The organism is Marinobacter sediminicola (assembly GCF_031157525.1).
GTDB lineage: Bacteria > Pseudomonadota > Gammaproteobacteria > Pseudomonadales > Oleiphilaceae > Marinobacter > Marinobacter sediminicola.
The window spans coordinates 345,523-403,193 of sequence record NZ_JAVIXR010000001.1 but is presented as its reverse complement, the minus strand read 5'-3'; the positions used below and the strand labels follow the sequence as shown (position 1 = coordinate 403,193).

General features: G+C 53.2%; 55 protein-coding genes, 3 tRNA genes and 1 pseudogene (2 of these 59 only partly in view). 15 read left to right on the top strand and 44 right to left on the bottom strand.

Going from position 1 to position 57,671, the window contains the following annotated elements; all coding sequences use genetic code 11:
• The 4 genes from mdoH to RG807_RS01815 form a co-directional block, all read right to left on the bottom strand.
• Positions 1-304 carry the 5' end (the start) of a glucans biosynthesis glucosyltransferase MdoH gene (gene mdoH / locus RG807_RS01830; RefSeq protein ID WP_309043320.1) on the bottom strand. It extends 1,802 nt beyond the left edge of the window, so only the first 304 of its 2,106 coding nucleotides appear in the window; the start codon lies at positions 302-304; its stop codon lies beyond the left edge, outside the window.
• Complete coding sequence (locus RG807_RS01825; RefSeq protein WP_309043319.1) at positions 297-611, bottom strand: hypothetical protein; 315 nt, start codon at positions 609-611, stop codon at positions 297-299. Before RG807_RS01825 ends, mdoH begins: the two co-directional genes overlap by 8 nt.
• 48 nt (positions 612-659) lie before the next feature.
• Entirely contained in the window at positions 660-2,213 is a 1,554-nt protein-coding gene (locus RG807_RS01820; protein ID WP_309043318.1) for a glucan biosynthesis protein G, read from the bottom strand.
• A gap of 81 nt (positions 2,214-2,294) precedes the next feature.
• Positions 2,295-3,449 (bottom strand): ShlB/FhaC/HecB family hemolysin secretion/activation protein, encoded by a 1,155-nt coding sequence (locus tag RG807_RS01815; protein WP_309043317.1) that lies wholly within the window; start codon positions 3,447-3,449, stop codon positions 2,295-2,297.
• 317 nt (positions 3,450-3,766) lie between these two features.
• Here RG807_RS01815 and galU point away from each other — a divergent pair, with 317 nt between their 5' ends.
• Positions 3,767-4,603 carry a UTP--glucose-1-phosphate uridylyltransferase GalU gene (galU, locus tag RG807_RS01810; RefSeq protein WP_309043316.1) on the top strand — a complete coding sequence of 279 codons (837 nt, stop codon included), beginning with the start codon at positions 3,767-3,769 and terminating at the stop codon, positions 4,601-4,603.
• A 34-nt stretch (positions 4,604-4,637) separates the two neighbouring features.
• Here galU and RG807_RS01805 read toward each other — a convergent pair whose 3' ends face one another.
• Positions 4,638-5,054, bottom strand: coding sequence for a helix-turn-helix transcriptional regulator (locus RG807_RS01805; RefSeq protein WP_309043315.1), 417 nt, complete (start codon positions 5,052-5,054; stop codon positions 4,638-4,640).
• A gap of 207 nt (positions 5,055-5,261) precedes the next feature.
• On the opposite strand from RG807_RS01805, the gene RG807_RS01800 reads away from it, so the two are divergent.
• The 5 genes from RG807_RS01800 (at position 5,262) to RG807_RS01780 (ending at position 9,863) form a co-directional block, all read left to right on the top strand.
• The gene (locus RG807_RS01800) at positions 5,262-6,353 is read left to right on the top strand and encodes a hypothetical protein (RefSeq protein WP_309043314.1); all 1,092 of its coding nucleotides are present in this window, start codon (positions 5,262-5,264) and stop codon (positions 6,351-6,353) included.
• Between the two features lie 35 nt (positions 6,354-6,388).
• On the top strand, positions 6,389-7,477 hold the full coding sequence (locus RG807_RS01795; RefSeq protein ID WP_309043313.1) for a hypothetical protein: 1,089 nt from the start codon (positions 6,389-6,391) through the stop codon (positions 7,475-7,477).
• Between the two features lie 118 nt (positions 7,478-7,595).
• Positions 7,596-8,546: a DMT family transporter gene (locus tag RG807_RS01790; protein ID WP_309043312.1), complete on the top strand. Its 951-nt coding sequence runs from the start codon at positions 7,596-7,598 to the stop codon at positions 8,544-8,546.
• Between the two features lie 239 nt (positions 8,547-8,785).
• Positions 8,786-9,619: a vWA domain-containing protein gene (locus tag RG807_RS01785; protein WP_309043311.1), complete on the top strand. Its 834-nt coding sequence runs from the start codon at positions 8,786-8,788 to the stop codon at positions 9,617-9,619.
• 167 nt (positions 9,620-9,786) lie between these two features.
• Positions 9,787-9,863: transfer RNA gene (locus RG807_RS01780), tRNA-Val, on the top strand.
• Between the two features lie 72 nt (positions 9,864-9,935).
• Here RG807_RS01780 and RG807_RS01775 read toward each other — a convergent pair.
• Positions 9,936-13,106 carry an Ig-like domain-containing domain gene (locus RG807_RS01775; RefSeq protein WP_309043310.1) on the bottom strand — a complete coding sequence of 1,057 codons (3,171 nt, stop codon included), beginning with the start codon at positions 13,104-13,106 and terminating at the stop codon, positions 9,936-9,938.
• Between the two features lie 13 nt (positions 13,107-13,119).
• Positions 13,120-14,439: an OmpP1/FadL family transporter gene (locus RG807_RS01770; protein WP_309043309.1), complete on the bottom strand. Its 1,320-nt coding sequence runs from the start codon at positions 14,437-14,439 to the stop codon at positions 13,120-13,122.
• A 309-nt stretch (positions 14,440-14,748) separates the two neighbouring features.
• On the opposite strand from RG807_RS01770, the gene RG807_RS01765 reads away from it, so the two are divergent.
• Positions 14,749-15,216, top strand: coding sequence for a c-type cytochrome (locus RG807_RS01765; RefSeq protein ID WP_309043308.1), 468 nt, complete (start codon positions 14,749-14,751; stop codon positions 15,214-15,216).
• A gap of 31 nt (positions 15,217-15,247) precedes the next feature.
• On the opposite strand, the gene RG807_RS01760 is transcribed toward RG807_RS01765, so the two are convergent.
• Positions 15,248-15,931: a cytochrome b/b6 domain-containing protein gene (locus RG807_RS01760; protein WP_309043307.1), complete on the bottom strand. Its 684-nt coding sequence runs from the start codon at positions 15,929-15,931 to the stop codon at positions 15,248-15,250.
• A gap of 108 nt (positions 15,932-16,039) precedes the next feature.
• Here RG807_RS01760 and RG807_RS01755 point away from each other — a divergent pair, with 108 nt between their 5' ends.
• The gene (locus tag RG807_RS01755) at positions 16,040-16,435 is read left to right on the top strand and encodes a glutaredoxin family protein (protein WP_309043306.1); all 396 of its coding nucleotides are present in this window, start codon (positions 16,040-16,042) and stop codon (positions 16,433-16,435) included.
• Between the two features lies 1 nt (position 16,436).
• Here RG807_RS01755 and RG807_RS01750 read toward each other — a convergent pair whose 3' ends face one another.
• The 7 genes from RG807_RS01750 to RG807_RS01720 all read right to left on the bottom strand — a co-directional run bounded on the left by RG807_RS01750 (position 16,437) and on the right by RG807_RS01720 (position 22,453).
• Positions 16,437-17,444 carry an NAD-dependent epimerase gene (locus tag RG807_RS01750; protein ID WP_309043305.1) on the bottom strand — a complete coding sequence of 336 codons (1,008 nt, stop codon included), beginning with the start codon at positions 17,442-17,444 and terminating at the stop codon, positions 16,437-16,439.
• Positions 17,445-17,470: 26 nt separating this feature from the next.
• A complete protein-coding gene (locus RG807_RS01745) occupies positions 17,471-18,196 on the bottom strand; it encodes a TIGR04219 family outer membrane beta-barrel protein (protein ID WP_309043304.1) in 726 nt (241 codons plus the stop codon).
• 46 nt (positions 18,197-18,242) lie between these two features.
• On the bottom strand, positions 18,243-18,956 hold the full coding sequence (purC, locus tag RG807_RS01740; RefSeq protein ID WP_309043303.1) for a phosphoribosylaminoimidazolesuccinocarboxamide synthase: 714 nt from the start codon (positions 18,954-18,956) through the stop codon (positions 18,243-18,245).
• A gap of 51 nt (positions 18,957-19,007) precedes the next feature.
• Positions 19,008-20,135, bottom strand: a complete 1,128-nt coding sequence (gene bamC / locus RG807_RS01735) for an NlpB/DapX family lipoprotein (RefSeq protein ID WP_309043302.1) — start codon at positions 20,133-20,135, stop codon at positions 19,008-19,010.
• A 50-nt stretch (positions 20,136-20,185) separates the two neighbouring features.
• Complete coding sequence (dapA, locus tag RG807_RS01730) at positions 20,186-21,064, bottom strand: 4-hydroxy-tetrahydrodipicolinate synthase (RefSeq protein WP_298447532.1); 879 nt, start codon at positions 21,062-21,064, stop codon at positions 20,186-20,188.
• Between the two features lie 65 nt (positions 21,065-21,129).
• Positions 21,130-22,209, bottom strand: a complete 1,080-nt coding sequence (locus RG807_RS01725; RefSeq protein ID WP_309043301.1) for an AI-2E family transporter — start codon at positions 22,207-22,209, stop codon at positions 21,130-21,132.
• A 16-nt stretch (positions 22,210-22,225) separates the two neighbouring features.
• Positions 22,226-22,453, bottom strand: coding sequence for a sulfurtransferase TusA family protein (locus tag RG807_RS01720; RefSeq protein WP_309043300.1), 228 nt, complete (start codon positions 22,451-22,453; stop codon positions 22,226-22,228).
• Positions 22,454-22,612: 159 nt separating this feature from the next.
• Between RG807_RS01720 and RG807_RS01715 the strand changes: the two genes are divergently transcribed.
• On the top strand, positions 22,613-24,088 hold the full coding sequence (locus tag RG807_RS01715; RefSeq protein WP_309043299.1) for a M48 family metalloprotease: 1,476 nt from the start codon (positions 22,613-22,615) through the stop codon (positions 24,086-24,088).
• A gap of 2 nt (positions 24,089-24,090) precedes the next feature.
• On the opposite strand, the gene nadA is transcribed toward RG807_RS01715, so the two are convergent.
• The 14 genes from nadA to aspS form a co-directional block, all read right to left on the bottom strand.
• Positions 24,091-25,152: a quinolinate synthase NadA gene (nadA, locus tag RG807_RS01710; RefSeq protein ID WP_309043298.1), complete on the bottom strand. Its 1,062-nt coding sequence runs from the start codon at positions 25,150-25,152 to the stop codon at positions 24,091-24,093.
• Between the two features lie 286 nt (positions 25,153-25,438).
• Positions 25,439-25,514: transfer RNA gene (locus tag RG807_RS01705), tRNA-Lys, on the bottom strand.
• A 72-nt stretch (positions 25,515-25,586) separates the two neighbouring features.
• Positions 25,587-25,662: transfer RNA gene (locus tag RG807_RS01700), tRNA-Lys, on the bottom strand.
• 86 nt (positions 25,663-25,748) lie between these two features.
• Complete coding sequence (ybgF, locus tag RG807_RS01695) at positions 25,749-26,510, bottom strand: tol-pal system protein YbgF (RefSeq protein ID WP_309043297.1); 762 nt, start codon at positions 26,508-26,510, stop codon at positions 25,749-25,751.
• Between the two features lie 27 nt (positions 26,511-26,537).
• A complete protein-coding gene (gene pal, locus RG807_RS01690; RefSeq protein ID WP_309043296.1) occupies positions 26,538-27,107 on the bottom strand; it encodes a peptidoglycan-associated lipoprotein Pal in 570 nt (189 codons plus the stop codon).
• Between the two features lie 67 nt (positions 27,108-27,174).
• The gene (gene tolB, locus RG807_RS01685) at positions 27,175-28,431 is read right to left on the bottom strand and encodes a Tol-Pal system beta propeller repeat protein TolB (protein ID WP_309043484.1); all 1,257 of its coding nucleotides are present in this window, start codon (positions 28,429-28,431) and stop codon (positions 27,175-27,177) included.
• A 73-nt stretch (positions 28,432-28,504) separates the two neighbouring features.
• Positions 28,505-29,542 (bottom strand): cell envelope integrity protein TolA, encoded by a 1,038-nt coding sequence (tolA, locus tag RG807_RS01680; protein WP_309043295.1) that lies wholly within the window; start codon positions 29,540-29,542, stop codon positions 28,505-28,507.
• Positions 29,543-29,564: 22 nt separating this feature from the next.
• Positions 29,565-30,011, bottom strand: a complete 447-nt coding sequence (gene tolR, locus RG807_RS01675; RefSeq protein ID WP_200200898.1) for a protein TolR — start codon at positions 30,009-30,011, stop codon at positions 29,565-29,567.
• Positions 30,012-30,045: 34 nt separating this feature from the next.
• Positions 30,046-30,735 (bottom strand): protein TolQ, encoded by a 690-nt coding sequence (gene tolQ, locus RG807_RS01670; RefSeq protein WP_200360961.1) that lies wholly within the window; start codon positions 30,733-30,735, stop codon positions 30,046-30,048.
• A gap of 37 nt (positions 30,736-30,772) precedes the next feature.
• Entirely contained in the window at positions 30,773-31,207 is a 435-nt protein-coding gene (gene ybgC / locus RG807_RS01665) for a tol-pal system-associated acyl-CoA thioesterase (RefSeq protein WP_309043294.1), read from the bottom strand.
• Entirely contained in the window at positions 31,204-32,241 is a 1,038-nt protein-coding gene (ruvB, locus tag RG807_RS01660) for a Holliday junction branch migration DNA helicase RuvB (RefSeq protein ID WP_309043293.1), read from the bottom strand. The genes ybgC and ruvB overlap by 4 nt, the downstream gene beginning before the upstream one ends.
• 139 nt (positions 32,242-32,380) lie before the next feature.
• Positions 32,381-33,010 carry a Holliday junction branch migration protein RuvA gene (ruvA, locus tag RG807_RS01655; protein ID WP_309043292.1) on the bottom strand — a complete coding sequence of 210 codons (630 nt, stop codon included), beginning with the start codon at positions 33,008-33,010 and terminating at the stop codon, positions 32,381-32,383.
• Positions 33,011-33,040: 30 nt separating this feature from the next.
• Positions 33,041-33,568, bottom strand: coding sequence for a crossover junction endodeoxyribonuclease RuvC (ruvC, locus tag RG807_RS01650; protein WP_309043291.1), 528 nt, complete (start codon positions 33,566-33,568; stop codon positions 33,041-33,043).
• A gap of 24 nt (positions 33,569-33,592) precedes the next feature.
• Positions 33,593-35,395 carry an aspartate--tRNA ligase gene (gene aspS, locus RG807_RS01645; RefSeq protein ID WP_309043290.1) on the bottom strand — a complete coding sequence of 601 codons (1,803 nt, stop codon included), beginning with the start codon at positions 35,393-35,395 and terminating at the stop codon, positions 33,593-33,595.
• Between the two features lie 211 nt (positions 35,396-35,606).
• Between aspS and fabR the strand changes: the two genes are divergently transcribed.
• Positions 35,607-36,230 (top strand): HTH-type transcriptional repressor FabR, encoded by a 624-nt coding sequence (fabR, locus tag RG807_RS01640; protein ID WP_309043289.1) that lies wholly within the window; start codon positions 35,607-35,609, stop codon positions 36,228-36,230.
• Between the two features lie 24 nt (positions 36,231-36,254).
• On the opposite strand, the gene RG807_RS01635 is transcribed toward fabR, so the two are convergent.
• The 8 genes from RG807_RS01635 to guaB form a co-directional block, all read right to left on the bottom strand.
• Positions 36,255-36,683, bottom strand: a complete 429-nt coding sequence (locus RG807_RS01635) for an HIT domain-containing protein (protein ID WP_309043287.1) — start codon at positions 36,681-36,683, stop codon at positions 36,255-36,257.
• 22 nt (positions 36,684-36,705) lie between these two features.
• On the bottom strand, positions 36,706-38,049 hold the full coding sequence (locus tag RG807_RS01630; RefSeq protein ID WP_309043286.1) for a UDP-glucose dehydrogenase family protein: 1,344 nt from the start codon (positions 38,047-38,049) through the stop codon (positions 36,706-36,708).
• A 38-nt stretch (positions 38,050-38,087) separates the two neighbouring features.
• Complete coding sequence (galE, locus tag RG807_RS01625) at positions 38,088-39,083, bottom strand: UDP-glucose 4-epimerase GalE (RefSeq protein WP_309043285.1); 996 nt, start codon at positions 39,081-39,083, stop codon at positions 38,088-38,090.
• Positions 39,084-39,089: 6 nt separating this feature from the next.
• Positions 39,090-39,593 (bottom strand): tRNA adenosine(34) deaminase TadA, encoded by a 504-nt coding sequence (gene tadA / locus RG807_RS01620; protein ID WP_298447566.1) that lies wholly within the window; start codon positions 39,591-39,593, stop codon positions 39,090-39,092.
• Between the two features lie 133 nt (positions 39,594-39,726).
• Positions 39,727-40,659: a formate/nitrite transporter family protein gene (locus RG807_RS01615; RefSeq protein ID WP_309043284.1), complete on the bottom strand. Its 933-nt coding sequence runs from the start codon at positions 40,657-40,659 to the stop codon at positions 39,727-39,729.
• Between the two features lie 141 nt (positions 40,660-40,800).
• Positions 40,801-42,381 carry a phospholipase D family protein gene (locus RG807_RS01610; RefSeq protein ID WP_309043283.1) on the bottom strand — a complete coding sequence of 527 codons (1,581 nt, stop codon included), beginning with the start codon at positions 42,379-42,381 and terminating at the stop codon, positions 40,801-40,803.
• Between the two features lie 44 nt (positions 42,382-42,425).
• Positions 42,426-44,003 (bottom strand): glutamine-hydrolyzing GMP synthase, encoded by a 1,578-nt coding sequence (gene guaA / locus RG807_RS01605; RefSeq protein WP_309043282.1) that lies wholly within the window; start codon positions 44,001-44,003, stop codon positions 42,426-42,428.
• 62 nt (positions 44,004-44,065) lie between these two features.
• A complete protein-coding gene (gene guaB, locus RG807_RS01600) occupies positions 44,066-45,529 on the bottom strand; it encodes an IMP dehydrogenase (RefSeq protein WP_309043281.1) in 1,464 nt (487 codons plus the stop codon).
• Between the two features lie 223 nt (positions 45,530-45,752).
• Between guaB and xseA the strand changes: the two genes are divergently transcribed.
• The 3 genes and pseudogenes from xseA (at position 45,753) to RG807_RS01585 (ending at position 49,404) form a co-directional block, all read left to right on the top strand.
• Positions 45,753-47,108: an exodeoxyribonuclease VII large subunit gene (gene xseA / locus RG807_RS01595; protein ID WP_309043280.1), complete on the top strand. Its 1,356-nt coding sequence runs from the start codon at positions 45,753-45,755 to the stop codon at positions 47,106-47,108.
• A 107-nt stretch (positions 47,109-47,215) separates the two neighbouring features.
• Positions 47,216-49,093, top strand: a pseudogene (locus tag RG807_RS01590) (propionyl-CoA synthetase); the annotation flags it as partial.
• A 101-nt stretch (positions 49,094-49,194) separates the two neighbouring features.
• The gene (locus RG807_RS01585; RefSeq protein ID WP_200200918.1) at positions 49,195-49,404 is read left to right on the top strand and encodes a cold-shock protein; all 210 of its coding nucleotides are present in this window, start codon (positions 49,195-49,197) and stop codon (positions 49,402-49,404) included.
• Positions 49,405-49,486: 82 nt separating this feature from the next.
• On the opposite strand, the gene leuA is transcribed toward RG807_RS01585, so the two are convergent.
• A complete protein-coding gene (gene leuA, locus RG807_RS01580) occupies positions 49,487-51,193 on the bottom strand; it encodes a 2-isopropylmalate synthase (RefSeq protein WP_309043279.1) in 1,707 nt (568 codons plus the stop codon).
• A gap of 146 nt (positions 51,194-51,339) precedes the next feature.
• Here leuA and RG807_RS01575 point away from each other — a divergent pair, with 146 nt between their 5' ends.
• Positions 51,340-51,837, top strand: coding sequence for an Lrp/AsnC family transcriptional regulator (locus RG807_RS01575; RefSeq protein WP_309043278.1), 498 nt, complete (start codon positions 51,340-51,342; stop codon positions 51,835-51,837).
• 99 nt (positions 51,838-51,936) lie between these two features.
• A complete protein-coding gene (locus RG807_RS01570) occupies positions 51,937-53,667 on the top strand; it encodes a proline--tRNA ligase (protein WP_309043277.1) in 1,731 nt (576 codons plus the stop codon).
• Between the two features lie 92 nt (positions 53,668-53,759).
• On the opposite strand, the gene murB is transcribed toward RG807_RS01570, so the two are convergent.
• The 6 genes in view from murB to msbA are tightly spaced (at most 27 nt apart) and all read right to left on the bottom strand, a layout consistent with a single transcriptional unit that may run on beyond the window.
• Positions 53,760-54,788: a UDP-N-acetylmuramate dehydrogenase gene (gene murB, locus RG807_RS01565; RefSeq protein ID WP_309043276.1), complete on the bottom strand. Its 1,029-nt coding sequence runs from the start codon at positions 54,786-54,788 to the stop codon at positions 53,760-53,762.
• Positions 54,785-55,264, bottom strand: coding sequence for a low molecular weight protein-tyrosine-phosphatase (locus tag RG807_RS01560; RefSeq protein WP_309043275.1), 480 nt, complete (start codon positions 55,262-55,264; stop codon positions 54,785-54,787). The genes murB and RG807_RS01560 overlap by 4 nt, the downstream gene beginning before the upstream one ends.
• Entirely contained in the window at positions 55,261-56,076 is an 816-nt protein-coding gene (gene kdsB / locus RG807_RS01555; protein ID WP_309043274.1) for a 3-deoxy-manno-octulosonate cytidylyltransferase, read from the bottom strand. The genes RG807_RS01560 and kdsB overlap by 4 nt, the downstream gene beginning before the upstream one ends.
• A gap of 27 nt (positions 56,077-56,103) precedes the next feature.
• Positions 56,104-56,292 (bottom strand): Trm112 family protein, encoded by a 189-nt coding sequence (locus RG807_RS01550; RefSeq protein WP_309043273.1) that lies wholly within the window; start codon positions 56,290-56,292, stop codon positions 56,104-56,106.
• A gap of 19 nt (positions 56,293-56,311) precedes the next feature.
• Complete coding sequence (gene lpxK / locus RG807_RS01545) at positions 56,312-57,349, bottom strand: tetraacyldisaccharide 4'-kinase (protein WP_309043272.1); 1,038 nt, start codon at positions 57,347-57,349, stop codon at positions 56,312-56,314.
• On the bottom strand, positions 57,346-57,671 hold the 3' portion of the coding sequence (gene msbA, locus RG807_RS01540) for a lipid A export permease/ATP-binding protein MsbA (RefSeq protein WP_309043271.1). 1,453 nt of this gene lie beyond the right edge of the window; only the last 326 of its 1,779 coding nucleotides appear in the window; its start codon lies off the right edge, out of view; the stop codon is at positions 57,346-57,348. The genes lpxK and msbA overlap by 4 nt, the downstream gene beginning before the upstream one ends.

The window sequence follows — 57,671 nt, the reverse complement described above, 5'->3', positions numbered from 1 at the left end:
TTTGCTCCAATTCGGCATCCGTGTGGCGCTTGAGTATGGAGTGTCTATCCCCACCCATCAGCCGGACTACAAACCCGAACACGGCCGTCCAAAAACCCACAGCGATCCATGCATAGAGAATGGCGAACAATGCCAGCATGCCGATTTCCAGTGCCGTTCCGCCATGATAGGGCAGAACCCAAAGCAGGTAGTAGCTTGCGATACCTGTTTGGCCGAATACAAAGAGCATCAAAACGGCGCGGCGAAGATTGGCTACCAATCGCCATGGGTGTTTGCGGGGAGTTAGCGTTGCGGTTTCATCCACGGCTGCGATACCCGATACTGCCTCTGCACAGGGAAGGCACCGGTGTGGGGATGTTTGCGTCAGGAAGAGTAAAGTAGTCGGGCAGCCTGTCCATGGCATTTGCCAATAAACAATGGCCGTCGAGAGTTCGGGAATCCGGGGATGACTCGATTTTAACCGCTTGATTAGCACCCGAACCAACTTCGGCTACAGCGTCGTCAATGAGCTGAAGTAGCTGGCGGCATCGCTCGCTGGTCATTTCAACACCGGCCTCGCACAGATAGTTATACACACGGCTGAATACATGCTGGAAGGAAATATCCTCCATGTTTGTCTCCTTGCCTGTTAATGGCTGTCTGTTCTGCCTATCCGATAGCTATTGCGCGTTGCTCCGAAGATCTGTTTTAGGGCCCAGTAAGTATGTCCATGTTTCGGTAATGGCATTGCCATCCTTAGTCAGGCCCCCTCTCAGCGTGAGAGGTTTTCCTGCGGTTGGTTTTGCAAGAACCGACAGGCGCCATGAATCTGTTGCTTCCACATATTCAACAAAATGCTCCAGAACTTCCACACCTTCCCCACCACTAACCTGGCTGACAACGGCAGCTCCCGGTCGCAATTCGGCAAGGTCACCACCCTCGAAATCAACAATCAGGCGTAAGGCCTCTCCAGATTCCCCATCCGTATTGCCTGTACCAACAAATGTGCGCACAGCGCGCGCATTTGGCTGCCCGGTGATGCCTGGATCGCCAAAGGTTACGGAATATTGCAGGCGCCGACTTTCACCCGCTTTCACCTTCTCGGCAGGCTTGAAGAAAGCGACAATATTATCGTTAGACTCTGCTCCAGAAGGAATTTCGACAAGTACAACCTCGCCCTTCCCCCAACTCTCCCTGTTCTCAACGCCAGGCTTTATCCACATGCTTGGCCTGCGATCGTAACGGGCTTCGTTGTCCTGAAAATCGTCGAACTCACGGTCACGCTGGATCAAGCCAAAGCCGTTAACCTTTTCTACATGGTGATAGCTCAATTGCAGATCTGCCGGGTTTACTAACGGGCGCCAGAGCCACTCGCCGGTTTCGCCATCATTGATCAGCAAACCATCCGAATCATGAACCTGTGGGCGCCACTCTCCCCTCGGACGCAACGTATTGTCTCCATAGAAAAACATAGATGTGAGAGGTGCCTGACCCAGCTGGTCAATATCATTCCGGAAAAACAATTGTGCGGTAACGTCCATCCGGGTGCTCTGCCCTGGATGAATTTCAAAACGGTATGCACCGGTGAGGCTGGCACCGTCAAGCAGGCCATACACCACCATTACATCGCTATCTGCCTTGGGGCGCTCCATCCAGAATTCAGTGAACGCAGGGAATTGCTCGCCGGATGGCAGGCCAGTGTCAATGGCGACTCCACGCCCTGAAAGTCCGAAATTCTGATTTGCCCCCACGCCACGGAAATAACTCGCGCCACCAAACACCAGAAACTGGTTTTGTGTGCCCTTCTCCGACAAAGGATAGGTCAACTTGAACCCGGCGTAACCAAGATCGGCGGGAATGCGTTTCGCCATTTCAGCGTTGGGATAATCAAACCGGGTTTTATCAAACCCAACGGGTTGCACGCCCTCACTATCGATAACGTTCAGTTTGACCGCATGGGAATAGAAGCTGCCTTGAGGGATCATCATCACCTGAAAGCGCGACTTGCCTGAACGCCAAAGGCTTTGGTCAGGCTTGAACCGAATAGACTGGTAGTCTGAATAGCTAAGATTTACGAGGAAGTCTGGTGCTTGAGCTGGTTGCTCATATTTTTCGCGGGCCAAGGCTTGCGCTTTATCTGCGACATCTTTGAAACCGAACGCCTGAGCGTTGCCAGATAGCACCATGAAAATCGCAAGTGCAGATAGAAACCCGGTTCGCCGTGATCCAATCATACCAGAACTCCTTGTAAGCCAGCTTATTAATGTAGCATCAGCTACACGGAAGGCTTCAAGTGACATCTTGGTAAGGGGTAATTAAATACCGACTGAAATGGAAAACGAGAGATCCGGGCTCGTAGGCATAAGGAGAGCAGTATTGGAGGCATTGAGCATCTGCCCAACACTCAAGTCTGCACGGAAATCTCTGGAATAAAGCTGGAGCGAGATTTCGCCCGTGCTGGTGCTGCCAAACCGGTCTGATTGCGCCTCTGAATAGGGCGCCCAACCTTGTAACAGGGAAAACGTAATGGAGGAGTTAAGTTCGGATGCAAACGGCCAGTGGTAGCCAGGACTGCGCGCATTCATCCGCAGCAAACCTCCTTCAATAACCCGCACGCTCTGGCCGTTAAACCCCCTCATGAGGCTGGGCCCTGCCACGACCATGTACTCGGAGGACGGCAAATCTCCAGGTGCGAACTGATATCGCCCGTTAAGTCCCAGGTTCCAGCTCAACACTTCCCTGCTGAGCGATGCCGCCACCGCTAATTTGTGAAAGCCATCGGAATCGCTACTGTAACCCGACGCCCCTATCGTCTCTTCTGAATCCAGCCCTCCAATGGCGGTTAACGATGTTGTTGCATAAAACCCGCCAATCAACTCTCGAGAGGCGCTGCCTTGAAGCCCAACACTGGAAAGACTGTGAGCGGCGTCCTCAATCCAAACTTCGTCTTCAAAGGCACTGCGTTTGCTACTGGAGTGGGAAAACAAGCTGCCGACCTCAATCCCTTGCCAGGACCAGAGGCCTCGTTTACCGGTCACCCTGAGATTACGCTGCGCTCCATAGGAATCGTACCGATGCCCCGAACCATTTACTGCGCCCGCGTAGTCTCGGTTTTCAAGGTCAATCCGAAAATCACTGCCCGCTAATGGAAACGAATAGCGCAGCGCCAGTGTCGTAGATTCTGCGCTTCCTTCCCTTGCCACTGAATCACTAAAATTGAGACCAAGCACGTGCTGGGACCAGATCAGGCTGTTGCTGGTCAGGTTCAGGCGACCATCGGATCTGTCGTTGCTTTGGTTCGAGTCGCCAGAAAACTCAACATGCGAGGCAACGTACTGGGTAACAGATTGCAGAAGGTCGGCGGGGTACAGATCCCACAAGGGGGATTCAGCCTGGGGTTTCACGCTGGCAGCTGAAGCCTGGCCGGCAGCAAGGCCAAAAATCAGGGTTGTCAGCAGAATGGGTCTCACGAAAAGCCTCAGTACAATGAAAAATGAGAATGACGATCCTTCTAAGATCCGGCGAGTTACTTTAAAAAAAAGGGACAGGATAATCCAGCGGCGCTTTCCAAAAATTACAATTTTAATGATCGCAAAAACAGTAGGTTATAGCGACATTTAAAAGCATTGCGTTAGATATCAGCACCATGCTCATCGAAAATCCCGGTCTTACCCGCCGATTACAAAATGTAATGAATCCCGCCTGCGCTCTCCACTAATGCAAATAACTTGGTAAACTCACCAAAATTTATGGATATGCTGCAAATCCCGACCAAAGGATGAATCAAATGATCAAAAAGTGCCTCTTCCCCGTAGCCGGTTACGGTACCCGCTTTCTGCCGGCCACTAAGGCTATGCCAAAAGAAATTCTGCCAATTGTTAACAAGCCTTTGGTGCAGTATGGGGTTGAAGAAGCCTCAGAAGCCGGCATTCATGAGTTCGGTTTTGTGACCGGCCGCGGCAAGCGCGCGATTGAGGACCATTTCGACATCAGCTATGAGTTGGAACACCAGATTGCTGGCTCAGGAAAAGAAGATCTGCTGTCATCCATTCGCGAGTTGATCGACAACAATACCTTCGCATTTACCCGTCAGATTGAGATGAAAGGGCTGGGGCACGCAATCCTGAGTGGTCGAAATCTGATCGGTGACAATCCATTTGCGGTGGTACTGGCAGATGACTTTTGTGTGGGCCCGGATGAAGGCGAAGATGGCGTACTGGCGCAGATGGTTAAACTCTATAACCAGTTCCGCTGCTCCATTGTCGCCATTGAGGAAGTACCGGAAGATGAAACTCACAAGTACGGTGTTATTGCTGGCGAGTCCATGAAAGACGGCCTGTATCGCGTGACAGACATGGTTGAAAAGCCGGCTCCGGAAGATGCCCCAAGCAATTTGGCGATCATTGGCCGCTACATCCTCACTCCAGACATCTTCGATATTCTTGAGCGTACACCCGCAGGTAAAAACGGAGAGATCCAGATAACCGATGCTCTGCTTGAGCAAGCGAAGAATGGCTGCGTGCTGGCCTACAAATTCAAAGGCAAGCGCTTTGATTGCGGAAGCATTGACGGGTTTGTAGAAGCGACAAACTACGTTTACGAGAACATCTACAAAAAGCAGTAATGGGGATCGGAACCCACACGTTATTCCAGGGCGCTCAGGCGCCCAGAATCTGCAATATCATGCGCCGGTTCTCTGCACTTGTTTTGCGGAAGCGGCGCAGCAGTTCACCCTCTTCCTCAGATATCTGAACCCGGTCTAATTCCCGCTCCAGTTCTTTCAATGCTGTTGAGAGATCATCGCTGTGGCTGAAAGCCAACCCCGGCAATTCAAGCTGCCCGCCTCCGCCCGGCTCAGTGAGATCCAGCATGTTCTCCAGGGGCGTTTCGGTTTTTATACAGAAATCCAGTAACGCTGATACGTCGGGGTAGGTGCGTTGCCTTGCGTCTGACGCCTCCCAACTTAAAACTTGCGCTTCTTCAACGCCGCAGATCTCGGCCACATCCCGGGAAGACAAACGCTCTGCCTCACGCAACTGACGCAACCGACTGTTGAATGTCTGCAGGTAACGCATGGTATTCGCCTCTGCACGTTTGTTCGGAAAATAAGTTAATAAGGAAATGTAACCTACATACAACTTTATAGGAAATTAATGAGTCCCGGTGGTTTTGACGCTTTTGTGGAGCATGTCACATGAATTCTCGGCGAACCGGCACTTCTTGACTATATTTTAGCCAGTACGGACTAACCGGCACTACACCTGTCGGACACCACAACAACCATGAAGGTCAAATGGATGCTCCCGAAGGCACTCACAATAAGTTTATTAGCTGTTGCCTCCACAGTGATAGGCGCCGGGTATCTATTGTCGGAGGAAAACCGCTTTGCTTTTAGCTGGGACTCAAAGACTCAAGAAAACAAAGGCAAACACGAAACCCCGGGCTCTGTAACCGCCAAGTCTGCTTTAGCACCGCTGGCCGCCTCTCAGAAAAAGCCACCCTCAAGCAATCCTGTCGAGTTTATGTTGGCAAAAGTATCAGATGAATATGCTCAGTCTGTTCGTTATCCACCTTGGTCGGTGCCCTTAACCGAAGCCCAGGCAAAAGGTTATCGTGGCAACCATTACGAACCCGTGGTGCTGCCGCTTGAAAATAGCGGCCAGTTTACTGTGACGCTCGACAAGTTCCGTTTTACTCGAGGCGAGGACATACTTGTTGTCGCATCGCTGCAGGGGCCACAAGTAATGGGTTACTCGCTTGATGCAAGCCTCGAACACACAGACTCCAGAGATTCTGCAGGCAGCACAACTCTGGAGCAGGATGACCAAACCGGGTACTACCAAGGCAGCTTGAGCTCCGACCAAGAGCCTGGAGACTACCGGCTCCTCGTAGAGGCGACGGTGGATGGCAAACCTGTTCGGCACGTCTCCAGTCTTACTATTGAGCCTTACTTAGGAGACTTTGAAGGGCTTGAGGATTCTTATCTGAGTAACAACAACCTTGTAATTCCGGTTACCTTTTCGCCGCAGGATCCCGGTTTCTTTGCATTGTCTGCCCAGCTCTATAACGGCCAGCAGCCTGTCGCCCAGCTTCAAGCCGAGAGACGGCTTGACCGCACTTCAGACACCATTTCACTAAAAGCTCACGGCACTGTGCTTGCCAACAAACCACTCAATGGAAAACTCCAACTGCGCAACTTGCAGATAAGGCAACTGCCAGCAAAACCTGGTGACCGCACTCACTACGCCTACGGTCCCGATGAAGGATATGACTTTGAGCCGCCGAGTCTTGATGATCTTCGTGACACTCCAGCGGTAAATCCCGAATCAGAACAGCGTGCAGCTTTACTGAAACAGTTGGCTGACAAGTTCTGAGTTAGCAAAATAATAACCAAGCAAACGGAGCAATCATGACAATAAAAAAGAACCGAAATGCCTGTAAAATTGCGCTTGCTGCGGCTCTCACCAGCAGCATGATGGCCGGAACTGCCCAGGCCCAAATCGCCGGGCACAACGTTATACTGGTCCACGGATTCCAGATGGAAGATCTCGCGACTCCTCCCGCCGATCTACAGGCGATCAGAGACGCGGGAGAGGATTACTGGCGAACATTTTGGCTGTCACGGTCTGAAGCGCGCATTGACTGGCCCAGCGATGGCCGTGTAGAAGGCAGCATTGCGCAAAGAGCCTACGAACAAATGCGCGAAATCAGCCAGCAGGGTTTGTGCGACAATTTTTGCATAATCGTGTCGCACTCAACCGGCGACCTGGTTACACGTTATTTACTGGAGAACCAGGCACGCTGGCTACAGAACGAAGGTTTGCCTCCGCTGAAGATCCTGGCCTCCATAGATTACTCTGGCGCAGGGGGTGGTACCGAGTTAGCTAACCTGGCCGTAAATCTCGCGTATAACCCCACCTGGTATAACTGGCCTTTGCGCGCCGCGGTTCAGGCGTTCACGGGAATAGATCCAGAGCCTGGCAAACTCGGTGTAGTCAATGATCTGCAGACCAACACCGCAAGAAATCTTGCGCTGAGCCCCAACTCTATCCCAAGGCTCAGGTTCGTCGCAGGCGGCTCATCCTACGGCGGCATCACCAAACCATTTATTTCAGGCACCGACGATGGGGTTGTCCCAACCCATTCAGCGTGCGGCGCCACCTCTGCGCAGGGTATCGATTCCTGCTCTGGTAATCTCAGCCTCGCAGGCAAAGTAAGCTCCCAGAATGGCCCTTCCGGCCTCTATTACAACCACTACCCGGTGCTTATGAATGAGGGAGTGAGCCATAGCGGCGTACTGGGTTCTGAAACCGGAAACATCTCGGTACCGGTTGTGAACAACACTACTCTAAACGGCTTACAGGTTGATTTTGCCAGCAGAACTTATGGTAAGCGCCCCTGGTGGAAACTGTGGGGATCCAAAGACCAATATATAGAAGTGCCAGGCTCGGATCAGATCGATATGTCTGCACTTGTTTACACGACACTTAACAATTAACAGCCACCGACTCTAAATAGTCCACAGGGTTCAAGGACGAGCCCGCTTTCCTTTTTACTTCGCAAACTATACATTGTGGGGCAATACCACTTCCAAAACTCTGGTGCTTCCCTACACCATGTCCGACTCGCACAAATCTGATTTGCTCCTCGTAGCCGTCACCCTGCTTGCCGCCGTAAGCTGGATTTTTTCCAAAGAAGCCATTCTCCTCATGCCGCCACTGCTGTTTATGGCACTGCGCTTTCTGGTTGCCGGTGGCTTTCTGTCTCTCTTCGCATGGCGTGCCCTCGCCCACCTCAGCGCCGACCAACTCAAACGTGCAATTGGCGTCGGCCTTGTGTTTGGCATCGCCATGAGCTTTTGGGTCATGGGCCTGTTTCACGGTACCAGCATGGGTGAAGGGGCCTTTTTAACGAGCCTTGGCGTTGTGATCGTACCCATTATTGCGCGGCTGGTTTTCAAAGAGGTTCAGCCCGCGAGTACCTGGCTGGCCATTCCTGTAGCCATCGCGGGGCTCGCTCTGCTGTCCCTTCAAAACGGATTTAAGCCGGAGCCCGGCCAGATTTTCTTTGTAGTGGCCGCAACGATTTTCGCTCTGTATTTCACTCTCAACACCCGGGCGGCGAATCAGCGCTCGACTATAAACCGCAAGGGCGAGTCGGTCGAAAAGCATCGCATCCCAGCCCTGCCTTTAACAGCCATCGCACTGCTAACCGTCGGAGCACTAACTCTGCTTGAATCGGTGCTGATGGAGCCTTGGCGGCCAACCTTTAGTGACCCACCCCCTCTTCTGATCTGGTGGGTGCTCGCCAGCGCAATTGTAGGAACAGCCGGGCGCTTCCTTGTACAAACCTATGCCCAAAGCCTGTCTACTCACAGTCATGGTGCCGTTATTCTGGTATTGGAGCCTGTATGGGTGTCGCTGTTTGCGGCTGGCTGGTTTGGCGAAACCATGGCGCCGATGCAACTCGCCGGTTGCGGATTAATCTTCGCGGCGCTGATTGTTAACCGGTGGAGTGCTTTGAGCAAAGCGCTTAGGGCATCACTTAGAAAGGGTAAAACCTACTGATCCGTCATAGTCTAAGCAACGTCAGGAAATCATACACTTTTCGTCGAAATCATCTCCTAACGATACCCGAAAGCACGCCAACTTGCTGTTTTTATTACCCTTTATAGACAGCCAATAAAGTAGGCACAAAACATGCAAGGTTCTGATTGAGCTGAGATCCAGCCAAACGCAAGCTTTCCCGATCTCATGATGTACGGCCGGAAGCCTGCTATGCACTCAATCTGGAAGAGATGACGATCATGAAACTAAAAAAATTACTGTCCGGACTAGTCTTCGGAGCCGCAATTGTCGCAACGCCTGTTCATGCTGCGCCCATCCTCAGTGACATCGTATTCGTTGTGGACGAGTCGGGGTCTATGGGAAATGTTCAAACCAACCTTAGAAATAACATTGGATTGTTTGCCAGTATCCTGACCGGAACAGGCCAGGTTGATGCCCAGTATGGTTTGGTAGGTTATGGTGACCGCGGCGTGTCGCCACGCATGCTGACCGACTTCGCAAACGCTGGCGACTTTTCAACCGCAGCAAATGGATTGCGTACCAACGGAGGCACTGAGCCTGGCTATCTGGCGACAGCCTTCGCTTTAAACGCGCTCGACGGTCAATCAGACCTCTTTTCCTTCCGTTCTAATGCCGTAAAAAACATCATCATTTTGACAGATGAGCCGAACAACCCGAACAATTCCTCATTTTATGGAACTGTCGGCGGCGCGAACGTAGATAGCTCTGTTCTCGACAGCATCCTCACCGACAACAACGCGCTTTATAATGGCGTTTTGAGAGGAACGAGCACCATCAACTCGTACAGCAGCTTGATAACTGGTCATGGTGGTACCGTATTCGACCTGAATCTGTTTAACACTAACGACGCCAGCGTTGTGACGGCTTTTGTTACTGATTTCGCCAACAAGAAGTTGCAGGAAACGCTAGATTTCTGTGACCTGAACCCGACTGATCCCGCATGCCTGCCGACTCAAGATGTTCCTGAGCCTGGCACTCTTGGTCTGTTGAGTTTGGCACTTGGTGGACTAGTATTCAGAAGGCGCCTGAGCAAGTTCACAGCTACTTCTTGATACCTTTAGCCGATGGGGTCGCCTGATCCCGTCGGCTTATTTTACACCTCTGATTACCTCCCAAACCTATCGCCCCACATCCTACCTGCACAACGAATCGGCCATCTTTCCTAAAGAGGTTGACCACAAAGCTTAGAATCAGTATATTTCGCCCCGTTGCAGAACATAGGACCATAGCTCAGTTGGTTAGAGCGCTACCTTGACATGGTAGAGGTCCCCAGTTCGAATCTGGGTGGTCCTACCAATTCCTGCAAGCAGACATGAAAAAAGTCACTTAGGCGCAAGCCAAGTGACTTTTTTGGTTTTGGGGCGCCTTTTACGGCGCCACCTGAAACCCCTCTGGCATCTGCTTGACCGGCAGCGATATTAAATTCAAGTTTGCGCCACCTGCCGGGATGGTTAGTGATAGCTCTACCAAGCCCTTGAGCACTTTTTCAAACCCCACGTTTGCCTTTAAATTGACCACATTCAAGGTCTCCAGTGTCACCAGCAAGCGCCCATCATCGATGAGCCGGACAGGCCCTGAAAGCTCCAGTTCAAACTCTGTGCTGTAGATATCATGCTTCAACAGGCTGTCGGTTTGCCCAAACAACTTGAGATTCGGAGCGTCCAGGTAGGCTGGTGCCGTGGTTCTGAATCGAAGCCTGCCGTCCGCCCCCTGATCAATCATGCCTACTATATGGCCTTCCGGATTATCCTCAGTCACAACGTGACGCATCCTGACAATGGCCGGCCCTGTTACCTGCTCCCCAAACACTTCCAAAAACACACTGATCGGGGTGGTAGCAATTACCGTAGGGTAGACTTTGACTTCAATTCCTTCGTCTCCAAAAACACTCGGGTCAATCGGCCCTGCCAAATCAATGTTCAGCCCGTAGGTTTTATACAAAAACTTGTTCTCCGGGCAATCCCCGCTTTGCGATGGCTTACACCCAATTCTTGCCGGCAGTAACTCCAACCCCACGACCTTCGCAGGGCCGCCCGACAAAATTGTGGTCGCATTTTTACTGGGTTTGTACACCGTTGGTGCGCTCTGCCCCGCAGGGTAAGGTTCATGGTCGAAGGGCTCCAGGCAGTCAGATGCGGAGTTGCAATCAATGACGTAATTGGAGTTCGCATCCCGCACAGGCACACTGCGTAGTGGTACAAATACATGGTCGGTCTGAGGTGCACCGCGGAAATATATTTCCAGATCCGGGCCGCCAATGTCTTCTGAATTGACAAGCAGGTCTGTTTGAAGAGGGAGCCCAAGTCCGTTCTGGTCTGTCTCGGAACAGATTGCGTTATCGCACCCCCCGCCCTGGCTAGACGCCAATGTATATCGATACAACGCATCCCTCTGCCATGGCTCGGTCGGGAAGAACCGAATGCGCTGGTTGCTGAACTCCAGTCGACCGGGCACGTTTTCGACACGCGCGGTGCCATCCTCGTTAACCGAGTCCACCTTGAACGTCTCCCCTAACCGCACCGTGCTTTCATCCAGGGACTGGGAAAACAGCACCGATATCGGGCGATTTGCAGGCAACCTGCTTAGAGGTATCACTTCTCCCAAAGGCCCGTCAATTGCGCCATCTACACACTGGCCATGCTTGTTATTTGCCAGATCCAAACCCACTGTCACGCAGGGATAACCCGGGTAGGTGGTTAGAGGAAGTGGTGAGACCTTTGCAACACCCGTTCCCAAATCGGGCAATTCAAACTCGAGAACCTGCTGGGGGAACCCGTTACCTGCGAGGTCGGTCAGGTTGGAATTAAGCTCTACAAAGTAGGTCACACCGTGCTTCAGCCCGCCCTCCGGATTGAGGCTCACCGATGAGCCATCAACACGGTAGTTGACCGGTACTTCACTTGCTCCAGCTTTCAGGATGACACCAGTTGCCACAGAAGATTCCAGAATCGGCTCATCGAAAAACAATGTCACGGGGTCGCCAGGCCTGTGGAGTTTGCCCATGTCAAGCGCGAAGTCTTTCTCTCCAAGGGTGCCGGGAGACCAACTCAACAATCCAGGCGGTTCCCGATCAGATTCCCGGTCATCAAACGCCGCCAGTTGCGCGTCAACTGAGGTATCACCCGTAATCTGAAAAGCGATCGTGGAGTCCGCAACTTCCCTGCCCAAAAGGGCTGGTTCAAGTACACCGAGTACATCAATCTTGAGTAGACCGTCTTCAACCTGTGCAATTCCAACAAGCTCCGCATGCAGCAGGTTCTGCGTTAACGCCGCGTTTGGGCTCGCCATCTCGGTGCTCATGGAGACATCGATAAACAGCCGCACGTGGCTAGGCGCATGTATATCATCTGTGTATGGATTGGGAATCAGATAACCCGTTGCATCTGTGATCATCGTTATGACAAGTGCACCGGTGGTCTGGGTCTGCCCCGTGCGCTCATCCAGAACAGGCACGGTTCCATTAGCCCTTACACCAACGGAGCTGCCCGTAAGGCGCGTGCCCCTTGGCACACGGATCGGCAAGGCTTCATCTGCGCCAAATGCTGGCGCGAACGCAAGTTCGCTGTACAGGCCGCCACTGCTTTCGGATACGTCAGTGTTACCCAGCAAAACCGAGTTCAATATAACGCCGTTGACCGGTTGCCCGTTCAGCTTGGACAACACCAGTTCTGCATTGCCCTCAGTGATACCCGGATCGGTCACATTCTGAAACTGGACAACGGTCGGCTTGGTTGATTTGGCGTGGAACTGACTGGCATAGGTTAGGCGCTCCCCGGTTATTGCCGGGAAATCTTTAACTGAAAGTGTATAGCGTTCGCCGCCCGTTAAATTATCACCCGGCAAACCACAGTTATCTGCGCCTTCAGCGATGCAGGGGTCTAATGTGATACGACGATCCTGAACAAACACGTTTGCGGGAACTTTATCCCCTTGCGCGTCCAGAAGCTCAATGGTGCCTCCCAGCACCTGCCAATCAGGATGCGCAGGATGAGTTAGCTCTATACGAAATGAGGCGAAATCAGAGGGTTCGAACAGGGTGTTCGGTGCAGGATTTATAGTGGCCACTGCAAAGTCCTGCCCTGCGGAATCAACATTTTTGAATCCGGTGAAGCCTCCGCGGGTTATAAACTGAATGCCTGGCGCATCATTGGCGAGATTGTCATTCAGGTTCCGTATTTCCCGACCATCCTGAGCCAGAACCGGATTATTGAAAACCACTTCATAGTTGGTGCCCGTCACCAGAGGCTCAGCAGGCGTTAATAGCACACTGTACCCATCATCAATGCTTGTGATGACATAATCGACATCGCCTACCTCAGAGCGCAATCTCGCGCTGCGCTGCAACGAGTCAGAGTCGACGGGTTCAGAGAACCTGAGAACTACGTCGGTGGCCGGGCTAACATTGCGTTGCCCATCCGTAGGGTATGAGTAAACGAGATCAGGGTTGGCGAGCTTAGGCGTAAGCTCAAGAGTGTCACTATCGCTGCAGGCAACGATAAGCGAAGCCAGAAGAGGCAACGTCAGAAGTCTATGTTTCACAGCGAAGCCCACCTTAAAATTTGAGCGTAATTGAAGTGCTGACGACATGAATATTGCCGTCGGCTGTGACAGATGTTTCGTTGCCACTTCCATCAACAATCAGGAAATCCCGATCAATCAACTGCTGATACTGATACGCAAAATCGAGACGTACGGGGTAGCTGAAAACGTGCGTGCGGTCATACACGGCTGCAAACCCGAGCCCGATAACAGCCCTGTCTGTATCGTAGTAATTGAGACCCGGGTTGCGTTCAGTGCGAAGCGGGGAGGTTTCGTAAGCAAGGCCCGCACTGACCAGATAGGTTCCGTTTAGCTGGTATTCGGCCCCTACTCGCGGAATCAACACATCGTCGAACTGAATGCGTTCAGAGGGGGAAAGCTCGGCTTGGTCCTTAATGGTATCCCCGGCAAACTCATCAACAAGTTCAGACCAACGCTGCTGTTCAATCGACACCGCTGCTCGCCAGCGTTCACCTGAATACTGCAATCCAGCGGAGTAAGTTTCCGGCTGAAACGCTTCTATCGTCGTTACGGCCACCGATAGCCCCGGATCCGGAACTGTGTTATTGACCACTACATTGGCTTCGACCGACGTGGACGACGACGACTTGGTTCTGTAAACGAGGGCTAATTCCCAGCCATCCCAAAAACAATCGCCGTCACAAAACAGCTCAGCAGGCTTTATGGTTGTACCCAGAATCGCCTTCAGCGACGGCTGGGCGTTGACGTTCAAGCGCTCCTGGCGCATATCACCCGTGAGCGTTGTTTGGGTTTCCAGTTCGGCGGATGCTTTCAGGGTTAACCTGAACGAAGCACCGACGGAGATACCCTTAGCAACATGGGTTCCGACGCCGGCATTCAGAAACATGGGCTGCTTTCCAAACTGTAAATACTGCCCGGTGTCCGACGTCTCCGACCGAAACGCCATCATTTCCTTGCCGTACTTTTCCAGGCCAAGAATAATACCCACGTGTAGAGGGTGCCTGTCACGGGTGAGCGAGGCGAGATTCGATTTAAACCCTAACAGAACATGCTGTGTTGGTGCGTTTGCAAGCACATTTCCACGGGCATCCGACCGGGTGGTTCGAAGCTCCTGCTCTGCGTGGAGAATGCCCGCCGTCAACTCTCCACGCTCATCGGCGGTAATGTAGGAAGGGTTGTAGTAGGTTGCAGACACTTCCTCGGTAAACATCGAAAGCCCCTGCGCAGTTGCTATGTCCTGGGGCATAAGCCCATAGCTGGTGCCCAGGTTGCCCATACCGGCCTGCGCCGATGGCAAGGCAAGTCCACAAACTACCGTGGTGCATATTAGCCACACCGCACTTCTTGCCATGTCCACCATTCCTTGTTTTATTAGAATTTTTGCGTAGATGTTGTTCGACAATCCGGCATTCTTGCAACCAAGCTGGGGGACTACAAGGGCATATTGTTACCCGAGCACTGGCCAATACTGCCACTGTCTTTTTGATGGGCTTTCTGTATGCCGGGGGGACGAACGCAGTCGGGCTGAACCTACAACGAACGGACTGACCGGCTTGGATCCGCGTCCAGAGGTAAGATTATTAGGGTATAAATCGGGCTGTATCTATGGAATCATTACAACAGTCAAGCCACAGCACCTTACACAATGAGAGAGTGAAGCATGCGTAAGTCACCATTTATTCTAGCCTTGGCAATGAGCGCCGCCGTATCAGCACCGGCTGTTGCCCAATTGGATGTAGAAGATCAGATTGAAACACGCCAGAGTGCATTTACGTTTGCAGCCTGGAATATGGGAAAGATTAAGGCTCAGGCAATAGATGGCAGCGTTGCCTATAACGAGCAGCAGATGCTGGCTGCAGCCAATGCCATTGCCGCGGTGGCAAACTCAGGTTTGGGTGGCCTTTTTGGCCCCGGTACTGCCAACGACAAAAATGAGAACACAAGGCTATTGCCTGTGTTTTTTGATAAGCCAGAAAAAGCTCGAGAAGTTGCTATTGGCTTTGCCCAAGCCGCGACCAAGCTTCAGGAAGTCGCAGCCAACGGCGGTGGCAAGGGCGCCCTAGCGGCTCAGTTCAGTGAAGTAGGTAAGTCCTGTAAGGCTTGCCACGACGAGTTCCGCGCCGAGTAAGCCATACTCTTGGAGCCCTCTCTATGGCTACTCACCACCCCAGATCGGGTGGCGGCGGCGGAGGGGGCGACAAAAGCCCTCCAGTCGCTACCCATACTGCGAACGCTGCCACCGCCAATGCGACAACGAAAGCCAACGGCCCACCGCCTGCCCTTTCCTCGGCTTGCGTTTCTTCGACTTTTTTACGCCCGCTGACCATTGGTGTGATGAGATTATCTTTTTTAACCAGCGTATAAAAAAGTACGCTGGCAATATGCAGGCCTATCAGGCCGTAGATAAACCATTCAGTGAACTTATGCCAGGAAGTAATGGTGTCGTTCCAATCCGAAGACACTGCACGGTAAAGTGGCCCATTGAACGCTATGGCGTCTGTAGCAAACAGTCCTGTAACCGCCTGAAAGCCCAATAATACGAGCATGGCCAGAACTGAAAGGGCACCCAAAGGGTTATGCCCTAGTCCTTGCCAGTCACCTTTCAGATACACGCGAATGGCAGATGGCTTCGGAACAAAGTGCAAAAAGCGGGCGTAAGTCGAGCCTAGTACACCCCACGCCAATCGAAAGCTAATCAAGCCCACAATGGTGATACCAAAGCGTTCATGCCACAACATCCAGGTACCCCCAAGGCTGACTGTCACCAGCGAACCTGTAACGGCAACCACCAGAAGCCAGTGAAAGAGTCGTGTGGGCAGATCCCACAAAGCGATCGACTTCATTTTCGGTTCCTTATAAAACTGACATAGACAGGCTTAATACCCGAAACCATACCGGTTTTGCTTTATACTGCCCACTGAATTTCACGTATCAAATTAAAGGTTTATACAATGCGAGTGGTCATCCGTTATTTTTTCCGGACGTTGCGTCTTATTCTCACGCCGTTTGTTCTGTTGAGCGAAAAGCTTGGTGGTGGAAAGCCCATGGAGCGTAGCCCAGAAGACCAGAAGGAAGTTGATGCCGCCTGCGAGAACCTTGCGCTGTATCAGTTCAAGACCTGCCCTTTCTGTGTGAAAGTAAGAAAGCAAATTGCGAGATTGAATCTCAATATTGAAAAGCGGGATGCACAGCACAACGAAACCCATCGGACTGAGTTGGAGCAAGGTGGGGGCAATATAAAAGTGCCCTGTTTGCGGATTCAGAATGAGGATGGCAGTGAGCAGTGGATGTACGATTCCTCTGACATTAACACCTGGCTAGAGCAGCGTTTCGGAAACCCAGCCTGAATCACACCTGGTAGAAGTCGCGATACCAGTCCACAAACTTTGCGATGCCCTCTTCCACCGGGGTTTCTGGCTTGTACCCTACGTCACTGATCAAGTCATCGACATTGGCGTAGGTGGCAGGCACATCACCTGGCTGCATGGGTAGGAGATTCTTTATCGCTTTCTTACCCGTTCTCTCTTCGATAATTTCGATGAAGCGAGACAGCTCAACGGGATTGTTACTGCCAATATTGTAAATACGATAAGGCGCCTTGCTGGTGCTCGGATCTGGCGCTGCCCCACTCCACTTCTCATTAGGCTCTGCCACCTGATCGAGAGTGCGAATAACGCCTTCTACAATATCGTCTATATACGTGAAATCGCGCTTATGGTTGCCGTGATTGAATACATCAATCGGCTCACCCGCGAGTATTTTCCTGGTGAAGATAAATAACGCCATATCCGGCCGGCCCCAGGGGCCATATACCGTGAAGAATCGGAGACCCGTAGTTGGCAGCCGGTACAGATGGCTGTATGTGTGGGCCATCAGCTCATTGGCCTTTTTTGAGGCCGCGTACAGACTTAACGGGTGGTCCACATTATCGCGGACAGCAAAAGGCATAGCCTCGTTGGCGCCATAAACAGAACTGCTGGATGCGTAAACCAGGTGTTTCACATCATTATGGCGGCAGCCTTCAAGGATATTCATAAAACCAACAAGGTTGGCATCCACATAGGCGTTTGGATTTTCGATTGAGTAGCGCACACCTGCTTGGGCAGCCAGGTGCACGACTCGCTCAGGGCGATGCTTTGCGAAGATGTCTGCCATCACAGTGCGGTCGGAAATGTCCTCGCGTACTTCTGTGAATCCAGGGTGTCCGGTCAGGCGTGCAAGCCGGGCTTCCTTGAGATTAACATCGTAATAGTCGTTAACGCAGTCAACGCCAATTACTTCATCTCCCCGCTCAAGCAATCGATGCGCTAGCTGCGCGCCGATGAATCCCGCGGTGCCCGTTACCAGAATCTTCACAATTTTTTCGCTCCTCTTAAAGCGCCTTAAAAGGTTAAACCTGCACTTATAAAGGGCCCGTCAACTTTAACGTCAAAGGCATCATCGCCATCTTTATAATCCACTGCATACTGGCGATAACCCGCTTGCAGCTGCAGCAGTGAGAGGCTGTACTGCCCGTAAACACTGAAATCACGCATCGAATCACCATCAAAGCTGATGAAGTTGCCCTCAGCACCAACCGCAACTCCGGTAAGCGGAAGGTCAAAGCGAGCGGAAATGTACCCCATAGGTAAAACAGCATCCGCTTCAGTACGGTCTACAACAGCACTTTTCTGCACAAGCAGCTCGCCGGAAAAATCTCGCACTGTAAGTCCGAGATCAAGATTGACCCAGTTATCGAGAATTTCGTAATACAGTGTTAAATCCAGTTGCTCAAGATCGAGCTCTGAATAGACCTGAGTACCTGCAGTAAAAATACCGTAGTTGCTGGTGAGCTCACCTTGCCCACTTTGTTGAATCAGCGTGTACGACAGACGCACATTAGGCAACACGGGAACCGGGTGCTCCAGATAAATACTGGCATTGACGTTACCGTCATCCTTCAAGCCTAGTTCGTCATTCATATCGACTGTGCTATTGCCGGATGACGCTGTACCCGAGGCGCTCGAGTCCCAATAACTTACGCTAGCGCCAAGGCCCGCAATGTCGGCTTGGGCAAAAGGGGTGGCCAGAATTAATGAACTGCCTAATGCAAGTGTGAGTTTTCGCATGGTGCACCTGTATCTTTATTGTCTGTTTGATTATCTGGCAATGAAATCAGTCGAAGTTAATACCGATGCGCCGACCAACTTCTTCATAAGTTTCAATAACGCTGCCCAAGCCTTGGCGGAAACGATCCTTGTCCATCTTTTTTTGGGTTTCCTTATCCCAAATGCGGCAGCCGTCGGGGCTGAACTCATCACCCAACACAATGTCACCGCCACTACGGCCGAACTCCAGTTTGTAATCCACCAGCAACATTCCAGCTTCATCAAACAGGTTTTTAAGAACGCCGTTTACCTTGTAGGTTAACTCTTTCATGCGCGCGAGTTCGGCCTCGGTCGCCCAATTAAAACTAATGGCCAACGACTCATTAACCATAGGGTCGTGCAGCGCGTCATTTTTCAAAAATAACTCGTAGGTTGGCGGGGTAAGCTCCAGCCCTTCTTCGACACCCAAGCGACGGCACAGACTACCTGCAGATACGTTTCGAACAACGCACTCCACAGGAATCATATCGAGCTTTTTAACCAGTGATTCCGTCGCAGACAACAGGCCCTCGTGGTGCGTTGGCACACCGGCGGCTTCCAGCTTATCCATAATGAACGCGTTGAAACGGTTATTCACCATTCCTTTACGATTGAGCTGTTCTTTCTTTTCGCCGTCAAATGCCGAGGTATCATCACGGAAGACAAGAACAAAGCGCTCTGGATCGTCGGTGCGGAATACAGATTTGGCTTTGCCTGCGTATAGTTCTTCGCGTTTTTCCATCTTAAGTCTCCGAAATGGAGGCCCGCACGCACTGCAGGCACCCCTTCTAGATCAGTATAGGTAATCGAATAGCTGCTTGAGCAAACCCTCTGCCCGCTTGTCGCCGCTGTATCCATCTACAGCGTCAGCGGTAACCCTGACCTGCTCATCACGCTCGACCAGATTCACTGTATGAGTATGGCGGGGCTTCTCTTTATCACTAAACCAGCTAAACCATCCCGGGTCGCGCTCATCGGCGCTGCGGAAATCGACGAAAATCCAACCTTCGCTCCGATTGAGGTCAAGCACGACAATATCCGATTCGCTCAGCGCGCGGTTCACCTCGGCCCAGGAGCGACCGTAGTCGAGATCCATGCCAATGGCTTGTGCCGTGTCGTTTTCAGATATCAGCTTAACCAATGGTTTTGTATCCATGCCCGACGCTGCGCGCGAGAAGGACTTACTCTCTTCACGGGCTTTCAGGAACTCACCCATGTCGGCAAGCAGCCGTTTCTGTAACGCAAGTTGCTCGGCGGAAAACTCGGGAACTCCGCTCCAGGAAAGTAGCTCTCCCGGCCAGGCCGAGCCTACGTCTGGCCCGTGCACTGAAGTAAGCTTGCGCACCTGGATTTCCGTGGTTTTCCGCCGAACACCTGGCGCTATACGAACTTGAAGAATGACTTTCGGTTCAGCTGAGGTTGCATCGACAGGAGCGGTGGAAAGCTCAAGAAGGTCGCGAGCACGCATATTGAAGTTGGCCAGCTCACTCTGTAGCAGCCCCAGCTGAGGGCTGTCGTGGGCTACACCAAGGCCTTGATCGTTCATATAAGTCGTGACCGCTGGCCAAATACGCCCCGGCACATCATTTACCAACAACCAGGCGCGACCATCAAGCTCTTCAACCAGGTAATTCTCTTCGAGAATTTCCGAGGTCATGTCCGGAGGACGAGGGATGTCAGATGGATACATTTTGCTGCCATCAGCCGGAGTTATTTTCCGGATAGGCATCACCTGGGAAAAACGGGAAGAATCCGCTGATTCTGGCAGAGCCAGTTCATCGCCTTCTTTCTCATACACATAGCTTTCAGAACGATCATCAAGCACGCCACATCCGGCTGTTGCCATAATAAGCAAGAGCCCGGAGGCACCAGCCAAGCGTCGGACTGCAAAAAACTTACGGGTTCTTGAAAGAACCTGCATTGGCCTTCTCTCTGTATGGGTCTGTTTCAGGGCTGCTGGTATCGGCAAATTCAGAGAACACCCGAAGCGTTCATTGCTTCTTCCAGTTCTCCGTGGAATTTCTCACTGAACTGGGTCAGTGGAAGCCGTATACCCTCACCAATCATACCCATACGTTGAAGCGCCCACTTAACAGGGATGGGATTTGCTTCCAGGAACAGCTTCCGGTTCAAAGGCATAAGAAGCTCGTTCAGGCGTTCTGTTTCTTCCCGATTGCCCGCAATCGCTGCGGCACAAAGATCAGACATACCTTGGGGCGCCACGTTTGCAGTAACCGAAACGTTGCCTTTTGCGCCAGCGAGCATCAGTTCTGCTGCAGTAGCATCGTCACCCGAATAAACGGCAAGGCGACCATTGAGAGCTTCAATCAGTTCTGCTCCCCGGGGAATATTGCCCGTCGCATCTTTGATGGCAACAATGTTCGGGATGTCGGCCAAACGCAAAACGGTTTCGTTTAGCATGTCGCACGCCGTGCGCCCGGGTACGTTGTAGAGCATCTGGCTCATACCGGGTACAGCTTCAGCGATGGCTTTAAAGTGCTGATAAAGGCCTTCCTGAGTTGGCTTATTGTAGTAAGGCACAACCAGGAGACAGGCGTCCGCGCCCAGTTTATGAGCTTCCGTTGTCAGATAGATGGCTTCACGCGTGCTGTTGCCACCGGTACCGGCGATAACGGGAATCCGCCCATTTACGCGCTTGATGATGTAACCAATTACCCGACAGTGCTCTTGCTGATCGAGCGTTGCGGATTCGCCGGTGGTTCCTACCGCAACGATACCGTTGGTGCCGTTGTCCAGATGAAAGTCGACCAGTTTGTCCAGATGCTCCCAGTGAATGTCACCGTTTGGATGCATGGGCGTGACCAGTGCGACAAGGCTACCCGTAATCATAAAAGCTCCATCCGAATAAAACGAATATGGTAATGTTGGGCACGAAGTGACACAAGGAAATTAAATTACACTTCGTCCGAACTGGTTGAGAAAGCAGGACCCTTTACCGGCCAGGCAAAGAATACAGCTTTCAACATGGTGGCCAACGGAATGGCAAAGAACACGCCCCACAAGCCCCAAATACCGCCAAAGAACAATACCGAAATAATAATAACAACCGGGTGCAGACTGTTCACTTCTGAGAACAGAACGGGAACCAGCACATTACCGTCTAATGCCTGAATTATGCCGTATATCACCATTACCCAGATAAAATGGCTACCCCACCCAAAGGCGAAGAGTGCAATCACCGCAACCGGAATCGTGACCACTGCCGCACCAATGTATGGGATTACAACACTCAAGCCCACCAGAAGCGATAGCAAGGCAGCATAAGGTACGCCAAGGAGTTTGAACGCAATATAGGTCGCGCCACCAACGATCAGAATTTCAACCGCTTTCCCACGCACGTAATTTGCACATTGAAGGTTAACCTCATGCCAGATTTGAACCATCATCGGACGTTGAGGTGGAAGCAGTCTGGAAATGGCCCCTAGCAGGACTTCCCGGTCTTTCAGGAAGAAGAACACAAGTATAGGAACCAAAACCATGTAAATGAGCAGTGCGACAAGATCAGGGATGCTCGACAGCGAGAAGGACACCAGCCACTGAGTCATGTGGCCCACCTCAGTATTCACTTGTTGGTAAAGACTGCGCACCGCCTCAGCCGAGATCAAATGTGGGTACTCTTCAGGCAAAAGCTCAAGGTATGACTGCAGCTCACCAATGATTCGGGGAGCCTCGCCTGCAAGCGTGCTGACCTGAGTCCATATCAGCGGTAAAAGGCCAAAGATAAACCCTACCAATACACCGAGAAACACCAGAAACACACTGAGTATCGCTAAACCTTCCGGAACACCATAGGCACTCAACCGAGTAACCAGCCCCTGCAGAATAAACGCCACAATAAGCGAGGCGATCGCGGGTGCGAGCATGGCACCAAAAAAAATAATGAAAAATGTGCCTGCCACCAAAATCAGAAAAAGAATGACAGCTTCTTCATCTGAAAAGTATTTGTGCGCAAGACCGCGTAAAATTCTGAACATCAATGACTCCGGAAAATTAACCGCCGCACTCTATCACAAAGCGGAAATGGCCATCAGTTTGCGTAGAGTTCACCAAATGGTGGCGAGACAACTCCAGAAAGGCCGGAATATCGCGAGCGGAGCCCGCATCTGTGGCAATCACCTCAAGCATATCGCCCGGAGACATACCGTTGAGCTCCAATTTTGTTTTCAGCAAGGGCATTGGGCAGCGAAGCCCGGACGTATCCAGTGTACGATCAGCCATAAAGAAGGTGCACCATCACAAGACATGAAATTCGCAAGCCGGCATTATGCCTCCAGTGATACTGTATTGCATCACAATACCTGTTAATCAGCAGATCCGGATTTTTTGACGGGATACGCTGTCTCAACAGCAGCCAGAACCAGGAGCACACTGCATTACATGAATGACGTTCTATCGGAGTTTCGTGGGTACCGGAAGATTTCAACAGCAACCATTCTGGCTTTCTTACTGGCCTTGAGCTCTGTATCGCACGCTCAGGATACCCGGCTGCCGAATATTGGTGGAACAGGCGGCGGGCTTATTTCCGGGCATCAGGAGAGTGACATTGGGCAACAGGTTATGGTGTCGATCCGCCGATCCGCTCCGCGTATCACCGACCCACTTATTTACGACTACCTCAGTGCCATTGTTTACCGGCTGGTGCCCTCAGCTCCCCTGGAAAATCGCGATATTACGCTCGCGCTTATTGATAGCCCGGCCCTCAATGCTTTCGCAGTGCCTGGGGGCATTGTCGGTGTAAACGGCGGGCTGTTTCTCAACGCCGCCACAGAACAACAGTTTGCATCGGTGCTCGCTCACGAACTTGCTCACCTTAGCCAGCGGCACTTCGCCCGTCGTCTTGAGCAGCAGGAGACCAGCGCACCCTTAACGCTTGCGGGTATGATTGCCGGCATCGTGCTCTCTGCGGTCACTCAATCCGATATAGGCATTGCGGCGATTGCCGGCACACAAGCACTGGCCATACAAAACATGCTGGCCTACAGCCGCTCCCACGAGCAGGAAGCAGACAGAGTGGGGCTGGATATTCTCGCTACTGCGGGAATGGACCCACGGGGCATGCCTGAAATGTTCGAAATAATGATGCGGCAGAACAGGCTGCAGGGCAACAACATGCCTGAGTACCTTTCAACTCACCCTCTGACCCAAAGCCGGGTGGCCGATACCCGTAACCGTGCGGAACAATACCCCGAGAAAACCATCCGGGATGGCCAGGAATACCACCTGATGCGCAGCCGCCTACAAGTTCACTACGCGGCGTCTCCCGAAATAGCGGTGGACACCTTCGAAAATTACCTGAAAAAACCGGATGCGGAAACGAACGAAGTCATTCGTTATGGACTGGCAGTCGCCTACCTGAGCAACAACCAGGCTGAAAAAGCAGCAAAAGTCATCAACGAGCTATTGAAGAACAGCCCGGGGCGGATAACTTTGCAGGTAACCCTGGCAGAGATATATATTCAGGAAAACAAGCTGGATGAGGCTCGATCTGTTCTAAAAGATGCTTTGAGCAGGAACCCGGGCAACTACCCAATTACATCAACACTCGCCGATGTGGAAATAGCGGCAGGCAACGGCACTAAGGCGGCCGAGCATTTGACGCAACTAACCCGCAAAATGCCGCAACAGGAATATCTATGGTTACGCCTGGCAGAAGCCGAAGGCATGGCCAGGAACATCGTGGGAGTTCACCGCGCCAGGGCGGAATATGACGCTCTTATGGGGGATCTGGAGTCTGCCCAGAGGCAGCTCAGGCAGGCTCAGGAAAAACTGCCTGCCGGCTCAGCTCAACGACAAGTGGTAAGTGAGCGGCTAGCCGAGATCACCAGCCGCCACCAAGCCCGCAGAAACAATTGAAATCAGGCGTTACCCGCCGCTTTCAGGTTCATCCCCGCAGTGAAATCGAGCATACGCCGCAAGGGTTTAAGTGCAGCCTCCCGGGTTTGTGCATCCACAAGCACTTCCTGATCGCCCTTTTCAATCACAGCAAGAAGGTTCTCCAGGCCATTCATGGCCATCCACGGGCACTGGGCACAGCTGCGACAGGTAGCCCCGTTGCCAGCTGTAGGCGCCTCTATCAGCGTCTTATTCGGTGCCAACTGCTGCATTTTATAGAAAATGCCATTATCGGTAGCAACGATGAATTCCTGATTTGGCAGGTTCTGCACAGCGTGAATCAACTGAGAGGTTGAGCCAACAACATCCGCCATTTCCACAACAGCATCGGGAGATTCAGGGTGAACCAGTATGGCCGCATTCGGGTATAGAGCCTTGAGGTCTTCCAGGCCACGGTGCTTGAATTCTTCGTGCACTATGCAGGAACCATCCCACAGCAGCATGTCGGCCCCGGTCGTTTTCTGCACGTAGTGCCCGAGATGCTTGTCAGGGGCCCAAAGTATCTTCTCTCCCCTCGAATCAAGATCTTCAACGATAGCCTGAGCACAGCTGGAGGTTACAACCCAGTCTGCACGGGCTTTGACAGCGGCGGACGTATTCGCATAAACCACAACGGTACGGTCACTGTGCTCATCGCAGAAGGCCTGAAACTCATCGGCAGGACACCCGATATCGAGTGAGCAGGTTGCTTCAAGGGTGGGCATTAAAACGCGTTTTTCCGGGTTCAGTATTTTGGCAGTTTCACCCATGAATCGGACGCCCGCCACGACCACTGTAGAGGCCGGATGTTGATTTCCGAAACGAGCCATTTCAAGTGAGTCTGCAACGCAACCGCCGGTTTCTTCAGCGAGACGCTGGATGTCGGGGTCGGTGTAATAATGCGCCACGAGTACGGCGTCTTTTTCCTTGAGGACTTCCTTGATGCGGGATTCAAGCCGCGCCTTCTCATCAGCGCTGAGCGGCTTGGGCTCCGCTGCATGGGCCAGGTGTTCCTGAACAAGAATTCGGTCTTCAGCTATAGTCATGTACGGTCACTCTCAATCAACAGGAAGCAATCACGTGAAACCAATTACGTGGCACCAGATACTTTCCGCCAGCTACATTCTGCCCTTGAGTATATCATTTCAGATACCGATAGCGCTGTAGGGACTATACCGAGCCCGCAAATTCCGTTTTGCCTGCTGAAAAACCGGCAAGTAAAAAAAAAGGACTGCATTTCTGCAGCCCTTAAGCTTTAACTCGCAATGCTTTCGATCCTTCCAAATCAAGCTTTGTAAACTAACAAACCTTGATTCTTCGTACTGCTGATAATGGTGGGTCGTGATGGATTCGAACCATCGACCAATTGGTTAAAAGCCAACTGCTCTACCAACTGAGCTAACGACCCTAAACAGGTGATCAGTGCCTGGTGACCCTGATCGATCCCGGAGCGGCTCAGCAATTGCTCCGGAATTCGAATTGGTGGGTCGTGATGGATTCGAACCATCGACCAATTGGTTAAAAGCCAACTGCTCTACCAACTGAGCTAACGACCCAAGCGAGGCGCATATAGTAATGATTTTTCCCTGACGATCAACCCCCTCTCGCCATGTTTTCTAATATTTTTCCGATTACCGTGTTATTAACCCTGGGCAGACCCCAGATATTTTCTGGCAAGCCCCGCAGCATCACTCTCGGGATAGTCGTTTACAACCTGCTCCATTTGTTGACGGGCTTCGGCCTTCTTATCAAGCCGATCAAGGGTTACTCCCAGCTTGTAGACGGCATCCGGCGCCTTACGGTGGTCCGCATAACGGGTTGCAACAATGGAGAAGGCCTGACGCGCTTGCTCAAGTTGAGGTTTGACCAGATACACCTCACCCAGCCAATAGTACGCATTGACCGTAAGATCGCCTTCGGGATACTTATCTATGAATTCATAAATACGGCTGATGGCTTCGTCGTATTTTTTCTGGCTATGAATGAGATCCTGAATGGCGGTGTACGCCTTCCGCTCCTCTGCTTCGGGCTGACGATACTCACGTATAGCTGCAGGCTTACTCTTTCCGGAGTCGCCGCTAGCTGCTGCCTGGGGTTGAGCAGATACCTTCTCTGAAAGATCGAGTATGCGCTGATCGAGATCAATGTAACGATCCCTCCCCTGATCTTGCAGACGCTTTATCAGATGCCTCTGCTCTTCCGATTCACCCTGTAGCCGCCTGACTTCACCCTGAAGCTGCTGAATCATGTAAAACAACTCAGACGTAGCCTGGCTGGCATTGGCCTTGCGCTGAGCTTCAGAGGCATTGCTCTGGAATGCGGGGGTAGATGACTGCGCCAGCGTTGTCCCCGCCTGCCCTAAGGCAAGCGGGAAAATCACTGCCGCCATGAGCTGTTTTCTCATGGGTTTAACCTGATGTTGTATATGTGTTTACTCGAATACGAGTTCCACACGGCGATTTTGTGCCCATGCGCTCTCTGTCGAACCCATAACCGCCGGCTTCTCTTCACCATAGCTTACGGTTTCCATCTGGCCCCGTGAAGCACCATTCACAATCAGGAAACGCTGAACGGCATTCGCACGGCGCTCACCCAGTGCCAGGTTATATTCCTTTGAACCGCGTTCATCACCGTGACCTTCCAGACGAACCTTCTGGCCAGGATTGCTGGACAGATAGCGTGCGTGCGCCATGAGTACATCACGGGCTTCGGGCTTGATCTCAGAGGTATCGAAATCGAAATAGAAGGTTGTAATATCCCGCAGAGCAGCCTGCTCTGCCTGCTTTTCAATTTCCATGCGCTCGTCTTCGGTCATTGACGACGAAGAAATGCCGCCCTGATCGCCACCGCCATAAACGGTAGAGCCGCCATCCTGATCGATAGGCTGAACATCGGAGCCGTAAGCTCCGTCATCCATATTTTCGCCTGTCGTACTACAACCGGCGAAGAGGCCTGCGGAAAACAGCAGTGCAACTACTTTGGCTTGGACTGACAACTTCATGATTTATTCCTTTCCGTTGGTTGATTTGAACTTCGACTCTTCAGATGGATGCCGTTGCACCCATCTACTACCGAACAATAGGCCCCCAGGCCGGGTCGCGGACATCCCCTTCCGAAGCGGGAAGGCTATATGCGGCACCGCCATCTGCTGAGATAACAGTCAGCACGCTTTCACCGCTCTGCTTGGTGGCGTATATCAGCATGCGGCCGTTTGGCGACACGCTGGGAGACTCATCGGATTCTGTGCGAGTGAGGACGGTTTCCTCATCGGTCTCAAGATTCGTGCGAGCAATCGTGAATGCCCGATCGCGCTGGTGCACGTAATACACATATTTACCTGTGTTATCGGGACGCGGGCGAGCGTTGTAGCGGCTGCCGAAAGTTATCCGCCGCGGCTCAGCTCCCGGCTTTGCCATGTAGTAGATCTGCGGCCCACCTGAACGGTCCGATGTAAAGAAAATGCCCTTACCCGCACTGTCCCATGCGGCTTCAGTATCAATCGCCCAGTGGTTACTGAGTTTCGTCACCTTACGGGACTGAAGATTCATCTGATAGATCTCGGCATTGCCGTCTTTAGACAAGGTCATCAGCAGCGACTGACCATCCTGTGACCATGCTGGCGCCGAGTTCAACCCAGGGAAATCGGCCACCTTGGTACGCTGCCCCGAACTGAGTTCATGAACAAATATAGCGGGTTTGCCGGTTTCAAAAGACACATACGCCAACTTTCTGCCATCCGGCGACCAGGCCGGGGAAAGAATCGGTTCTTTACTCTCAAGGCGAATTCCGGCTCGCTTACCGTCTATGTCGCTGACTTGTAGCCGGTACCGGGATTTCCCGTTTTCCCGCTCCAGCGTTACGTACGCCAGCTTGGTAGAAAAAGCACCGGGTGCACCCGTAATCGCCTCATACACCTTATCGCTAACGTGGTGAGCCAGTGAGCGAATATTAGAGGCTGGAGCGCCAGCGGTCTCCCCAAGTATTCTCTCTTCGCGGTTAACATCAAACAGCTCATAACGAGCCTCTACCCTGTCACCCGTGCGTGTGAGCTCACCCACCAAAACATAGCGCTGGCCAAGCAAGCGCCAATCCCGGAAATACACATCCGATCGTTTTGATGGAAGGCTTAGCATTTTCTCCGGTGGCAGGGGGCGAAACTCGCCACTCATCGCCAGGTCGGCCTGCACAATGCTGCTTAGTTTATCCCCTACAGGCATGCTGCCATTTTCAGCAAACGGAACCACAGATACCGGAATAGCGGAGTCTGCACCCTCAGTGATACGAATCAACAGCTCAGCTTGAGCACTTCCAGCGGCTGTCAGCATCACGAAAAACGCTGCGATAATCGTTATCGGTAGCCTGAATGAGATTTTCTGCTTCATGGTGTTACCCGTATCCTTATCTCAATCGTTTAGGATTGAATTCGATCGTAAACTGGCGAAAATAGGTTTCAAACGTGTCTCGCTCAGATGGCACCGGGTATCGGTTTAGTGACTTTACCGCACCCAGAGCGGAGTTATCGAACGCAGTATTTCCACTACTGGCCACGAGTTTAACGCTTGCCAGCTCGCCGGTTGGCAGCAAGGTGATCTGCAAACGCGCAGTCATGTCTTCGGTCGCCGATGAAGGCGGATACCACGCCTGGCTAAGCTTTTCACGGATCAACGCCTGATATTTCTGGCTTTCAGACAACATTTGGCTCTCGCGGGCTTTCGCCGCTGCTGCTTGCTCCTGGCGACGCGCTTCATCTGCACGGGCCTTGCGAGACTGTTCTGCCTGAGCTTCCAACTGCTGCTCTTGCAACTTGCGTTCTGCTTCCAACCGTTTGCGCTCTGCTTCTTTGCGGGCAAGCTCTTCCTGCTTCTTACGCTCAGCTTCTTCGCGCTTACGCTGCTCTTCCTTGCGTTGTCTTTCCTCTTCCGCCTTGCGCTTGGCTTCTTTCTGTCGCTTTTTCTCAGCGTCTGCTTCTGCCTTGCGGCGCTCTCGCTCTTTTGCCTCTGCTTCGGCTTTCTGGCGCGCAGCCTCTCGCTGCTTTTGAACCTTTAACTCTTCAGCCTTGGCTTGCTCGCGCTTGCGCTCCTGCTCTTCGGCTTTGCGCTTGGCTTCTTCGCGCTTTTTCTTCTCGGCTGCTTTACGCGCCTCTTCTTCTTTCTGGCGCTGCTGCAATTCCGCCTGCTTCTGCTTTTCCAGCTCTTTACGTTCCTGCTCTCTGTCTGGCTGGTCAACCGGCTCCACAACCGGGCTTGGCTCAGGCTTCTGCTGGGTGATCAGACGCGCCGAAATACTACTGGGAGGCGGCTCCTTAATAGGATTCGACCACGACCAACCAGCCAGAGCCACGCCAGCAATGAGCAGATGCAAAGCCACTGAGAGCGCAACTGGCGACCGCCAGGGCGGCACTCCGGTGCTGGTGTATTCCCGTTCCTGACCTTTCACAACAAATCCGCCTGCGCTGGTGTCACGTTTCGTCCGGGGCTGAATCGGTAATCAACCCTATGCTGGTTGCACCTGCACCCTGTAAAGCCGCCATCAAGCGAACAACGGTGCCGTAATCAACGTTTTCATCACCACGCACAAGAATTTCGCTGGAGGTTCTTTGGGAAAGAATTTTTGCCACCTGCGCTCGAACTTCAGCCAGGGGCATTGGATCACTCCCCTTATCTCCCACTTCCACGTAATAGGCACCATTTGAGTCCACCGACACTATGATGGATTCCACATTTTTGTCGGCGGTAATTGGCGCAGACGATGTCTCCGGAAGATCAACCTTAACGCCCTGGGTAAGCATAGGTGCCGTCACCATGAAGATAATCAATAGCACCAGCATCACATCGATGTACGGAACAACGTTGATTTCCGACATCGGCTTCTTGCGGTTTTCGGGCATCATCCCCATGCCTTTCATAGCGCTGTGCTCCGTCTGTTAACCGTAAATATCATCAAGCTGCGCCCTTCTCGGCGCTGTGGACACGGCGATGCAGAATGCTGGAAAATTCTTCGGCGAAGGTTTCGTAGTTTTTGAGCAGCGCATCTGATTTAGCGGAAAACCGGTTGTACGCGATAACCGCTGGAATCGCTGCGAACAAACCCATGGCCGTTGCAATCAGGGCTTCCGAGATGCCCGGCGCAACCGTTGCTAGCGTGGCCTGCTGAACCTGGGCCAACCCCCGAAACGAGTTCATAATGCCCCACACAGTGCCAAACAGACCTACATAGGGGCTTGTTGAGCCTACCGTTGCTAAAAACGGCAAGTGGGTTTCCAGTCGCTCTTGCTCACGGGAGAATGCCACCCGCATAGCGCGCTGCGTGCCCTCCATAACGGCATCGGCATCGCGGCTTTGCTGGCGAAGCCTCGAGAACTCTTTGAAGCCGGCACGGAATAAGGCTTCCATGCCCGAGAAAGGCGTGGGCTCGGCATTTACCTCACGGTAGAGTTGCCCCAGATCCATGCCAGACCAGAAGCGCTCTTCAAACGCCAACTGCGCCTGTCGGGCTTTGCGAAATACCTGCAAGCGCTGAAAAATAAGCGCCCAGGACATTACCGATGCAGCGGCAAGTAACAACATAACCAGCTGAACCAACACACCGGCATTTGCAATCAGACTCCAGACTGACAGTTCCGAATCCACCACTTACTCCTGGGTTATTTCGTGTTTTGTTTCGATTTTAAAGCTTTGGGCAGTTATGCCCCAAAAGCTCCAGCATGTTTTCAGGTAAGCGCCTTGGGCGCCCACTATCAAGTGCTATACAGGCAACTCGTACGCTTGCCTCACACAAATTTTTGCCATCTTTTACCCGCACTACCTGTTGACGGAAATCCATCCAGACGCGCCCAAAGGCCACTGGCTCTGCGGTAACGGTAAGCTCATCATCCAGCATGGCTGGAATGGCGTAGTGAATCGACAAACGTTGTACTACATAGCTTATGTTTTCAGCCAACCCCGCCCGAAGCCCTACCCCACAACTTCGCACCCACTCCGTGCGTGCGCGCTCCATGTAATGCAGGTAACGCGCATGATAAACAATGCCGCCGGCGTCTGTATCTTCAATATATACCCGGATTGGCAGCGCAAAGGTTGCAGCTGCCTCGCCCCCGCTCAAAGAACACCCCCTTCAGAGGCAGGGGCATCCGGTGCTTGCGGCACAATGCCAAAATGCTGGTACGCGTGGGATGTCACCATGCGACCTCGGGGTGTACGCACCATAAAGCCCTGCTGAATCAGAAACGGTTCGAGAACATCCTCGATGGTTCCGCGCTCTTCACTGATTGCTGCCGCCAGGCTTTCTACGCCCACTGGTCCGCCATCAAACTTTTCGATCATCGCTAGCAGCAGTCGACGGTCCATGTGATCAAAGCCCTGACTATCTACCTTCAGCATGTTCAAGGCCTGATCGGCTATCGCTGCATTGATGTGGCCATCCGCTCGTACTTCCGCGTAATCTCTCACCCGCCGCAACAGCCGATTGGCTATCCGGGGCGTGCCTCTGGAGCGGTGCGCTATTTCGTAGGCGCCCTCTTCATCCATATCAACACCGGAAAGCCGCGCTGAGCGACCAACAATGTGCGTGAGATCCGCCGTATTATAAAATTCCAGACGTTGAACGATTCCGAATCGATCCCTCAACGGAGATGTCAGCAGGCCAGCCCGAGTGGTTGCACCCACCAGTGTAAAAGGCGGTAAATCCAGCTTGATCGAACGCGCTGCAGGCCCCTCACCAATCATGATATCCAGCTGATAGTCTTCCATCGCCGGGTAGAGTATTTCTTCTACCACAGCGCTCAGGCGGTGGATCTCATCAATGAAGAGAACATCGCCCTCTTCCAGATTAGTCAGCATGGCCGCGAGATCTCCGGCCTTTTCAAGCACCGGCCCGGACGTTGTCTTTATCGACACGCCCATCTCGTTGGCAATGATATTGGCTAAGGTTGTTTTCCCCAGCCCTGGAGGCCCGAAGATCAGCACATGGTCCAAGGCTTCCCGACGACCGCGAGCCGCCGAGATAAAGATATCCATCTGTTCCCGCACCGCGGGCTGCCCAACATACTCCGCAAGCAACGTTGGCCGGATAGCGCGATCCTGAACCTCTTCGTTGTCACCGGCCCTGGCTGAGATCAGTCGGTCGGATTCAATCATGAACTTATCCGCTTATCGGGAATCAATAGACTGCCACTTAAAACCAAAAGTGACCCAATTGTACAAACAGCCACCTGCGTGTCACGTTACGCTCTCTACAGGTTTGGCGCCATACAGGCTACATATTAAAGTCACGTCATCAAACAGGTATCATATTGCGCAGGGCCAGACGAATCAGGGCCTCACTGGTCACCCCCTCTTTTGCCACCTTGCTAATTGCCCGCGCAGCTTCCTGAGGTTTATACCCAAGTGCTATGAGCGCCGCCTCTGCTTCGTCGGCAGGATTGTGTGAGGACATTGCATGCTGGGCTGAGTCTGCTGCACCCGCCTCTGTACCTGCAGATGCAGGTATAAACTGCCCTTCAAGCTGCTTGATGCGGTCTGGCATCTCAATCAGCAGGCGCTCAGCTGTCTTCTTGCCGACACCCGGCAGCTTTACCAATGACTTGATGTCACGAGCCTCCACGCAATGAATAAACTGCTGCGCCTCCAACCCTGAAAGAATACCGGCAGCCATCTTAGGACCTACACCGTTCACTTTAATCAGCAACCGAAATAGATCCCGATCAAGCCTTGAAGCAAATCCATACAGGCTTTGAACGTCTTCTCGAACGACGAAATGTGTATGAAGGGTAACCTCCTGCCCGGGTTCTGGCAGGTGATAGAAAGCAGTGAAAGGAATATCAACTTCGTAACCCAGACCGCCACATTCGACCAACGCTTGCCCGGGTGTTTTTTCGACCAGAATACCTCGGATACGACCTATCAAGGATTGCCTCCTGCCGCTCCGTAGAGCAGTTTATTGTTGTCGCACGCGCCCACTGCGCGCCTTACCCGCACCACCTGCCACTCTCAGTATGCTTTGATTCATGTGCGCATGACACAACGCGATAGCTAACGCATCGGCAGCGTCTGCTTGGGGTTTACGGGAGAGTGACAGCAACACCTGAACCATGTGCTGGACTTGGGACTTTTCGGCACCGCCCTTGCCAACCACCGCCTGCTTGACCTGTCGGGCTGAGTATTCGTGAACAGCGAGACCACTGGTTGCGGCACCAACAATAGCCGCACCACGGGCCTGCCCAAGCTTGAGAGCTGAATCCGGGTTTCGAGCCATAAAAACCTGCTCAATGGCAAATTCCTGTGGCTGGTATTCGGCAATCAGACTCACCAAGCTCTGAAAGATGATTTTCAGGCGCTCCGGCATGGGTTTTTCACCCATGCGGATGCAACCACTGTCGATATATTCTATGTGCCGGCCCTCGGCACGGATAATACCGTAACCGGTGATCCTTGAGCCGGGATCGACACCCAGAATAATTGCCACATCAGAGCCCTGTTATTGCCTTATTTACTCTTCGCCAGTGGTTGGCGCTTTGCCTTCAACGGTCTTTACCGGCTTACGCAAGCGGATGTGCAGCTCACGCAGCTGCTTTTCATCTACCTCGCCCGGTGCCTGTGTCATCAGGCAGGTTGCACTCTGGGTTTTCGGGAAGGCAATCACGTCCCGAATCGAGCTGGAACCTGTCATCAACATGATCAGACGATCCAGACCGAACGCTAAGCCACCATGGGGCGGGCAACCGTATTTGAGTGCGTCCAGCAGGAACCCGAACTTGGCACGAGATTCTTCTTCACTAATGCCCAGAATGCGGAACACTTCTTTCTGCATTGTGTCATTGTGAATACGAATAGAACCACCACCCAACTCGGTTCCGTTAAGAACCATGTCGTAGGCGCGTGACAAGGCAGTTTCCGGATTTTTAGCCAACTCTTCCGGGCTGCAGCTTGGCGCCGTGAACGGGTGGTGAATGGCAGTCAGTCCGCCGTCCGGCAGAACTTCAAACATCGGGAAGTCCACTACCCACATAGGTGCCCACTCGCAGGTAAGCAATTTCAGGTCATGGCCAACACGGATGCGCAGCGCGCCGAGCGCTTCGTTAACAACCGTAGTTTTGTCTGCGCCGAAGAACACGATATCGCCGTCTTCAGCACCCGTACGCTCAATCACGGCCATGGCAACTTCGTCACCAAGGAACTTAACGATGGGCGACTGCAAGCCTTCCACGCCTTTGGCCAGCTCGTTCACCTTGATGTACGCCAAGCCCTTTGCACCGTATATACCAACAAACTTGGTGTATTCGTCGATCTGCTTACGGCTCAACTCGCCGCCCTTGGGCACGCGCAGGGCTGCAACACGGCCTTTTGGATCATTTGCCGGGCCGGCAAACACCTTGAAATCAACACCAGCAACCAGGTCGCCGACATCCTGAAGCTCAAGAGGAATACGCAGATCCGGCTTGTCACTGCCGAAACGATCCATTGCTTCTGCGTAAGGCATCCGCGGGAACGCCGGCAATTCAACATCCATAACATCTTTGAACAGAGCGCGAATCATGCCCTCGTTCAAGCTCATCAAATCTTCTTCGTTGATGAATGATGCCTCGATATCCACCTGGGTAAATTCAGGCTGGCGATCGGCACGCAAATCTTCATCGCGGAAACACTTGGCAATCTGATAATAGCGATCCACACCCGACACCATCAGCATCTGCTTGAATAACTGAGGCGATTGCGGAAGCGCAAAGAATGAACCTTCGTGGGTGCGGCTGGGCACCAGATAGTCGCGGGCACCCTCCGGCGTTGCACGGGTTAGAATGGGGGTTTCCACATCCATGAAGCCGTTACTGTCGAGGTAGTTACGGATATAACTGGTAACCCGTGAACGGAAGCGCAGACGGTTCAGCATTTCCGGGCGGCGCAGGTCCACAAAGCGGTAGCGCAGGCGAACGTCTTCGCCTACGTCTACGTGCTCATCCAATGGGAACGGCGGTGTTGCTGCAGCGTTCAGGATGGTCACTTCTTTGCCAAGCAGCTCAACCTGGCCTGTGGACATATTGCTGTTCTCAGTGCCGGAGGGCCGCCGACGAACCAACCCGGTAACCTTCACCACGTATTCACTGCGCACCTTTTCGGCGAGCGCGAAGCTTTCCTCAGTGTCCGGGTCTACCACAACTTGCGCAATACCGTCCCGGTCGCGCAGATCAAGGAAGATAACCCCACCATGGTCGCGGCGGCGGTGTACCCATCCGCAAAGTGTAACTTCCTGATCAATGTGAGATTCGTTGATCCCACCGCAATAATGACTGCGCATACCGGTTCCCGTAGTGTCTGGTGTAAGTGTTTGGTGCTTGAGAATAAAGTCCGAAAGCCGCCCATTATAAACATAATGGCAGTGAAAATCAGGCCTGTTTAGCCCCGAACAAAAAACAGCAAAATACCCCGACGCAGTCTTTGCTCAAAGGTTCCCTCGCGGTGAACAGACCGCTAGACTACTGCTCTCACGCATGATTGGAGCCGCAACCTTGTCAACCAGAGCCGAGCAGAAACTCCTCACCCGGCGTTCCCTTATGGATGCGGCTCTCGCCCAGTTGAGCCCCGATCGAGGATTTGGAAGCCTTAGCCTGCGTGAAGTCGCAAGGCAGGCCGGCATTGCGCCAACGTCTTTCTATCGCCACTTTGTCGATCTGGATGAACTGGGGCTGGTGCTTGTAGACGAAGGCGGCGTGGCTTTGCGGCAGCTAATGCGCCAGGCCCGCAAACGCATTGCGAGGGATGGCAGTGCTATCTCAACCTCTGTTGACACCTTCATGGAGTATCTTGGCAAGAACGCCAATCTGTTCCGGCTAATGCTCCGTGAACGCACGGGCGGCTCCAAACCCTTTCGAACGGCCATCAAAGCCGAGATTGATCATTTCGTAACCGAGCTGGCCGACGACTTGCGGCGATTTGCGGAAGAGCAAAACAAGCCTTTGTCTGATGCACGAGTGGTCGCTGAGGCGATGGTAACACTGGTATTCAACCAGGGAGCCGACGCGCTGGATGCGACGCCGAAAGAGCGGGAGGAGCTGACGATCAAACTAAAAACCGAACTCAGGATGATTCTGATCGGCTCGCAAATGATGGCCCGACACGCGTCCATTCGATAAAGCCCGCTGGCGAGCAAAAAATGCTCAGCAAGCGGCAATTTCAGACAACACAGTCGCCAAAGAAAGCCTGACTTCCGCCAGCTCATGCTTTTCGTAAGGAACTGGCGGCTGCTTACCCCACACAGGCCCCGGCCAGGCCGGATCACCCTCAAAACGGACGATGTGATGCAGGTGTAGCTGGGGAACCATATTCCCGAGCGCGGCCACGTTCATTTTGTCACCACCAAAGGCTACCATCATGCCACGACTGAGCGCTGAGGATTCGCGCATTAGCCGATGCTGCTGATCCGGGCTTAACTCGTAGATCTCACGAATGCCGACCAACGCCGGCACCAGCAAAACCCAGGGCCAGGTTTTATCATTCATCAGCCGGATTTCGCATAGGCTGGTACGGCCAAGACTGACGGTGTCGGCTGCCAGCCGCTCATGAAGACGAAATTCCTGATCCTGCATCACCTCGCTCCTGCCTGCCGGTTCACTTCACCTGGAATTGATTGCGTCCGCGACCGATGGCGTAGTAAATCAATCCGTGGCGATCCAGTATTTCCGGCTCGTAAAGATTTCGGCCGTCAAATATGACAGGCTCGCGCAGTGCAGATTTGATGGCGTCGAAATCCGGAGAACGGAATTCTTTCCACTCCGTACAAATCGCCAGTACGTCTGCACCGCGAAGTGTCTGCTCTTTCGTACCGCAAAGCGTCAAACCTTCGTGATCACCGTAGATGCGCTGGGTTTCTTCCATGGATTCCGGATCAAACGCCTGAACAGTTGCACCCGCTTTCCAGAGATCTTCCATCAACGTGCGTGCTGAAGCTTCGCGCATGTCGTCGGTATTTGGCTTGAATGCCAAACCCCAGATTGCGACGACCTTCCCTTTCAAGTCGCCATCGAAATAATGGCTGATCTTGTCAAACAGCACGTGTTTCTGAGCGTAGTTCACTGCTTCTACAGCATTGAGCAAACGGGCATCGTACCCGGAGTTTGCAGCGGTCCGAGCCAGCGCCTGAACATCTTTGGGGAAACACGAACCACCGTAACCACAACCGGGATAGATGAAGTGGTAGCCGATCCGGGGGTCTGAGCCTATGCCACGACGAACCGCTTCAATATCGGCACCCAAACGCTCAGCCAGGTTGGCTATCTCGTTCATGAAACTGATTTTGGTCGCCAGCATGGAGTTGGCGGCGTACTTGGTCAGCTCGGCAGAGCGAATGTCCATGAAAATCATGCGATCGTGGCTTCGGTTGAACGGGTAATAGACTTCCCGAAGCAGGTCCGATGCCTTTTCGCTGTCCGTTCCGATGATGATGCGGTCGGGCTTCATGAAATCGTTGATCGCCGCACCTTCCTTGAGGAACTCGGGGTTCGAAACCACATCAAACTCGAGGTCCAGGCCACGGCTATCAAGCTGCGCTTTTACTGCAGCGGCTACCTTATCGCCAGTACCAACCGGCACCGTGGATTTATCCACGATAACTTTATAGTCATCCATGTACTGGCCAATAGACTTAGCGACCGCTGTCACGTACTGCATATCCGCAGAGCCATCTTCATCCGGCGGTGTACCCACTGCGATAAACTGCAGCGTACCGTGCTTCACAGCTTCCTGAACATCCGTTGTGAACGCCAGGCGACCGGCTTCTACGGTATGCTTTACAATATTATCCAGCCCAGGCTCAAAAATGGGAATCTGGCCATTCTTTAGCTTATCGATCTTAGCCTGATCAACGTCCATGCAAAGTACTTCATGGCCAACATCCGCCAGACACGCACCGGTCACAAGCCCGACATATCCGGTACCAAAAATCGTTATTTTCATCCGTTAAATCCCGATATTTTAAATTAAAAAACAGTCTATTACTGGCCAGCCGCTTCTTTCTTCTTCTGCCAGATCGCTTCCCATGCCAACGCAGTGCCAACAATCGTTTCCAGATTATCGTAGGCAGGTTGCCAACCGAGGGTCTTCTTAATCAGTGCATTATCTGCCATCAGCGCACCGGGGTCACCCGCCCTGCGGCCCGTTTCAGCTACCGGGAAATCAACACCGGATTGCTTGCGAACCACATCAATCACTTCACGCACCGTAAACCCACGGCCATAACCGCAGTTCATGACTTTCGACTCGCCACCACGGGCCATATAATCCAGCGCCATAACATGGGCGCTTGCGAGATCTTCCACGTGAATGTAATCCCGCACGCAGGTGCCATCACTGGTGTCATAGTCGGTGCCAAAGATGCTCATGCCATCCCGCTGTCCGGTCACGCATTCACAGGCCACTTTTATCAGGTGAGTGGCTTCCGGTGTTGCCTGGCCGAGTAATCCGTCCGGATTAGCGCCAGCCACGTTGAAGTAGCGCAGCACAACGTAGTTAAGGCCGGACGCGGCAGCCAAATCCATAATCATCCGCTCGCTCATCATCTTGGATGCGCCATACGGATTAATGGGGGCAAGGGGTAAATCTTCCGTAAGAACCGTCTGTTCGGGCATTCCGTACACCGCGGCCGTTGAAGAAAAAACCATGTACGGTACTTTGTACTTATCAACAGCCTTCAGCAGGTTCAGAGTGTTACGGGTGTTGTTGCTGTAGTACTTGAGTGGGTTGGTCATAGACTCCGGCACCACAATGTTGGCCGCGAAGTGCAGAACGGCCTCAAACTGGTGGCTGGAGAACACATCGTCAATCTCGGCTTCGTTGGCCAGATCACCCACAACCAACTCGCCAGCAGTGACAGCCCAGCGGTAACCCGTTGAGAGATTATCAAAAACGACAATATCATGACCGGCCTCGGCCAGTTGACGCACCACATGGCTGCCGATATACCCGGCGCCGCCGGTTACTAGTACTTTCATGCAGAACTACTCCTTCCCTGAATTCTGTTTGCGCCGTTGCCGGATTTCGGCCCGCCTACGGCTGAAAAAGTCGCTGATCACTTGGCTGCATTCATTCTGCAGGATGCCGCCCAGCGTTTCCACTTGCCAGTTTAACTGTGGCTCGTCCAATGTGCGCCGTGCAGATTCAACCGCGCCGGCCTTGGGCTCGAGAGCTCCATATACAAGACGACTTATGCGACTATGCACAATGGCGCCAACACACATGGTGCAGGGTTCCAGGGTGACGTAAAGGGTTGCCCCGGCAAGGCGGTAGTTCCCTATCCTTGCGGCCGCATCACGCAAAGCGCAAATCTCTGCGTGGGCAGTAGGGTCGCAACCTGAAATGGGTACATTAAAGCCGGAACCTAACTCCTTGCCGTCGAGAACAACAACCGCACCAACAGGCACCTCTCCTAACGACGCCCCCCGGTTTGCCAATGTAAGCGCTCGGGCCATCCAGTACTCATCACTGTTTTCTGAAGCGGGCATAGATAAATCTGCTCACGAAGGTTCGGGAGGTACGCTGGTACTCGGATGACCTAGGGATAGCCCAGGTAGAGGCGAAACATTATAACCATGAGTGTACTAATGGAAAGGCCTTCTCCCAGTACGCGGAGCCGCATTACATTTCTTCATGCACCTGACCATAGGCCAGCATGGCAAATAAACCTGTGCCTCCCAGGATGTTGCCAATCAGTACCGGGAAAATATGATAGCCCAGTGCGGTAAACATATTCATATCTCCATTGAGTACCAGAGTGAAAATCTCGTTTGATCCGGCAATCACATGGGTAAAGCCGCCTGCTGCAATCAACCAGGTAAACATGACGATCACAAACACCTCAGACCCCTTCGCTGAAGGCAGCATCCACACCATTGCCGCAATAAAGAATCCGGATGGAATGCCGCGCAGGAACGTCTCGACCGGGGTCAGCGCTGCCAAGTGATGGGATATCTCAAGAATCGCTGCGAGGGTTTCGGTGGAAATAATCCCGCTGTGAACACCCATGGCTGCGGTGAGGAATGTACCGAATAAGTTGGCTGTGAGCACAATCCCCCAAAGGCGAGCGCTACATGCAAGAAGGTTCCGCGTCGGTTTAGCCAAAACCGGCAAGACGACCGTAATGGTATTTTCAGTAAACAGCTGAAGCCGGCACAGGATAACCAGTACAAACCCGAACGAATAACCCAAGCTTTCAATCAACGTAAGGTAGGGGTGATCCGAACCAAGATTGGAGCGAATTATTCCCTCAACGAGAACCGAGGTGGAAATTCCGACACCCGCCGCCACACCCGACCACCAGAGTGACATTTTTGGCCGTTGCAGCTCATCTTCGCCCTCCCGCAAAACAATGGAGTAGACCGTCAGAGGTGATAAGTTGCCACGCTCAGCAACAGAATCGCGCTCCTTTGGCGTCAGCGACTTTTCACTAGGCGTTGGCGTTTGTTCGCGAGACTCTCGATCCTGCGCCTTGGCACTCGCCTCTTGATCATCTGAAGATTTGCCGGCTTTCTTTCCGGAGGCGGTATTTCGATCGGCTTTGGCGTCACTCATTGAACTGTCCTGTTGGCATGTGAAACTGCTCCTGCCAGTGCAAGATTCAGTCGCCTGGGAACTTGCCTCAAGTAACTATAGTAGCAGTGCGCCAGAGTAATGCGTGCCGTATCCCATGGCCAGGCAAGCTAATAGCTGAAACTACAGATATTTCTCGATGGGCAACAAGCTGAAGAAGCCGGATTTGAATCGCCGCCAGAATCCTGTGGCTGGCTCGTGGGTCCAGGATTGCTCTTCGCCCGCTGACCAAAGCAACTCCCCATTGGCCTCTCGGGTTACCTGCCAGCTGTTCTCCGGCGCCATTGCGGCTTCAATGTCGTGCGCAAGCTGCGCTGCCAGCTGGGGGCTGTGGATTACTAACACGGTTTCAGAATTCAGGTAGATCGAACGCAGGTTGATATTAAGCGAACCGATGTACACGATTTTACGATCAAATACTGCGGATTTTGCATGCAAACCCACCATTCCTTCAGTGCAGAAACCCGGCATCTTTATCCAGTTGGAGCAGGCTGCCGCATCCGGCCGCAGTTCATAAAGTTCCAGCCCATTATCGAGCATCGCGCCGCGACGGCGTGCGTAGCCCGCATGGTTCGTGGTGAGGTCGTTAGAGGCCAGGGAGTTGGTCAGGGCCATGACACGAACACCGCGCTCGCTGATCTGTTCCAGTATATCGAGCTGCTCATCGCCCAGAATGAGGTACGCGGATTCCACCAGAATTTCCTCATCGGTCTGCTCAACGAGTTGGAGCAGCGTCTCGGCAGCGCGTTGGGGGTGGTCCGTATCCGTGTCACCATCTACCACCGGCGAATCGAACACCAGCTCCGCTTCCGCCCAAGTTACTTCGGACAACACTCGGGCCATATACTCAAGCGCTTGAGCTGCATTTTGCGGCGGCACCTGGGTGAGCCTACTTGTACCGGAAGCGCTCGCGCGCAGCTGGTCCAGCTGTGAGCTTAAACTCAGTTCCTGCTCAGCATCAGGCTCCAACTGGCGAATGGGGTAGCTTGATGCGCTGCTCCAGAACGCATCGAAATTTTCCGAAAGGTCAGCAACAATCGGCCCTGCAACCAGAACATCCCGGTCACGAAAATTCATCTGTGGGTGTAGATCGAAGTACTCATCCCCGATATTACGCCCGCCCATGATCCCCAATGCACCGTCGACCACGAAGGTCTTGTTGTGCATACGCTGGTTGAGGCGCTGAAAGTCGACTACGAAGCTCAGCCATTTACCAATGCCTGAGCGAACCGCAAAGGGATTGTAAATGGAAATCTCGATATTGGGGTGGTGGTCCAGCGCGGCGAGCATGGTGTCGCGACCGTCCAGGTTCACATCGTCGAGCAACAGCCGCACATGCACACCGCGGTCAGCTGCCACCAACAGACGTTGTGCCAGATAAGTCCCTGACACGTCTTTATTCCAGATGTAGTACTGGGCATCAATACTTTGTTCGGCAGTCTCTATCAGCGCAGCTCGCTGTAGAAAAGCCTGGCGACCAGTATCCTGAATGAGAAACCCGGAATAACCTGATCGGTCCTGCAGGTGGGGCTGAATCTGACGGCCCAAGCGCGTTTCACTTGGGCGATCAAAGGCGTATGACGGCGACGGTGCATTTTGAGGGGGCAGCTGAGCGCACCCCTGCAAAAACAGGATAACGAGCAGGATATAAATACGTCTGGCACGCAGCGCGTGCCTTGAAACGGTCGCCATCCTGTCAGGCAAAGCCTCTACCCTGGTTTATGCATTTGCCCTTGCAGGCTCCAGACTCATTCCCACTCAATCGTCGCAGGCGGCTTGGAAGACACATCATAAGTCACCCGTGACACACCGCTGATCTCGTTGATAATGCGGTTAGACACAGTCTCCAGAAGATCGTACGGCAGGTGCGCCCAGCGAGCTGTCATGAAATCAACGGTTTCAACGGCACGTAGCGCAATCACCCACTCGTAGCGACGGGCATCGCCCACAACACCCACCGATTTCACCGGAAGGAATACGGCAAACGCCTGACTGGTCTTGTGGTAAAAATCTGCACGGTGCAGCTCTTCAAGGAAGATGGCATCGGCGCGGCGAAGAATTTCAGCGTATTCTTTTTTCACCTCACCCAGTATGCGCACGCCCAAGCCTGGCCCCGGGAACGGATGACGATAGACCATATCGTATGGCAGGCCTAGTTCGAGACCAATGCGGCGAACTTCATCTTTAAACAGTTCGCGCAGGGGCTCGACCAGCTTCAGCTTCATGGTTTCAGGCAGTCCACCCACGTTGTGGTGGGACTTGATCACATGGGCCTTGCCGGTTTTAGAGGCGGCCGACTCGATTACGTCCGGGTAGATGGTGCCCTGGGCCAGCCAGTTCACATCTTTAATGCGCGTGGCTTCTTCATCGAACACATCAATGAAGGTATTACCAATCACCTTGCGCTTTTTCTCCGGGTCGCTGACGCCCTTGAGGTTGGCAAGGAAAAGATCTTCCGCATCAGCGCGAATGACTTTGACACCCATGCTGTTGCCGAACATATCCATTACCTGATCGCCTTCGTTCAGGCGTAGCAGGCCGTTATCGACAAACACACAGGTAAGCTGATCGCCAATGGCCTTGTGCAGCAGTGCCGCAGTCACCGAGGAGTCGACGCCACCCGACAAGCCGAGCAGAACCTTGTCCGTACCCACCTGTTCACGAATTTTCGCTACCGCATCGTCAACAATCTTGGCAGGGGTCCACAAAGCTTCGCAGCCGCAAATGGACAGCACAAAGTGCTCAAGAATGCGTTTGCCTTGCAGGGTGTGGGTCACTTCCGGGTGGAACTGCAGCCCGTAAAGGTTGCGAGACACGTCTTGCATGGCCGCAATCGGCGCGCTTTCGGTTGAAGCCAGCAGTTCAAAGCCTTCCGGCATAGCCACAACCTTGTCGCCATGGCTCATCCACACGTCGAGCAGGGAATCGCCCGTTACTGTCAGGTGGTCAGTAATGTCTTGCAACAGTGGGCCTTTGGCGCGCACTTTTACCTGAGCATAGCCAAACTCACGCTTTTCGGAACTGGCAACCCGGCCACCCATTTGCTCGGCCATGGTCTGCATGCCGTAACAGATGCCCAGTACCGGAATGCCGCGATCAAACAGCCCGTCCGGGGCGCGCGGGCAATCCAGCTCTGTCACCGATTCAGGACCACCGGCCAGCAAAATACCCTTCGGGTTGAACTCTTTCAGTTCTTCATCAGTAATATCAAATGCGCGAACTTCGCAGTAAACACCTACTTCGCGCACACGGCGTGCAATTAGCTGAGTGTACTGAGAACCAAAATCCAGAATCAGGATACGGTGGTCGTGAATGTTATTGGCCATAGAGTCCTCGAAAAAAATAAGCTGTGCGGCCCAGATCTGAGCCGCACTCAGGCAGTCTGTTCTCAGCTAACGCGGTAGTTTGGCGCTTCTTTGGTGATGGTGACATCGTGCACGTGGCTCTCACGCATGCCAGCACCGGTAATGCGAACAAACTTGGGCTTGGTGCGCATTTCAGGCATGTTGGCGCTTCCTGTGTAGCCCATGGATGCCCGCAGACCTCCAATCAGCTGATGAATGATATTGCGCATGGGGCCTTTGCAGGCAACACGGCCTTCGATACCTTCCGGTACAAGTTTTTCAATACCTTTGCTGGCATCCTGGAAGTAACGGTCGCTTGACCCCTGCCCCATAGCGCCCAACGACCCCATACCACGGTAGGCTTTGTAACTACGACCTTGATAGAGTTCGATTTCGCCAGGCGCCTCATCGGTGCCCGCCAACAAGCTGCCGATCATCACGCAGTGTGCTCCGGCAACAATAGCTTTGGAGATATCACCGGAGAAGCGTACACCACCATCAGCAATGATAGGGATATCACGGTCTTTCAGCGCTTCGGCAACGCTGGATACAGCAGAAATCTGCGGTACACCCACGCCGGCAACAATACGGGTAGTACAAATGGAACCCGGGCCTATGCCTACCTTAACAGCATCCACTCCCGCGTCGGCCAAGGCGATAGCCGCTTCCCCAGTGGCAATGTTACCGCCGATCACCTGAAGATCCGGATAATGCTTTTTAACCCAGCGAACGCGCTCGATTACGCCTTTTGAGTGGCCGTGAGCTGTGTCTACAACAATCACATCCACGCCGGCATCAGCCAGAGCAATAATGCGTGCTTCGGTGTCGCCGCCGGTGCCAACCGCAGCGCCCACTCGCAAGCGCCCCTGGCTGTCTTTGCACGCCATCGGGTAGTCTTTCGACTTTTGAATATCTTTAGCGGTAATCAGGCCACGAAGCTGGAATTCCGCATTAACCACCAACACTTTTTCAATGCGGTGGCGATGCAATAGTTCTTTGACTTCGTCCAGGCTTGCGCCTTCTTGCACCGTCACCAGTTTGTCTTTCGGTGTCATGATCTGGTGTACAGGCGTATCCATGCTGCTTTCAAAACGAATATCGCGACCAGTCACTATGCCAACCAGCTCAGTGCCATCAACCACAGGCAAACCGGAAATGTTGTTGGCCATGGTGATTTCCACCAACTCGCGCACTGTGTTTTGCGGGCTAACAGTAATCGGATCTTTTACTACGCCACTTTCAAACTTCTTCACTCGGCGTACTTCGGCAGCCTGATAGTCCGGGCTCATGTTTTTGTGCATGATGCCTATGCCACCTTCCTGGGCCATGGCAATTGCCAGCTCTGCATCGGTTACCGTATCCATGGCCGCAGATATCAGAGGGATGTTCAGCGTAATATCCCGAGTAAGTTTGGTGCGGAGATCGACTTGGTGTGGCAAAACCTCGGAATAACCGGGCACCAATAGAACATCATCAAATGTGAGAGCTTCTTCGACAATTCGCAGCATTGGGATCGGCCTTTTGAACGTGCTAAATTTAAACCCTACGAACAGCACCGATGAATAAACAGGGTGCAGTCGCAAAGTAAAATGCGTAATCGGCCTATTATAAAGAGGTGTAGCAGGTCAGTAAACTGCACAATTTCCTGTCATTTACCGCATGCTTTTGAAATTCCAGTAATTTACACTCATATTATTCGGCTATTGCGTATAAGCCGGTTAGGAGTTTTTGGTGAAAAACGTGTTTCCGGACACCCGGCCCCGGGCGCTCTCCGTCAGCGAGCTGAACCATCAGGCCAGACACCTACTGGAATCCAGCTTCATGCAGGTGTGGGTTGAGGGTGAACTGTCAGGCTTTTCCCGGCCTTCCTCCGGGCATTGGTATTTTTCCCTGAAGGACCAAAAGTGCCAGATTCGCTGCGCCATGTTTCGGGGGCTGAATCAGCGCATTCGCCCCCTACCAAAGGAAGGCGACCAGGTTCGTATTCGCGGCAAAGTTACCCTGTACGAAAACCGGGGCGACTTTCAGATTATTGTTGAACATTTGGAACCCGCCGGCCTTGGCGCACTGCAACAGGCGTTTGAAGAGCTAAAGCATAAACTGCAGTCAGAAGGCTTGTTCGAGGTGGGCCGTAAAAAACCGATCCCGACCTTGCCTGCCCATATCGGTGTTGTCACCTCCCCTACCGGCGCCGCCATACACGATATTCTCACCGTTCTGGCAAGGCGCTGTCCCGCCATACCAGTCACCCTCTACCCCACAACCGTGCAAGGCAAGCCGGCTACAGCGGAAATTGTTCGAGCGATAGAGATGGCGCAAGCTCACGGTGTGGCCGATGTTCTGGTTATAGGGCGCGGTGGTGGCTCTCTGGAAGATCTCTGGTGTTTTAACGAAGAAGCCGTAGCCCGAGCCATTGCAGCCTGTGCCATACCCACGGTCAGCGCCGTTGGCCACGAAACAGACGTCACCATTGCCGATTTTGTGGCGGATCTGCGAGCTCCGACACCATCGGCCGCTGCAGAAAAAATTTCCCCCGACCAAAACGACATGCTCCGACAGGTGAATGATCGAGAATTCCGCTTGGCTAATGCCGCCAGACGCGCCCTCCAGCGCCTCAGCACAAAACTGGAACACCTTTATGCACGCTTGCGTGACCCAAGACGGGAGCTGCTGGAGAAGGCCCAGAGGCTGGATGACCTGGAGATGCGCCTTGGTAAAGCCATAGCGCAACGCATGGATCGCTCCCAGGTGCGAAGCACGCATCTGACCCAACGGCTTGCCATGCAATCCCCCCGCAAACAACTTGCAAACAGCCGCGAAGCGCTTGATCGCTCTTCCTTGCAACTGGGCAAAGCCATGGAGCGAATCCTGGCAAAGCTTCAGGACAGACTGGAACACACCGCAGGCACGCTCAACGTTGTAAGCCCATTAGCCACGCTGGGGCGAGGGTATGCCATCGTTCGCGATGATCAGGGCTGCATCATCCGCAACGCAGCAGACCTTGCAGCTGGCGATCAAATCTCCACAAGGGTTGCAAACGGTACAATTACAGCCGAAGTAACATCCGTGAGCCAAGGAAACGACTAACCCCGAAACCCTTTCGACTAATCCGATGGTCTACTGGCTCACTGCTTCAAAGCGCCTAAAGTTGGACAACTGACAACAAAAATTCCAGCAGGTACTACGAGGCAGATTGTATGAACTACAACTCAGAGTTCCGGAGATCGATTGATAAGCCGGAAGAGTTCTGGCGTGAAAAGGCAGGCGATATTGACTGGATACAGTCGCCTGGGGCCATCTGGAAAGCTACTGATAATGGTCATGGACAGTGGTTTCCTGACGCAACTCTAAATACGTCTGACGTAGCCCTCGATGCCAACATACGAGCTGGGCGGGGGGATCAAAAAGCCCTCATCTACGATTCACCGGTAACGGGCACCAAGTGCAGTTACACCTATACGGAACTGACCAATGAAGTTGCACGCTTTGCCGGCGCTCTAACAGCTCAAGGGGTCGGCAAGGGCGATGTGGTGATTATCTACATGCCGATGATCCCAGAAGCCGCCATTGCGATGCTGGCCTGCGCCCGCATTGGAGCGGTTCACTCAGTAGTGTTTGGCGGGTTTGCGGCCCACGAACTCGCAGTAAGAATTGACGACGCACAGCCGAAAGCAGTGATTACAGCCTCCTGCGGTATAGAAGTGGCGAAAGTCATCGAGTACAAGCCACTAGTGGACAAAGCCATTGAACAGGCGTCCCACAAGCCTGATTTTTGTGTGGTGTACCAGCGTCCTCAGGTGAAGGCAAAAATGCAGGATGGTCGTGACCACGACTGGAGCGACTTGATGGTCAGCGCTGAGCCGGTCGATCCGGTTCCCGTAAAGGCAACCGATCCGCTTTACGTTCTTTACACCTCCGGCACCACCGGCAAGCCCAAAGGCGTGGTAAGAGACAACGGCGGCGATGCCGTGGCCCTGAAATACAGCATGAAACTGGTTTATGACGCCAACCCGGGCGACGTGTTCTGGGCAGCCTCAGATGTGGGCTGGGTAGTCGGCCACAGCTATATTGTGTACGCCCCGCTGTTTGCTGGCTGCACGACCATACTCTACGAAGGCAAGCCGGTTAGAACCCCCGATGCCGGGGCATTCTGGCGAGTTGTGCAGGAGCACAACGTAAACTTGCTGTTTACCGCTCCAACGGCGTTCCGGGCTGTACGCAAGGAAGATCCAGAGGCTGATCAGCTTTCGCGCTATGACATTAGCTCTCTGAGAAGCATCTATCAGGCTGGTGAACGCTTGGATCCCCCAACCTACGATTGGCTAAGGGAGCATACTCAACTCCCCATACTGGATCACTGGTGGCAGACCGAAACCGGCTGGGCGATTTGCTGCAACCCGGTTGGCATTGAAACCATGCCTACCAAGCCGGGTTCGGCAACCTTTCCGTCACCGGGCTACAACGTACAGGTTGTTGACACTCGCGGCAGCCAGGTGCCCGCCGGCGAGCAAGGCCAGATCGCAGTCAAACTCCCACTTCCACCAGGATGTCTGGTTACGGTTTGGGGTGATGATCAGCGCTTCCAGAGCAGCTACCTCAACCTGATACCTGGCTTTTACACCTCAGGCGACGGTGGTTACGTAGATGAAGACGGCTATATCTTCGTGATGGGCCGAACTGACGATGTAATCAACGTTGCCGGTCACCGGCTCTCTACGGGTGAAATGGAAGAAGTGGTTGCCTCTCACCCGGCGATAGCAGAATGCTGTGTGGTAGGTGCCCAGGACGACATGAAGGGCCAGGTCCCTCTCGGCCTGGTGCTTGTCAAAGACGGTGCAACCATCGACCACGACGAGCTGGAAGAAGAGCTGGTTGAGATGGTGCGGGAGAAGATTGGCGCAATTGCCTGTTTCCGCAGAGCCCTCGTGGTAGACCGCTTACCGAAAACCCGCTCTGGAAAGATTCTGCGTCGGGTTATCCGCCAGATCGCTGATGGCGAGGAATATGCGGTTCCAAGCACCATCGATGACCCGGCAATTCTCGAGGAAATCAGTGAGCAGCTCCGCCGCTGAGATTGATGTTGACGACCTTCAAAGTCGGTCTATACTCAATTTGCTGTGGAAAATCTTCAGTGCCCCGTGGGGGGAAAATCTCAGAGATACAGGAAAGTTCAATGTCAGATACAGTAACAGGAACGGTTAAGTGGTTTAACGAAGCCAAAGGTTTCGGCTTTATTGCTCAGGATGGTGGCAGTGACGTTTTCGTACACTACAGCGCCATTACCTCAAGTGGTTTCCGCACACTGACAGAAGGTCAGCAGGTGCAATTCACCGTAACACAGGGCCCTAAAGGCCCTCAGGCGGAAAACGTAACACCTGTTTAAGGCGTTATTTTTCCTCCCTCTGCCCCTCACGGGTATGAGACCCAACACTAAGCCGGCCTTTGTGCCGGCTTAGTGTTGTTGATCAGGCGCTTATAGCGCCTTCGGTATTTTTCTCAGACTTACCTTCCATCGATCCAACAGCTCCGACTGCCTGGGCAACAGCTGAAAACAGTGCTTGCAGCGTTGCAGACGTTGTATCTTCAGCTAAAGCAGCTGCGCTGCAATGCATATCTCCGGCTGTCAGGCGTATGCAGGCGAGCGCATTGGCACGGGTACCTTCTCCCAGCGCAAACTCATCGTAAGCTTCTACCGCTATTGCCAACCCGAAACGTTTCTCCAGCGCGGCAGAAACTGCTTCCACCGCCCCCAGTCCTTGTCCCTCAAGCCGTACAGGTGCAGACTCGCGACCAAAGGTTACCTCAGCGTGCACGCCCTGCTCATCTCTGCGCAGATCATAGCCGCGCAACGCCCAGTCATCGTGAACGTTCAGGTAGCGCTGATCAAACAAGTTGTGGATGGCCATAGAGTCAATCTCGCCACCGTTCGTTTCTGCCGCTTGCTGGACCACCTTACTGAACTCGATTTGCAACCAGCGTGGCAAGCTGATGTTGTAGTCCCGCTCAAGGACATAAGCCACTCCGCCCTTACCCGACTGGCTATTGATACGAACAACCTCTTCGTACCGGCGACCCAAATCAAACGGATCAATAGGCAGGTAGGCCACATTCCATGCATCGCCCTCTTTTCTCAGAGCCAGGCACTTGCGGATGGCATCCTGATGGCTACCGGAGAAGGCTGTGAACACCAACTCACCTGCGTAAGGATGGCGCGGATGGGTAGAGATTTCGGTGCAGGCTTCTACAACCTCGGTAATTTCCGCCATGCCCGACAAATCCAGCATCGGGTCAATGCCCTGGGAGTAAAGGTTCATCGCCATGGTCACCAGGTCCATGTTGCCTGTGCGCTCACCGTTACCCATCAGTGTACCTTCGACACGATCGGCACCGGCCATCACTGCCAGCTCAGCCGCAGCTACACCACAGCCTCGGTCGTTGTGGGTGTGAACGCTGATACTGATGTGTTCCCGGTGGCGAATGTTGTCGCACACCCATTCAATCTGATCCGCGAACACGTTTGGCGTGGACATTTCTACGGTTGCAGGCAAGTTGATGATAACTGGCTGCCCTTCATCCGGTCGCCATACCGCAGATACCGCATCAATAACTTCAACGGCAAAGTCCAGCTCAGTGCCAGTGAAACTCTCAGGAGAATACTGGAACGTCCACTCGGTTTCCGGGTGCTGGGCAGCCAAATCTTTAACCACCTGCGCGCCGTTAACTGCGATGTCGCGAATGCCCGCACGATCCAGCCCGAACACCTGCTCCCGCTGCACCGTTGAGGTAGAGTTATAAACGTGAACGATGGCGCGCTTGGCGCCTTTAAGCGCTTCGTAAGTGCGCTCGATCAACTCAGGGCGCGCCTGGGTGAGAACCTGGATTTTCACGTCCTCTGGAATCCGGTTTTCGTCAATCAGTTTGCGGCAAAAATCAAAATCCGGCTGACTGGCGGCCGGAAAGCCGATTTCGATTTCCTTGAACCCGAGCTTTACCAACAGATCGAACATGCGTTGCTTCTGGGCAACATTCATGGGCTTAACCAGTGCCTGGTTACCATCGCGAAGATCCACCGCGCACCAGGTTGGCGCTTTTTCGATAACCTTGTCAGGCCAGCGGCGGTCAGTTTTAGCGATCGGCTGGAAGGGCACGTATTTGCGATGATCAAAAGCCATGTTTGTTGTACTCCGTAGCGGTTCGGGTGTTTCCGGTAAGAACACATAGTTTAACCTGTTCCCATCAGCAGGTGATTGCGAATTCAAACCCGAAAGCGTAATTTTAGAGATAATCATTCCCCCAAAACCTATTTGACGGCAATTTTATGCTTCAAAACAAGCAAACCCTCATACAAATTGACAAAATAGATCGACGCATACTGGCTCAAATACAGAAAGACGCCTCATTCACTAATCAGCAACTCGCGGAGAAGGTGGGTCTATCCCCCTCCCCTTGCCTGAGGCGTGTTCGCGCTCTTGAGGATGCCGGAATTATTGTGCGAACTGCAGCTGTGCTGGATCATAAAAAGCTGGGACTGTCCCTGACGGTGATCCTTCTCATCGGAATGGACAGGCACACCCCTGAACGATTTGCATCGTTTGAAGAGCAGGTAAACGAATATCCGGAAATTCTGGAATGCTATCTGGTTACCGGTCACGATGCCGACTATATGCTCAAGGTGGTGGTACCGGATATGGATCACTACCATCACTTTTTGCTGAACCGCATTACCCGAATTCAGGGAGTTAGTGGCGTTCACTCAAGCTTTGTTCTCAAACGGGTGATCGACACTACGGCCCTGCCCTTAGGCTATTTGTCCTGATACATGGCTGGCAATCTGTACCTTGTGCCGCAGGCTCCGTACAATAAACGCCACTTTACGAAACACCCTTCTACGAAACATCAATGAACGGAAACCACAATGCGAGCAAGCCGTTATCTGATTGCAACCCAGAAAGAGACACCGTCTGACGCGGAGGTTATCAGCCACCAATTAATGCTGCGTGCAGGTATGATTCGAAAGCTGGCAGCCGGCCTTTACACCTGGCTACCCGTGGGCCTGAGAACCTTGCGCAAGGTTGAACGGATTGTTCGTGAAGAAATGGACAAAAGCGGCGCCCAGGAAGTTCTGATGCCCGCAGTTCAGCCAGCGGAACTTTGGCAGGAGTCTGGCCGCTGGGAAGAATACGGCGGCGAACTACTGCGAATGAACGACCGACACGGGCGTGAGTTCTGCTTTGGCCCTACCCACGAAGAAGTCATCACTGACCTGATCCGCAATGAGCTGAAAAGCTACAAGGAATTGCCGGCTAACTTCTATCAGATACAAACGAAGTTCCGTGATGAGCGCCGTCCACGATTTGGCGTTATGCGCGCCCGTGAGTTCATCATGAAGGATGCCTACTCCTTCCACGTGAATTCTGAATCCCTGGATGAGACCTATCAGGTAATGCACCGCACCTATTGCGCTATCTTTGACCGCCTGGGCTTGAACTATCGCCCGGTACAGGCTGATTCAGGCGCCATCGGTGGCAGTGCCTCCCATGAATTCCACGTACTCGCCTCATCCGGTGAAGACGACATTGTGTTCAGCACTGAAAGCGATTACGCGGCCAACATTGAAAAAGCCGAAGCCGTGGCCCCGGCAGGCGAGCGCACATCTCCGGGTGAAGAGCTGAAGGAAGTTGCTACGCCGGATCAGCGCACGATTGAAGCTATCTCCGAATTCCTCAGTATTGACGCTACCCGCACGGTGAAAACCTTGCTGGTTAAAGCGCAAGCTGATGAGGAAGGCAATGCTGGCCTGATCGCCCTGATATTGCGTGGCGACCACACGCTGAACGAGATAAAAGCAGAGAACCTGGAAGGCGTAGCAGAACCCCTGACCATGGCCACCGATGAAGAGATTGAATCCACTATCGGCTGTAAAGCCGGCTCCATCGGGCCGGTAAACCTGAATGTGCCAGTAATTGTGGACCGCAGCGCAGCGCATCTTGCAGATTTTGTGTGCGGCGCCAACAAAGAAGGCTACCACCTGACGGGTGTTAACTGGGAGCGCGACTTGCCCCTGGGCCGGGTTGAAGATATCCGGAACGTTGTTGAAGGCGATGCCAGCCCGGATGGCAAAGGTACTCTGGAGATCCGCAGAGGCATTGAAGTTGGCCATATTTTCAAGCTGGGCAACAAGTACAGCACCGCCATGAACGCGACGGTACTTGATGAGAACGGCAAAACCGTGATCATGGATATGGGCTGCTATGGCATTGGCGTATCCCGCATCGTAGCGGCTTCTATCGAGCAAAACCATGATGACAAAGGCATTATCTGGCCGGATGCGATTGCGCCCTTCCAGGTGGCCATCGTTACGCTGAATGCCCACAAAACCCCTGCGGTGGCGGAAGCTGGCGAGAAGCTCTATGAGCAATTGCAGCAGGCTGGCTACGATGTACTACTGGACGACCGTAAAGAGCGCCCGGGCGTGAAGTTTGCCGATATGGAGCTGATGGGTATTCCCCATCGTTTTGTTATTTCTGATCGTGGGTTAGCGGCCGGCACTTTGGAATATAAGGGCCGCAGAGACGCTGACAAGCAGGACATTGCGATTGAAGAAGCTCTGCCTGTTCTTGCCAAGGCATCACCACAGAAAGGCTGATAAAAGCAGAAGTGACCAAGCTGGGTTCAAGGCCTGAAGAATGGCCTTGAGCTACTGTCAGCATGTGTGGGGCTGGAAGTTGCTTGAGGCTGTCAGCCCCCTACAATTCCTGGCTCCATCTCCAAAGCTACACCAAAACGTTCCTGCACCGACTCGCGAATATCTGAAGCCAGTTCCAGTACATCCTTCCCTGTTCCGCCAGAATGATTTATCAAAACCAGTGCTTGCCGGTTATGAACACCCACCGTAGCATTCCGATAGCCTTTCCAACCGCATTGATCAATCAGCCATGCTGCCGCCAGCTTTACGGCCTCAGTCTGCGGATAGCCAACCACGTTCGGATACATGGCTTGCAGCTCTTCAAACTTTCCGACGGGTACCACGGGGTTTTTGAAAAAACTGCCTACGTTAGGAATCATCTCAGGATCTGGCAATTTCCGACGGCGCACCGCCATCACGGCTTCAGCCACGGCCAGTGCGTCCAGATCCTTAGAGGCAGCATCCCCAAAGTATTCTTCCAGATCGCGGTATCCTAGCTTTAGGGGTTTGATACGGGACAAACGGAGCCTGATCTCGGTAATGATGTAACGCCCAGGCGAGCGTTTGAACAGGCTATCCCGATAGGCAAAGCCGCAGTCTGCGTTATCAAGACAAACCAGTTGGTCAGATTCGCGGTCCCAGGCTGTTACGGAAATCAGCGTATCGCATAGTTCTACGCCGTAGGCACCTATATTCTGCACTGGCGCCGCTCCGGCCGTTCCAGGAATAAGCGCCAGGTTCTCTATACCCTTGTACCCGGATCCAGCTGCATAGAGAACCGCCCCATGCCAGTTTTCTCCAGCTCCCAGAACCAACGTAGCGCCTGTTTCGTCCACATGCTCCCAATAGCGGGCTGCTATTCGTACACGAATCACCAGGCCGTTAAAGTCTCCGGCAAAAACCAGATTACTGCCACTTCCGAGGACCAGTGTCTGGTGGTCGTTTTCATGGGCCCATGCCAGTGCGCTGCGCAAGTCATCCAGGCTTTGAGCATCCATGTAGTATCTTGCGGTAGCGGACACGCTCAGGGTGTTGAGCTTCAAAAGCCCCACGTTCTCCTGAAGTTCCGCTCCAAAACTCACGACATGCGCTCCTGAATATCCCGTAGCAGGCCCTCGCCGGCATCCTGAATCAGATCAAGCACATGTTCAAAACCCTCTTCACCACCATAATAAGGGTCAGGAACTTCAGTGAGATCTGAGCTGCCGTATTCCAGAAAAAGCGTCGGCTTAGTGCCGCCATTCTGGTGCCATATATCCTTTACATCGGCCAGATTCTGACGGTCCATTACGATTATATAATCGAAGGTATCCAGATCTTTTTCAGTAAACTGGCGCGCTTCAAGGACACTAATATCAACGCCACGGTTGTTGGCAGCTGCAATTGAGCGCGCATCTGGCCCCTTTCCTATGTGCCAGTTACTGGTTCCGCAGGAGTCGATGTAAACCTTGTCCTGCAAGCCAGCCTGCTGCACCAGCTTCCGAAACAGTCCTTCTGCCGTTGGCGATCGGCAAATATTGCCAAGACACACAAAAAGGACACTGACCTGCATGCTCATGCCTTACTTTCTCCTGTTTCAACCGATTTAGCCATCCAGGCTCTTACCCGCTGTAAATCAGCCTCTGTATCAACGCCCGCTGGTGGTGTTCCCGCGGCTACTTCAATATGGATGCGGGCACCGTTATACAATGCTCTTAGCTGTTCCAAAGACTCGGCCTGCTCTGTTGGCGCTGGCGCCCAGGACACAAACTGGCTCAACACCCGCGCGCGATAACCGTAGATGCCAATATGGCGAAAGTACCCGGTACCATCTTTAAGGGCCGCCGCCGCATTGGGTGACGCAAGATTGTCTTTACCTATACCGCTCCAGTGATCCCGCGCCCAGGGAATAGGGGCGCGGCTAAAGTAGTGGGCCATACCCTCTGCATCAAACACAACCTTCACAACATTGGGATTGAACACCTGTTCGAGGTCATGGAGCCGCTCGCAGAGTGTCGAGATTGCCGCATCCAGGTAGCGCTCCAGGTTGACTGCCACCTGATCAATCAGCTCGGCGGGGATCAGGGGTTCGTCTCCCTGCACATTCACCACACGGTGGTCTGGGTCCAGGCCCAGCTTACGTACCACCTCTTCAAGGCGGTCGGTACCACTAACATGGTTGGGGGAAGTCATGACAACTTCAGCGCCAAAGGCTTCACAGGCGGCCTGAATACGCGAATCATCCGTAGCAACAACTACGCGACTTGCCCGGCTTTCCGACGCACGCTCACACACGTGCTGAATCATGGGTTTGCCGGCTATATCCAGCAGCGGTTTGCCAGGTAACCGGGTAGAGGCATAACGAGCCGGAATCACTACCGTAAAAGACATGGGGATTCGATCCTGCAGAGAGCCTGCTCAGCTTTTGTGAAGACGTTCGTCGGTGCTTAGAGTGCGCGCTTCAGTGGCCAGCATAACCGGAATACCCTCGCGGACAGGAAACGCCATGGCGTCCGCAAAGCACGTCAGTTCGGTTTTTGCTTCATTCAATTTCAGCTCGCCCTTGCATACCGGGCAGGCAAGCAGAGCCACGAGTTTTTTGTCCATAGTGCTATCTCACTGACAGTTAGGAAGCAGGCGCTCCGGAGCTCGCCCGCAATTTTTCAAGAACAGCTGCTTTAAACGCCTCAGGCAACACTGCCTCAACATGGAGCACCCAGGCATTATCCGGTGCAAAACTGCTGCATTTGACGCCATCTTTGGCCGTCATCACCAGCATGTGACCCGCCTCGGAGCCAAGATCTTCCGGGCGGAAGCGATGATGATCGGGAAAAGGCACAGCAATTAACTTTGCCCCCAAGCCTTTGAGCGTATCAAAAAAACGTGTGGGGTTTCCTATGCCAGCTATGGCCCGAAGTTTTTGGCCCTGCAAGCTTTCGGGTGAGCGGGTTTCACCGGTTTTGAGGTTGACCAGGCGCGTTGGCTGAAGTCTCATGGCATACATATGTGGGTGCTTAAGGCCCGCCAGTACTTCCGGAGACACCTGGCCCGCTTCGTCGACAGAGGTTGCGCCGTTAACGATCACAAAATCAACCGTATCCAGCCGACTTACTGGCTCACGCAGTGGACCCACAGGTATCAACGCACCGTTGCCTATTCCACGTGCAGCATCAAACACTGATAACTCAACATCCCGTGGTAGCTTGTAGTGCTGCAGGCCGTCATCGCTGATCAACACATCGCCTAGCGCATTATCGAGCACGAACGCCGCACCCCTGCGCCTATCCGGGTCAACAACCACGGGTACGCCGGTTGCCTGAGACAACATAACTGGCTCATCCCCGGCAAGTGACGGCAAGGTGTCCGGGGTTACCAACAATGGGTGCTCAGACGCGCTGCCACCGTACCCACGGCTAAGAACGACAGGGTGCCAACCCTCAGCTTTCATAATGCTGACCAGCCAAGCTGTTAACGGGGATTTACCCGTACCCCCGGCTGTGATGTTACCCACCACCACAACCGGAACCGGTAGCTTTTCGGTATAAGCCGTCATCGCTTTGCGCCGCCGCGCTTCAGCAATGGCCCGGTAAAGCCATGAAAACGGTGACAACAAGACCAAAGGACGACCTTTGCCATACCAGAGGCGATCTACCAGGGATGTCATGAGTGCTCGCTGAATTGCATTTGGTGCAACTGGGCATAAGCGCCTTTCTGTGCGAGTAGCTCTTCATGGCGCCCCGATTCAACAATACGACCGTTGTCCATAACCAATATTCGGTCTGCGCTCTCAATGGTTGAAAGCCTGTGGGCAATAACCAACGTGGTTCGGCCCTGAATAACGGTTTCCAATGCTTTCTGTATGTGACGCTCAGACTCAGTATCCAGAGCGGAGGTGGCTTCATCCAGAATCAATATGGGCGCATCTTTCAACAAGGCCCTGGCAATCGCCAGCCTTTGCCGCTGACCACCTGAGAGCATCACGCCAT

Coding starts and splice junctions, on each gene's coding strand:
- RG807_RS01825 (WP_309043319.1), bottom strand. CDS start 611: ATGGAGGATATTTCCTTCCAGCATGTATTCAGCCGTGTGTATAACTAT.
- RG807_RS01820 (WP_309043318.1), bottom strand. CDS start 2,213: ATGATTGGATCACGGCGAACCGGGTTTCTATCTGCACTTGCGATTTTC.
- galU (WP_309043316.1), top strand. CDS start 3,767: ATGATCAAAAAGTGCCTCTTCCCCGTAGCCGGTTACGGTACCCGCTTT.
- RG807_RS01805 (WP_309043315.1), bottom strand. CDS start 5,054: ATGCGTTACCTGCAGACATTCAACAGTCGGTTGCGTCAGTTGCGTGAG.
- RG807_RS01800 (WP_309043314.1), top strand. CDS start 5,262: ATGAAGGTCAAATGGATGCTCCCGAAGGCACTCACAATAAGTTTATTA.
- RG807_RS01795 (WP_309043313.1), top strand. CDS start 6,389: ATGACAATAAAAAAGAACCGAAATGCCTGTAAAATTGCGCTTGCTGCG.
- RG807_RS01790 (WP_309043312.1), top strand. CDS start 7,596: ATGTCCGACTCGCACAAATCTGATTTGCTCCTCGTAGCCGTCACCCTG.
- RG807_RS01785 (WP_309043311.1), top strand. CDS start 8,786: ATGAAACTAAAAAAATTACTGTCCGGACTAGTCTTCGGAGCCGCAATT.
- RG807_RS01770 (WP_309043309.1), bottom strand. CDS start 14,439: ATGGCAAGAAGTGCGGTGTGGCTAATATGCACCACGGTAGTTTGTGGA.
- RG807_RS01765 (WP_309043308.1), top strand. CDS start 14,749: ATGCGTAAGTCACCATTTATTCTAGCCTTGGCAATGAGCGCCGCCGTA.
- RG807_RS01760 (WP_309043307.1), bottom strand. CDS start 15,931: ATGAAGTCGATCGCTTTGTGGGATCTGCCCACACGACTCTTTCACTGG.
- RG807_RS01755 (WP_309043306.1), top strand. CDS start 16,040: ATGCGAGTGGTCATCCGTTATTTTTTCCGGACGTTGCGTCTTATTCTC.
- RG807_RS01745 (WP_309043304.1), bottom strand. CDS start 18,196: ATGCGAAAACTCACACTTGCATTAGGCAGTTCATTAATTCTGGCCACC.
- purC (WP_309043303.1), bottom strand. CDS start 18,956: ATGGAAAAACGCGAAGAACTATACGCAGGCAAAGCCAAATCTGTATTC.
- bamC (WP_309043302.1), bottom strand. CDS start 20,135: ATGCAGGTTCTTTCAAGAACCCGTAAGTTTTTTGCAGTCCGACGCTTG.
- dapA (WP_298447532.1), bottom strand. CDS start 21,064: ATGATTACGGGTAGCCTTGTCGCACTGGTCACGCCCATGCATCCAAAC.
- RG807_RS01725 (WP_309043301.1), bottom strand. CDS start 22,209: ATGTTCAGAATTTTACGCGGTCTTGCGCACAAATACTTTTCAGATGAA.
- RG807_RS01720 (WP_309043300.1), bottom strand. CDS start 22,453: ATGGCTGATCGTACACTGGATACGTCCGGGCTTCGCTGCCCAATGCCC.
- RG807_RS01715 (WP_309043299.1), top strand. CDS start 22,613: ATGAATGACGTTCTATCGGAGTTTCGTGGGTACCGGAAGATTTCAACA.
- nadA (WP_309043298.1), bottom strand. CDS start 25,152: ATGACTATAGCTGAAGACCGAATTCTTGTTCAGGAACACCTGGCCCAT.
- ybgF (WP_309043297.1), bottom strand. CDS start 26,510: ATGAGAAAACAGCTCATGGCGGCAGTGATTTTCCCGCTTGCCTTAGGG.
- pal (WP_309043296.1), bottom strand. CDS start 27,107: ATGAAGTTGTCAGTCCAAGCCAAAGTAGTTGCACTGCTGTTTTCCGCA.
- tolB (WP_309043484.1), bottom strand. CDS start 28,431: ATGCTGACAGCCGCTGGAAGTGCTCAAGCTGAGCTGTTGATTCGTATC.
- tolR (WP_200200898.1), bottom strand. CDS start 30,011: ATGAAAGGCATGGGGATGATGCCCGAAAACCGCAAGAAGCCGATGTCG.
- ruvB (WP_309043293.1), bottom strand. CDS start 32,241: ATGATTGAATCCGACCGACTGATCTCAGCCAGGGCCGGTGACAACGAA.
- aspS (WP_309043290.1), bottom strand. CDS start 35,395: ATGCGCAGTCATTATTGCGGTGGGATCAACGAATCTCACATTGATCAG.
- RG807_RS01635 (WP_309043287.1), bottom strand. CDS start 36,683: ATGCAGGATCAGGAATTTCGTCTTCATGAGCGGCTGGCAGCCGACACC.
- RG807_RS01630 (WP_309043286.1), bottom strand. CDS start 38,049: ATGAAAATAACGATTTTTGGTACCGGATATGTCGGGCTTGTGACCGGT.
- galE (WP_309043285.1), bottom strand. CDS start 39,083: ATGAAAGTACTAGTAACCGGCGGCGCCGGGTATATCGGCAGCCATGTG.
- tadA (WP_298447566.1), bottom strand. CDS start 39,593: ATGCCCGCTTCAGAAAACAGTGATGAGTACTGGATGGCCCGAGCGCTT.
- RG807_RS01615 (WP_309043284.1), bottom strand. CDS start 40,659: ATGAGTGACGCCAAAGCCGATCGAAATACCGCCTCCGGAAAGAAAGCC.
- guaA (WP_309043282.1), bottom strand. CDS start 44,003: ATGGCCAATAACATTCACGACCACCGTATCCTGATTCTGGATTTTGGT.
- guaB (WP_309043281.1), bottom strand. CDS start 45,529: ATGCTGCGAATTGTCGAAGAAGCTCTCACATTTGATGATGTTCTATTG.
- RG807_RS01585 (WP_200200918.1), top strand. CDS start 49,195: ATGTCAGATACAGTAACAGGAACGGTTAAGTGGTTTAACGAAGCCAAA.
- leuA (WP_309043279.1), bottom strand. CDS start 51,193: ATGGCTTTTGATCATCGCAAATACGTGCCCTTCCAGCCGATCGCTAAA.
- RG807_RS01575 (WP_309043278.1), top strand. CDS start 51,340: ATGCTTCAAAACAAGCAAACCCTCATACAAATTGACAAAATAGATCGA.
- RG807_RS01570 (WP_309043277.1), top strand. CDS start 51,937: ATGCGAGCAAGCCGTTATCTGATTGCAACCCAGAAAGAGACACCGTCT.
- RG807_RS01560 (WP_309043275.1), bottom strand. CDS start 55,264: ATGAGCATGCAGGTCAGTGTCCTTTTTGTGTGTCTTGGCAATATTTGC.
- kdsB (WP_309043274.1), bottom strand. CDS start 56,076: ATGTCTTTTACGGTAGTGATTCCGGCTCGTTATGCCTCTACCCGGTTA.
- RG807_RS01550 (WP_309043273.1), bottom strand. CDS start 56,292: ATGGACAAAAAACTCGTGGCTCTGCTTGCCTGCCCGGTATGCAAGGGC.
- lpxK (WP_309043272.1), bottom strand. CDS start 57,349: ATGACATCCCTGGTAGATCGCCTCTGGTATGGCAAAGGTCGTCCTTTG.